A 55,888-nucleotide genomic window follows, 5' to 3' on the forward strand; every position below is an offset into this window, starting at 1 on the left:
CGGGTGCCGAGGCGCATCGCGGCGATATCGAGGATCTCGACAGCCTGCGCAGCGGCGCTGCCCAATCGGATGGCGTCATCCACACGGCCTTCAACCACGACTTTTCGAGATTCGCCGCCAGTTGCGCAGCGGACCAGCGCGCCATCGAAACGCTCGGCGCGGCGCTCGAGGGTTCCGAGCGGTCGCTGCTTGTCACCTCCGGCCTCGCCGGTTTTGCGCAAGGAAGGCCGGCAACCGAAGACGACAAACCCGCGCCTCCATCGGCCGCCATGCCGCGCGCTTCGGAAGCAACGGCCGTGGCGCTCGCAGCGCGCGGGGTGCGCGCATCGACGGTGCGGCTGGCGCCGACCGTCCATGGCGAGGGCGATCACGGTTTCGTGCCGATGCTGATTGCCATTGCGCGTGAAAAGGGCCTCTCGGCCTATGTCGGCGACGGCGCAAATTGCTGGGCGGCGGTGCACCGGTTCGACGCCGCCAGCCTGTACAGGCTGGCGGTGGAGAAGGGGGCGGGCGGCGTCAGCTATCATGCGGTTGCCGAACAGGGCGTGGCGAGCAAAGAGATCGCCGAGATCATCGGCCGCCGGCTCGGCCTGCCGGTCGTTTCCATAGGCCCCGAGGACGCGGCTGCGCATTTCGGCTTTCTCGGGCATTTCATCGGCAGGGACTTGTCGGCGTCAAGTGAGCAGACCCGCACTGCGCTGGGATGGCAGCCGACCGGGCCGGGGCTCATCGCCGATCTCGATCGTGCCCGCTATTTCGAGGCCTGATCAGGCCGGCCAGTCGCGTTGCATTGCACGACCGACAGCCTGGCGATCAGCGGCAGTGCCAGCAACACGGCCAGACGCAGCCCGCCGAGCGGGCAGCACCGTCGTGCTGCTGGAACCGCCGCCACATCTGTATGGCGGCAAGCAGAACGAACACGGCGTAGGCCGCCCGCAGCCCGGACGACCTGCTCGCCCGTCGCCGGAAAGCCGGCGAAGGCATGGCCTCGTCATGGCAGACCTACCTTGTTACGGGGATGCGCGCGCGATTCCCGCGCCTAGTTAGAGATCGCCCTTCCTCNAGACGTGTGCTCTTCCGATCTTGCGCGCGCGATTCCCGCGCCTAGTTAGAGATCGCCCTTCCTCACCCTGCCGTAAACGATATTCCGGTTCGAGCCATAGTAGACTTTCGCGTCGAAAGGACTCCCGCCGAGCGCGGCATTGATGATGTCCCACATATCGTCGGCCGAACGTAGGATGAGCGGCCAATCCATGAAAGTCTCCATGTAACCATCCGTCGTTATCTCGTCGCTGAAATTGGCAAACAGGAATTCGCCACCGGGCTTGACGAGTTCCATGGCTCTTTGAAGCAGGCGGACGCCGATGGCACGGGGCAGGTAATCGTAAAGCCCCGATGCGTAGACGAGATCGAATGTGCCAAGGGCGTAGGCGCGGCGCAGGATGCCGCGTACGGAACCCTGGACTGCCTCGACTGCCGTGCCGGCAAAGTCGTGGTTCACCGTGGCTACGCTGACGGGGTCCTGATCCAGGCCGATCCAACGTTGCAGTTTATGCCTGGCCAACGCGTCGGAGCGTTCGGCTTCCCTGAGGTGGCCGCATGCAATCGCCAGCACCTCAGCCTTTTCCACACTGCTGGCTGTCTCGTCCACGGTCCTGGCCAGAATATCCCGCCGCTCGCGCCCCGCCACCGAACTGGCAGCTTCACTGGTGTACGCATAGATTTCCCGACCAAGTAAGGTCGACGAGGCCACGATCTCGTCGGCGATCGGATGCTTGTAGTAAATATCCAGCAGGCCTGCATCGCCCGAATACCCGCGCGGTTTTTCGACCGACCACCGCGTGAACGGGTCCTGGAGCAAATATTCCGCAACCCGATGCTGCTGAGCCAAAGGAACGAGTTTCTGCCAAACCGCGGGAGCAACCTGCCGGCGGAGCTTGTGGAGTCGCCCCGCCAAACGATGGACAATGGGGGCGGCCGGTTTGTGTCGCGCAAAGGCTTGATGAGCAAGGTCCAGTATCAGGGCGAGCTGGGCCGTGCTGTCCCTCAACTCGTCGGAGTCAGCTGCCTCTTCGGAGGTCGCAACATGTTTCTTCATCAGCCTGGTGGTGACCAGGCTGTATTGGTCGAGCTGCAGTTTTGGCTTGATAGGCATGCCGTTTACTCTCCGGTTACCGCCCCGGTCCCCGGCCAGCAGCATAGGTGCGCCGCCAACCAATGCTAACAATTTTAATAAAATTTTAATAAAATTTTAGTCGATGGAGCGGCCATCAATTCTGCAAAACTGGCTAAATCCGAACCACCCGTTTACCCTCGGTTAGCGACATCTGACTTTTCCTGCGGACAGGGGCGTCTTCATTCCCCGACCGCAGGCGACGTCGGCTGTTGCATTCGCTACTGCAGATCGCGGAGGAGCGTTGCGATGCAACTGAGCGAGGACGTTGCCCAGAAGGTGGCGGCAGCGATTGGACGTCCGCGGTGGCATTCCGCCGATCCGGAACTGCTGGCACTGTTCCTGCAGAAGGATGCCGATGAGAATCGCAGTCTTGTGCGATGGGGTATTGCGGCTGCTGTATTCAGCTATGTGGCCTATGGCCTTTTCGATTGGTTTCTTTTTCCGGATATCGCCGGCCGGCTTGTTTTGACGCGCGTTACGCTAGGGATCACTTCCCTGGCGCTTGTCGAATTTGTCGCCCGACGGGGCTTTGCCCTTGCCACCTTGCACCTTGTAGCAGCGCTGGCGATTGTATCCGGTGCCCTTGGGTGGCTCGTCTCCGCTGTTGGAACAGAGCATCAGGATGCCCTCTCCCATTTCATGGTTTTTGGCACCGTGTTCATCCTGGGTGCGAATCTGTTCTTCAACTTCCGTTTTTGGCTTTCAGCCCTTGCCTCCGCGACGGTCGCCGCAAGCTTTGTGTACGCCGCGATGTTCTCCCTTCAGGCCGACATCGCCGGTCGGGTCGTGTTGTCGGCCTATTTCGTGAACTGCCTCGTCTTGTCGCTTTATCTTTCGTGGCGGCTGAGCCTGGAGCGTTACCAGACCTTCCTGCACGCGCTTCGGGCACAATTCCAGGAGCAGGCTGCTATCAAGAAGGGGCAAAAGCTAACCGAAATCGCCGACACCGATCCGCTCACGGGAATGAAGAACCGCAGGGCGATCATTCGAGAATTCTCGGAGCTGCGCGAAGACTGGGCCGCGGACGACGACGAGATAGGGCTCATTCTGATCGACGTCGACTACTTCAAAAGGTTCAATGACGGACTTGGTCATCAGGCCGGCGACGATTGCCTGATCAAACTCGCCCATGTCCTCTCCGAGATGGCGGCTGCCAACAACGCCATCGCGGCCCGCTATGGCGGAGAAGAATTCGTCATTCTCTGCAAGGTCACCGGGCGGGCTCACCTTCATGAGATAACGAAGAAATTCTGTCGCGCTGTAGAGGATTTGGATATCTACCACCCTGATCGGGGCGACAAGCTCAACATCGTAACGATCAGTGCCGGGGCGTCGTTGACGCGCGCCGATCAGAGCATAGAGCTTAGAATCCTGCTGCAGGAAGCTGACCGCGCGCTCTACGCGTCCAAGTTTGCCGGTCGGGCTACGTTCACGATTTACGACCCGCACGCCACCAGCCAGGATCGCTCCGGCGAAAATCTTTCAGAACTGCTGAAGGTGGCAGTTTCCAACCAGCTCGTTTCTGTCGCTTACCAGCCAATTCGCGAGCTGGCGTCGGGCCGCGTGCTGGGGCACGAGAGTCTGATGCGGGTATGCGACTTCGACGGCACCATGATCAGTCCGTCCGTATTCATACCCGTTGCCGAGCAGACCGGAGCGATCGTGGAACTGGGTACGTGGCTGATCGATCGAGCCTGCGGTGACATGGCGGAATACGGATTGGGCTCGGTCGTGACGGTGAACGTCTCCGTTCTTCAGCTCAAGGCTCCTAACTTTTCACTCCGGATCACCGAGATTCTTGGCAGGCACGGCCTTGCGCCCCAGAAACTGGCCATCGAAATCACCGAAGGCAGTGACATCTTTCTGGAGGCGCAAGCGGTAAGAAACGTGGAGCGGTTGCGAAAACTCGGCGTTCAGATCTGGCTGGACGACTTCGGAACGGGATTTGCCGGCTTGACATGGCTCCGCCGCTTCAAATTCGACGTGGTCAAGATTGATCGCAGCTTCCTCCACGATTGCCAGACGTCTCGTGGCTTGAGCCTGTTGCGGGACATGGTCGGGCTGCTTCGCAATCTCGGCCATGTCGTGCTCGCCGAGGGCGTCGAAACGGAGGAGCAGTACATATTGCTGCAGCGCCTGGGGGTAAATTTGATGCAGGGCTTCCTCACCGGGCATCCCGTGCCGATCGAAGAGGTAAACCAGATCAGGCAAGGCCTCGTTGCCTAGCGGCAGCCTCTACGCTGAAGCTTCGGAGGGCATCCTGCTTCGTTCCGGTCCCCCTACGCTACTTCGTAGCTTCGGGCGACACTCCTACGCCCAGATTCGGTTCCGGGTGGCGGAGAGGGAGGGATTCGAACCCCCGATGGGCTTGCACCCATGCCGCATTTCGAGTGCGGTGCATTCGACCACTCTGCCACCTCTCCGCGGTCATGGTCGGCCGTTGCCGGCGCGGCGCACTAGATAACGGCTGGGCGGGCAGGTTACAAGGCCAAATCCGCGGGGAAATTCAGCTTCCTGTGCGGGCTTTGCCGGGAGGGCTGCGCCGCGGCCACGTCGGCAGATAGGCCAACCGGTCTCGACCAGAGGGATCGGGCGCGGCAAGGAGGCCGCATGGCCAAGGAATCCGGCCGTTTGCCTTGACTCGTACCGAACCTTCGGTTAGGGGAAGCGCGCAATCGGCGTGGAGGGTTCTTCCACGCCGCTTGTTTTTCGAACCCGCAGACTGACAAAAAGACGGCCGAACCGCGTGACGCGGCTCATCGAGGCCGACCGAACAGCGAAAGGCAAAAAATGTTCGCAGTCATTAAAACGGGCGGTAAGCAGTATCGCGTTGCCGCCAACGATCTCCTGAAGATCGAAAAGCTAGAAGCCAATGTCGGCGATATCGTCGAAATCGGCAGCGTCCTCGCCCATGGCGAAGGCGAAAATGTCACCTTCGGCGCCCCGTTCGTCGATGGCGCTCTGGTCACGGCGGAAGTCGTAGAGCAGGGCAAGAACCGCACCGTCATCGCTTTCAAGAAGCGCCGCCGGCAGAATTCGCGCCGCAAGATCGGCCACCGCCAGCTTCTGACCACCGTGCGGATCGCCGAGATCCTGCTGGGTGGCGCCAAGCCTTCCAAGAAGGCCTCAGCCAAGGTGGAAGCCAATGAAGTCAAGGCTGACGTAGCGCCCGAGGCGAAGGCCGAGGCCGCGCCGAAGGAAGCCAAGGCGAAGAAGGAAGCCAAAGCCGAGGCTGCTCCGAAGGATGAAGCCAAGACGGAGACCGCCGTCGCCGCGCCGCTGTTCAAGGCGCCGAAGGGCGAGCCGGACGATTTGGCCGTGATCAAGGGCATCGGCCCGGTTGCCGCCGGCCAGCTGCACGAGCAGGGCATCACCACCTTCGCCCAGCTTGCCAAGCTGTCGGACAAGGACGTGGCCAAGATCGACGCGCACATGCCCTTCAGCACCGACCAGATCAACGACTGGCGCGAGCAGGCCAAGGAACTGGCGAAGAAGTAAAACGAACCGGCGACAAGGTCGCCGGATCGGACTTGAAACGGAACGCGAACGCGTTCATAAGACCATTCAAGCGCCCCAGGGCGCATCGGAGTTAGTTAGATGGCACACAAGAAAGCTGGCGGCTCGTCGCGCAACGGTCGCGACTCGCATTCCAAGCGTCTGGGCGTGAAGAAGTTCGGCGGCGAAGCCGTCATCCCGGGCAACATCATCATCCGTCAACGCGGCACCACCTGGCATCCCGGCGTCAATGTCGGCATGGGCACGGACCACACCCTTTTTGCGCTCGAGACCGGCGCAGTCACCTTCAACAAAAAAGCCAACGGCCGAACCTACGTATCGGTCAACCCGATTACCAAAGCCGCGGAGTAGCCGGTTCCGCACTATAAAACCGGCGCCCATCTCGGGAACCGGTGTCTGGCCAAACCAGTGAATGGAGCCAGGAAAAGGATCAGGGGAGATGGGTTTTCCATCTCCCCTTTTTTCTTGCCTGGAGGACGTCGAATGGTTGCCGAAGCGGAAGACACCGAAGACGAAAGTTACGCGATAGATTGCCCGGTGCTGGCCACGGAGCGGCTGGTGATGCGCGCCCCGTGTGAAGCCGACATCGCGCAACTGGTCGAGCTTGCCGACAACCGTCACGTCGCCGAGATGCTGGCCCGCATGCCGCACCCCTATGGCGAGGCCGAGGCACGCGCCTTCCTGGCCATGACCAGGTCGCGCCGGGCCGGCATCGCCTACGCCCTGACGCTCGCCGGCACCGACATTTTCGTCGGCTGCGCCGGCCTCAACATGACCGATCGCGGGCTGGAACTCGGCTACTGGATCGGCGAGCCCTATTGGAAGCGCGGCTATGCGACGGAGGCCGCGCACGCGTTGGTCGACCTCGCCTTCCAACGGACGTCGATCCAGGTGCTGCAGGCTTCGACGCGGGTGATCAATCCGGCCTCGCGCCGGGTCATCCACAAATGCGGCTTCCAGTATGCCGGCCAGGGCATGCTGAACTCGATCGTCGCCGGCCAGGTGCCGGTCGAGCGGTACCGGCTGGACAGAAAGACCTGGATCAGTCTTCGAAACTGGGTGCATTTCTAGGTGTTTTGATATTCAGGTGAGGCCGGCCTGCAAACGCGGGTTTTATGCGCTTCCGGTGCACGTACTTAAGTACACTCCGCTCCGGTTCTCGAAAGACAGTGTTTTCGGCTGGGCCTGACCTGAATCTCAACACCTAGGCGCGTGCCTCCAAACGACAGGTTTGGAAACGTTGGTTGTGGATCGGGCTCAACTCAGCCCATCTCGACCCAAATCGGGAGATGGTCCGAACCGACCGCTTGCGGGTCGACCCACAGGCGCTTCAGCGATCCGGCGAGCGAGGCCGAGGTAAAGATGTAGTCGATGCGCTTGTGGCGGCTTGTGTCTTCGGGTCGCGTGGGATCGACCCAGGTGACGACGTCTGGTGTGTTCAGGCGCTGGGCGACGTCGACGGCGAGATCGGCGGTCAAGGGCATGCCGAATTCATGGTCCGGGCGGCCGACGAGTTCGACATATTCGGGCGAGCCGGGCAGCATGTTGAAGTCGCCCATGACGATGAAGGCTTCGGGATAGGGCAGGTCCGGCAGGCCGATCTCGGGAATGCCGGAGAGACCGCCGCCCTCGAAGGCATAGTTCAACAGGCGCTGGCGCAGGAAACGGATCTGGCTGGCGCGCTCAACCGGACTGCGATGGTCGAGATGCGTGGAATAGAAGCGGATGAAGCCGAGCGGGGTCTCGACCAGCGCCTCGAGTGCGCCGCGCTGGAAGTTCATCGCCTCAAGGCTGCGGCTGCGCGGCAAAAGCAGATTGCGCGACAGATGGATCGGTGTCTTCGACAGCACCATGTTGCCGAGCTGGAAAGTGGTGGTGATGGCGCGGCCGGCCTCCAGGCGCGAGCCGACATTGACCTCGAAATTGCTGCCGTAGGCGGCAAAAGATTCGGGCAGCGCCTCACCGATCTCGGCGACCATGTCGCGGTTGCCGTTCCTCGGATTGTTGCGGGTCACTTCCTGCAGCGCGATCACGTCGGCGCCGCGAACCGCCTCGGTGATGCGGCCGAGATCGTAGCGGCCATCCAGACCGATACCGTACTGGATGTTGTAGCTCACAACCTTCATTCCCGCGCCCCTCAAGCTCCGTCCGCGAACACTGCTACCGCGTCCCCGACAAAAGGGCATCCGGCGCTTTAGTCGCAAAACGGCCTCGCCCTTGGCCGCGCCTTGGTTTAGAGCAAGGCGCAAGATCTAGAGCAAAGCCGCAAGGCCAACAGAAACTGCGTAGTCCAATGAAATTTCTCGATCAAGCCAAGGTTTATATCCGCTCCGGCGACGGTGGCGCCGGCTCTGTGTCGTTCCGGCGCGAAAAATTCATCGAGTTCGGCGGCCCGGATGGCGGCGACGGCGGCCGCGGCGGCGATGTCTGGCTGGAAGCGGTCAACGGTCTCAACACGCTGATCGACTATCGCTATCAGCAGCATTTCAAGGCCAAGACTGGTGTCCACGGCATGGGCCGCAACATGACCGGCGCCAAGGGCGCCGATGTGACGCTCAAGGTGCCGGCCGGAACCCAGGTGTTTGCCGAGGACAATGAGACGCTGATCTGCGACCTGACCGTGGTCGGCCAGCGCTTCCTGCTGGCCAAGGGCGGCAATGGCGGTTTCGGCAACCAGCATTTCAAGACCTCGACCAACCAGGCGCCTCGCCGCGCCAATCCCGGCCAGCCCGGCGAAGAGATGAATGTCTGGCTGCGGCTGAAGCTGATTGCCGACGCCGGCCTGGTCGGGCTGCCCAATGCAGGCAAGTCGACTTTTTTGGCAACCGTCACCGCGGCCAAGCCGAAGATCGCAGACTACCCCTTCACCACGCTGCATCCCGGCCTCGGCGTTGCCCGCATCGATGCGCGCGAATTCGTCATCGCCGACATTCCGGGCCTCATCGAGGGCGCGCATGAGGGTGTCGGCATCGGCGACCGCTTCCTCGGCCATGTCGAGCGCACGCGTGTACTTCTGCACCTGGTCTCGGCGCAGGAGGAAAATCCTGGAAAGGCCTACAAGACCGTGCGCGCCGAGCTCGACGCCTATGGCAATGGGCTGATCGAGAAGGTCGAGATCGTCGCGCTCAGCCAGGTGGATATCCTTGACGCCGATGAGCGCAAGAAGAAGGTTGCGTCCCTCAAACGCGCTGCCGGCCGCGCGCCGATGCTGCTGTCGGCGGCCACCGGCGAGGGCGTCGAAGCGGTGCTGCGCGCGCTGATGGCAGTTGTCGGCGAAGCGCGCGACAGGGCTGCCGCTCCCGTCGAGACCCGCTGGGACCGATAACGATGACGGCGCGGTCGCTGACAAAATACCGGCGCATCACGGTCAAGATCGGTTCGGCCTTGCTGGTCGACCGCACCAGCGGCCTGAAGCGCGACTGGCTGGCTTCGCTTGCCGAGGATATTGCGGTGCTGGCCAATGGCGGCGCCGAGATCCTGGTCGTGTCGTCCGGCGCCATTGCGCTCGGCCGCACCATTCTCGGTCTCGGAAAACGGGCGCTGAAGCTCGAGGAGAGCCAGGCGGCGGCCGCCGTCGGGCAAATTGCGCTCGCCGGCGCATGGTCGGATGCGCTGGGCAAGGGTGCGCTGAAATCGGGCCAGATCCTGCTGACGCTCGGCGACACCGAGGAGCGCCGACGCTATCTGAATGCCCGCGCGACGATCTCGACGCTGCTCAAGATGAAGGCGGTGCCGGTCATCAATGAGAACGACACGGTAGCGACCTCCGAAATCCGCTATGGCGACAATGACCGGCTGGCGGCCCGGGTGGCGACGATGATGGGCGCCGACCTGCTTGTGCTGCTCTCCGACATTGACGGGCTCTATACGGCGCCGCCGGCGCGCGATCCCGATGCAAAATTCATTCCGGTGGTCGACCGCATCACGCCCGATATCGAGGCTATGGCCGGGGCGGCCGCATCCGAACTGTCGCGCGGCGGCATGCGCACCAAGCTCGATGCCGGCAAGATCGCCACCGCCGCCGGCACCGCCATGATCATCACCTCGGGCACCAGGCTGTCGCCACTGATGGCGATCGAGCGTGGCGAGCGCGCCACCTTCTTCAGGCCGAGCGCCAATCCGGTGAAAGGCTACAAGACCTGGATCGCCGGCCAGCTCGAACCGGCCGGGCGGCTCACCGTCGACGCCGGCGCCATCGGTGCGCTGCTGTCCGGCAAATCGCTGCTGCCGGCGGGCGTCAGGCTGGTCAGCGGCAATTTCTCGCGCGGCGACACGGTGGCGATCCTGTCGCCCGAAGGGCGCGAGATCGCGCGCGGGCTGGTTGCCTATGATGCCGCCGATGCCGTAAGGATCGCAGGCCTGAAGACCGCCGAGATCGAAACCGTGCTCGGCTACGAGGCGCGATCGGCGATGATTCACCGCGACGATCTGGTAGTGAGCGGCGCGGCCGAGTGAGGCGCGGCCCTGCGATTGACGGCGCGCTACTTGTCAGGTTCACGCGGCCATTTGGGCGGGTTGCGGTACCTCTCCTGAACGTCCCGTTGAATTTTCAGAAGCTTGCTGCAACCTCCCAACTGTCCTTCAATGATAGCCTTGGCACGTTTATCCATTTCGGCTTGGGGGAGGTCCGTCCCGTCTGCGATGAGGTCGTGCATGACTGAGTCGGCCATCATTGCGTCTGTCGCTTTTTCCTCCTCCATCTTTTTCTTGAATTCTGCTTCAAGCCTCACACGCGGCCCACATCCATGTCCCTCCTCAACTACGACGTAGATTTGGGAAAACGGCGTCGGTAGCGCGCCGCAATAGCGCTCAGCGAGTACGAGGGACATCATCGAACCTACCATGGTCATGGCCAGGCCATCGGGGCTCTCGCCGAGTTCGATCTTGTCATCGCAGTAATCGGCTGCGCGAAGGCCGGTGGGCGCCAGCATCGTGGCCAAAGCAAACAAGACTGCGGCGCTCTTCATTCTGCTCTCCCGAATTTGCGGCCATTGCCGCGAAGGCCGGCCGCGTGTAAATCCACCAGGCTTCACCGGAGCGGTCAGATGTTGAACAAACACCAAGGCGAAGATGTAGCCAGTTTGATGGCACGGATAGGCCGCAATGCGCGCGCCGCCGCCCGACCGCTGGCTATCGCCACGACCAACGCCAAGAATGCCGCACTCGTCGCCATGGCCGACGCGATCATTTCGCGTGAGCAGGACATTCTCGACGCCAACGCCATCGATGTCTCGAATGGCCACGAATCGGGATTGTCCGGCTCGTTCATGGACCGGCTGAAGCTCGATCCGGCGCGCACCCGTGCCATGGCGGATGGCATCCGTGAAATCGCCGAGCTCAGGGACCCGGTCGGCGATGTGATTGCCGCCTGGGATCGCCCCAACGGCCTGCAGATCGAGCGCGTGCGCACGCCGCTCGGCGTTGTCGGCGTCATTTATGAAAGCCGGCCGAATGTGACGGCGGATGCCGGCGCACTCTGCCTCAAGGCCGGCAATCCGGTGATCCTGCGCGGCGGCTCGGACTCGCTCAATTCATCCGCCGCCATCCATGCCTGCCTGGTCGAGGGCCTGAAGGCCGCTGGTTTGCCTGAGGATGCCATCCAGCTGGTGCCGACCACCGATCGCGCCGCCGTCGGTGAGATGCTGAAAGGGCTTTCCGGCAATCTCGACGTCATCATTCCGCGGGGCGGCAAGAGCCTGGTCGGGCGCGTCCAGAGCGAGGCGCGGGTGCCGGTCTTTGCCCATCTTGAAGGCATCTGCCATCTCTACATCGACCGCTCGGCCGATCTCGACATGGCGGTCAGGATCGCCGTCAACGCCAAGATGCGGCGCACCGGTGTCTGTGGCGCTGCAGAGACTTTGCTGGTCGACCGCGCGGTGGCCTCCACACATCTGGTGCCGATCCTCGACGCGCTACGCGCCGCCGGCTGCGAGATCCATGCCGATCAGGAAGTGATGAAGCTGTTCTTCGACGCCAAGCCGGCGACCGATGCCGACTGGATGACCGAATATCTCGAGGCCATCATCGCGGTAAAGCTGGTAGACGGAATTGCCGGTGCCATCGACCATATCGAGACGTTCTCCTCACACCACACCGAGGCGATCATCGCCGAGGATACCAAAGCGGTCGAGCGGTTCTTCAACGAGATCGACTCGGCGATCCTTTTGCACAATGCCTCGACGCAGTTCGCCGATGGCGGCGAATTCGGCATGGGCGCCGAGATCGGCATCGCCACCGGCAAGATGCACGCGCGCGGACCGGTCGGCGTCGAGCAACTGACCTCGTTCAAATACCGCGTGCGCGGGTCGGGACAGGTGAGGCCTTGAATCATTCGCGTCAGGGCTTGAGGCATTGAGCCCAGACACCCCCCTCTGTCCTGCCGGACATCTCCCCCGCAAGGGGGGAGATCAGCTTTTTCTTCCGCTTTCGCCAATCACTAACGTTGCAGGAAAAGTGCCTTTGCCGAAGCTGCTGATCTCCCCCCTTGCGGGGGAGATGCCCGGTAGGGCAGAGGGGGGTGCCTAGCACCATGCTGTCGTCCCTTCAGCCCGCCATCCCCTCGCACTACCTCCGTATGCCGCATGCCGAGAAAGGCCTCGCCGTCGGCCTGTTCGGCGGATCGTTCAACCCGCCGCATGCCGGTCATGCGCTGGTGGCGGAAATCGCGCTCAGGCGGCTGGCGCTCGACCAGCTATGGTGGATAGTGACGCCTGGCAATCCGCTGAAGAGCACCAGGGAATTGGCGCCGCTGAGCGACCGGCTGCTCCAGTCGGAGCAGGTCGCCAAGAACCCGAAGATCAAGGTCACCGCCTTCGAGGCGGCGCATCATATTCGCTTCACCGCCGACACGCTGGCGCTGGTCAAGGCACGCAATCCCGGCGTCGACTTCGTCTGGATCATGGGCGCCGACTCACTTCGCGATTTCCACCGTTGGCAGCGCTGGCGCCAGATCGTCATGACCTTCCCCATCGCGGTCATCGACCGCCCGGGCGCGACGCTGTCCTTCCTGTCCTCGGTCGTGGCCAAGACGTTCGACTATGCCCGCGTCGACGAGGGTGATGCGCCCCGGCTCGCGCGCATGAAGGCGCCGGCCTGGACCTTCATCCACGGCCCACGCTCGTCGCTGTCATCGAGTGCTATTCGCCAGCAAGCCAAGGGGTAACTCCGTAAGACCAGATCGCCGATGTCGCTTTTACGGCGGCCTTTCGCGATTGGCTGGGCGATGCTGCGCTGGATATGGCCACTTCAGTGAACCAGACCGACATCGACCCCAATCATGGCGCCCCGCCGGCGCCCGTGATCGCCATTGCCAGCGTAATCGTGTCGATGGCGCTGATCGCGGTCGGCAACGGGTTGATGTTCGCCTATATCCCGGTCCGGCTTGGCGTCGAGCGCTTCGATCCGACCTGGGCCGGGCTGATCATCACCGGCCTGTCGGCCGGCGGGCTTGCCGGCTGTATCCTGACCGGGCCGCTGGTGCGCCGCGTCGGGCACGCCCGCGCCTTCATGGTGCTGTCGGCGCTGATAGCGCTGTCGAATGCTGCCATTGGCGCCGGCACCTACCCGCTGCTGTGGATCGCGGCACGCGCGCTTTACGGTTTTGCAATATGCGGCCTGTTCATCGTCGCCCAGAGCTGGCTCAACGATGCCGTCGCAAACGCCATTCGCGGCCGGGTGATGGCGGTGTTTTACGTCGCCTATGTCGCCGGACTTGGCGTCGGCTATGCCCTGCTGGCGGCGGTCGACATCGCGACGGCGCAGGCGCCGCTGATCGGCATTGCCTTCACCGCAGTGTCGATCCTGCCGGTCGGCATGACGCGGTTGGCTCAACCGCCGCCACCTCGCGCAGCCTCCGTGGCGCTTGGCCGCGCCTGGCGGATCTCGCCGGTCGGCGTGGCCGGCATGCTGGCCGTCGGCGGTCTGTCGATGGCGATCGCCGGGTTCGCACCGATCCATGCCACGGCCAAAGGCTATAGCCAGGCCGATGTGGCGCTGCTTTTGTCGGCGATGCCCGTCGGCACGCTGATCCTGCAGATACCGCTCGGCTGGATTTCCGACCGTACCGATCGCCGTTACGTGCTGGCCGGCGCTGCGGCACTGGCCATCGTCGCCGGTATTCTGGCCATCGGCTTCGACGGCGGCGCGCTGATGGTGCTCGTGGTGATCTACATCGTCTGGGACGGCGCCTCGGAATCGATCTATTCGCTGGCCAGCGCGCATGCCGCCGACCGCGCCGGCAAGGACGACATGGTGGCGCTGTCGAGTTCGTTGCTGTTTGCCTGGTCGCTGTCGGGGTTCATCGTGCCGGGTATCGTGACGGCCCTGTCGGCTGTCTATGGCACGCAGGCCTTCATTTATGTGGCCATCGTCATCGCCACTGTCTTCTGCCTGTTCGTGCTGTGGCGAGTGGCCACCACGCGCGCCGTCCCCGCTACGGAGACCAGCAGTTTCGCGCCGATGTCGGCGCAGGCGCCGCTGCCGGTGGAGCTCGCCTACGCCCCGGACGATAAGCGCTGAACGGTTTCACAGCTCCTACTGCCTGGTAGCGGCAGTTTCCTGTCGAGCCTCCGGCGGAGGTGCGGGAACCGAAATGGCTTCGGCGTCGAACGCCTGCTTGACGCGTTTGGTGAGATCGATCTGGGTGGCGAAGAAATCCGCCGCCGTGGTCCAGTAGCGCAAGGTGATGGCGACGCTGGCATCGCCCACCGTGGCGACGAAGGCGATCGGCGCCGGCTCTCGCTTGACGCGGCGCTCGCCGCCGGCAACGCCCAGCATGGTTTTCTGCGCCAGGTCGATGTCGTTCCAGGAGCCGATGCTCAGCGTGATGTCTCCGCGGCGCACACCGTTGCGAGTAAAATTGCGCACCGGCTGGTTCCACAGCGTCGAATTGGGCGCCAGCACATAGACGCCGTCTGTCGTGCGGAGCTTGGTGGCGAACAGGCCGATTTCCTCGACGGTGCCGGAAATGGCGCCGACCTCGACATATTCGCCGATGCGGAATGGCCTGAGCGCCAGAAGCATGATGCCTGCGGCGATGTTCTGCAGCGTGCCTTGCAGCGCCAGGCCGATTGCCAGCCCGATGGCNATGGCGGCGATGATCGAGGCCGTCTGAACGCCGAACTGGCCGAGCACCATGATGACCACCAGGATCAGGATGGCGTAGCGCACGATCTTCGAGAAGAAATGGCGCAGCGTCGCGTCGAAACCATGGATATGGCCGAGGCCGGCTGAGATCGATCGTTCTGCGAGCCCGGCGACGAGATAGCCGACGACCAGCAGGATGATGGCGCCGATGGCGGAGAAGGAATAGGAAACGATCAGTGTGCTGAGTTGCGCAAGGCCAGCCTGCACGGTGAGCAGCGTGTTCTGGGGGTCGATTGGCATCAGGAAAATCCGTTTGGGGGGTGTGTCGATAACCCCTGCCGCGGCCATGGGTTCCGATTTTTCTCAAGGCTCCGGAACCGGAAGTCGTGCACTGCGTTCGCGGTGGCAGGGCCTCCCGTCTTGAAACTGCAAGGGAACTCTGCCTATCTATAGGGTGTCACCTGATTTCGTGGGTGATTTGGTTGTTCTTGCTGCGAAAGGAAATACACTGAGAACAGCATTGCGGAAGAAGGCTGACATCATGCCTTCGCCGGCCAGGATCAGCGTAGATGACGCCGTGTCCCGTGCCATCAAGACAGTCCTTGCCAGTCTGGAAGACTCCAAGGCCGAAAATATTGTCTCAATCGACATTCAGCGGAAATCGAGCCTCGGCGACTATATGGTCATCGCGTCGGGCCGGTCGCACCGTCATGTCTCGGCTGTCGCCGACCACCTCCTCAAGGCGCTCAAGGATGCCGGTCTCGGCACGGCGCGCGTCGAGGGGCTGTCCGGCGCCGACTGGGTCCTGATCGATTCAGGCGACATCATCGTCCATGTCTTCCGCCCAGAAGTCCGCGAATTCTACAATCTTGAAAAGATGTGGCAGGCGCCGGACCTCGAGGAAGAGACCTTGCACTGAGCTCCGTCTCATGTCGTAACCATCCTGGGTGCGACATGGATTGAAAGCTCGCCGAGGCAGGGATGAAGATAGCAGTTCATGCCGTGGGCCGGATGAAGGCCGGCCCCGAGAGAGAGCTCGCCGACCGCTATTTCGAGCGTTTCGCCAAGAGCGGCCCGGCGATCGGGTTCGAATTCTCTGGTGTCGCCGAGATCGCCGAGGGACGAGCCCAGAACGCCAATGAGCGCCGCCGCGAGGAAGGCCAGAAGCTGCAGGCACAGCTGCAGCCGGGCACGGCACTGTTCCTGCTCGACGAACGCGGCAAAAACCTGTCCTCAGACGATTTCGCCAGCCGTATCGGCCAGCTGCGCGATGGCGGACGCAAGGCGCTGGTCATCGCCATTGGCGGCGCCGACGGGCACGACCAGTCGATTCGCGATCAGGCTGAGCTGATGGTCTCGTTCGGCGCGGCGACCTGGCCGCACCAACTGGTGCGTGTCATGCTGGGCGAGCAGCTCTATCGGGCGGCAACGATTCTTTCGGGACATCCCTACCACCGTTCGTAAATCAGTGGGTCGAGGGTCAATCGTCCGGATTTCCGCCCCAATGCGCGGCTGTTTTGTGCTAGGCTTCGGTTCGATCATGGTTGATGGTTCGTTAACGAAGCCACGCATAGAGTCGGGCTTCAATGGCTGACAACGGGAAATCACGAACGGGCTTCCGGCACGCGCGCTGCGGCATCGCTGCAGCGGTGGTTTTGCTTTCGCTCGGGCTTGCGCGGGCCGAAAATACGCTGGACGTGGCGCCCGACCCCGATCTGAGCCGTGCCGAATATGAGAAGGTGTCGGCCGAGATCACGCTGTCGTCCGAACGGCTGGCCAAGCTCGCCGCCGACATTGCTTCGGTCAAGAAGGACCATGCCTCGATCACCGCGGCGCTTATCCAGTCGGCGATGACCGAGCAGAAGCTCGGCCAGGACATCGAGGATATCGGCGCCAGGCTCGAAGGACTGAAGGGCGAGGAACAGAAGATCCGTGTCTCGCTGGCGGCGCGGCGCGACGTGCTGGCCGAGGTGCTGGGCGCGCTGCAGCGCATGGGGCTCAATCCGCCGCCGGCGATCCTGGTCAAGCCGGAAGACGCACTGTCGTCGGTGCGCAGCGCCATCCTGCTCGGCGCAGTGGTGCCCGAACTGCGCCAGCAGACCGACAAATTGCTGGCCGACCTCAGGGAACAGACCCGGGTGACGGCCTCGATCGAGGCCGAGCGGACGCGGCTGACAGCGGCGGTCGGCGAGCAGACGGCGGAAAAGAAACGCCTCTCCATGCTGCTCGAAGCCAAGCAGAAGCTCGAGGCGGACACCTGGACGGCGATGGCCGCCGAAAAGCAGCGGTCCCAGGCGCTTGCGGCCAAGGCCGGCAGCCTGAAAGAGCTGATCGCTTCGCTTGAGGCCGACAAGAGCCGCAAGGCGGCGGATGCCGTCAAGGCAGGCGAACAGAAAGCGGCCGACAGGGATAAGCCGGACGCCGATAACGCCGATGCAGGCACAACCGCGTCGACGGAGCTGGCTTCGCTGCCCGTGCCGGAAGGCAACCGCCTCACCGCCGCCGCGCCGTTTTCGGCACTTCAGGGACAGGTCTCGCTGCCGGTCACCGGCAAGATCAGGCTGCGTTTCGGGGCCGATGACGGTAACGGCGCGGTGATGCTTGGCGACATGGTTGCGACACAATCGGGAGCCATCGTCACGGCACCGGCGGACGGAAATGTGCTTTATGCGGGGCCTTTTCGCTCCTATGGTCAACTCTTGATCCTCAATGCGGGAGACGGCTATCATGTCGTCCTGGCGGGGATGAGCAGAATCAGCGTCGCGTCTGGCCAGTCGGTGCTCGCAGGAGAGCCGGTCGGCGCGATGGGAGAGGCCCGGGTGGCAAGCACCTCGGCCTCGAAGAATGGAAATGCCACGCCGGAACTCTATGTCGAGTTCCGCAAGGATGGAAAACCCGTCGATCCGACCCCATGGTGGGCGGACCGCTTCTCTGGAAGGACGTGAAATGATGCGGAAACTGTCGCTTCTTATTGCCGGTGCGCTGATGGGCGCGTCAGCGATGAGCCTGGTCTATGGCGCGCCCGGCTCGACGGCGAACGCTGCAGGCTCCGAGACCTACAAGCAACTGGCGATCTTCGGCGACATCTTCGAGCGCGTGCGGGCGCAGTATGTGACGCCGCCGGACGACAAGTCGCTGGTCGAAAACGCCATCAACGGCATGCTCACCTCGCTCGACCCGCACTCCTCCTACATGAATGCCGAGCAGGCGCAGGACATGCGCGTGCAGACCAAGGGTGAGTTCGGCGGCCTCGGCATCGAGGTCACCATGGAGAACGACCTGGTCAAGGTGATCACGCCGATCGACGACACCCCGGCTGCCAAGGCAGGCGTGCTGGCCGGCGACTATATCGCCAAGATCGACGGCCAAGAGGTTCGCGGCCTGACGCTCAACGATGCAGTCGAAAAGATGCGCGGCCTGGTCAACACGCCGATCAAGCTGACCATCCTGCGCCAGGGCGCCGACAAGCCGATCGAGCTGACGGTGGTGCGCGATATCATCAAGGTCAAGGCGGTCAAGTTCCGGGTCGAGAACGACATCGGCTACATGAAGATCACCTCCTTCACCGAAAAGACCTATGACGACCTCGAGAATGCCATCGACACCATCAAGAAGCAGGTGCCGAACGACAAGCTCAAGGGCTATGTGCTCGATCTGCGCCTCAACCCGGGCGGCCTGCTCGACCAGGCGGTGAGCGTGTCCGACGCCTTCCTCGACCGTGGCGAGATCGTCTCGACCCGCGGCCGCGACCCGAAGGACGTCACACGCTTCGACGCCAAGGCAGGCGACGACATCGGCGCCAAGCCGCTGATCGTGCTCGTCAATGGCGGTTCGGCCAGCGCCTCCGAGATCGTCGCCGGCGCGCTGCAGGACCTGCGCCGCGCCACAGTGGTCGGCACGCAGTCCTTCGGCAAGGGCTCGGTGCAGACCATCATCCCGCTTGGCGAGAACGGCGCGCTGCGCCTGACGACGGCGCTCTATTACACGCCGTCCGGCAAGTCGATCCAGGGCAAGGGCATCACGCCCGACATCAAGGTCGACCAGCCGCTGCCGCCCGAACTGCAGGGCAGGGACCTGACCCGCGGTGAATCTGACCTCAAGGGCCACATCAAGGGCGCCGACGAGAGCGATACCGGTTCGGGCTCGGCTGCCTATGTGCCGCCGGATCCAAAGGACGATCTGCAGCTGATCTATGCCGAACAGCTGCTGCGCGGCCAGAAGACCGACCCGGCATTCCCGCCGAATCCGGAGAAGGCAGTGCTTAACCAATAAAATCGACTGGTAGCTCTGGCTGCCCAATCGAAGCGATGCAATGCTGCCGGGACCGTGAGGTTCCGGCAGTTTGATTCGGGGGCAGCTGGGCGCTGCGCCTCAAAAGGCGCAGGGGACGCGCCGTCAGTTTTGGATCTGCGCATGGCGAAAAGACTTCGCTGATCACGCGCCCGGGGATGCGGCTTGGCTGACGTCGGCAAGGACATCGAACGCCCGCTCGGACAGACCGTCCGACCGCGTGCTGCGTCGCGCGGGATCAGCGCTGGCGCCGTCGCGGCGACGCTGGTCGTGCTGGCCGCGGTCGGCATCTCCGGCGCGATCGCGCTGCGCGAGAAGCCGTTCCGCAAACCGGAAGCAATCGCGGTCTCGACGCCAAAGGTGACGGCGGCGGCCGAGCCCGCGGCCGCAGCACCCACTGCTCAAGCGACGGCGGCAGCGCCGAAGGCGGAAACGCCCAAGGCCAGCGGTCCGCAGATCATCCATGTGCAGTCCCAGGAGGGTGACGGCCCGCCCAATGCAGCCATTGTCATCCACGACCCGTCGACGATCGGCCAGAACCTGAAGATCGCGCATATCCCCGACAGGGCGCTGATCGAGGCCAGCGACACCGGCCCGTTGCCGGTTCGCGCCGCTGACGGCCGGCGGCCGTTCGATGTCTATGCGCGGCCGTGGTCGGGTTCGCGCGGCGCTCGCGTGGCAATCGTCATCGGCGGGCTTGCCGTGTCGCAGACCGGCACGCAGGCGGCAATCGCCAAGCTGCCGGCTGAAGTGACTTTGGCCTTTGCGCCGCAAGGCAACAGCATCGGCCGGTGGATGCAGGCGGCACGGCAGAGCGGGCATGAGGTGGTCATGCAGGTGCCGCTCGAACCGTTCGACTATCCCAATGTCAATCCCGGCCGCAACACGCTGACAGTGGCGGCAAGCCAGGACGACAATCTGAAGAATCTGCGCTGGGCGCTGTCGCGGACCACCAACTATACCGGCGTCATGAACTATATGGGGGCGCGCTTTTCGGCCGACGCGACAGCGATGGGGCCGTTCATGGCCGAGCTTGGCAAGCGCGGCCTTGCCTATATCGATGACGGCTCGTCCGCACGGAGCCTGGCGTCCGATCTCGCCTTGAAGGACGGTGTGCCGTTCGTCGCCGGCGATACGGCAATCGACGCCGTGCAGGACCGCGGCGCCATCCTGAAAAAGCTCGACGCGCTGGAAGCGACCGCGCGTGCGAAAGGCTCCGCCGTCGGCATCGGCTCGGCTTTCGACCTCACCGTCGACACCGTGGCGTTCTGGGCGGTCGAAGCGAAAAAGCGCGGCATCGAGATCGTGCCGATCTCGGCGGTGGCCATCGACCCGGAAAAGGGCTGACCGGCGCTTGTGGCGATTTTCAACGATGCCGAGAAAAGAGCTCTCTCTGGGCCTGATTGATTGAACCATCATCCCAGTCGACCTCGCGCTTTGATTGCGGGATGTGTCTCCGCCGATATTCGTTGTTGTAGAACAGGGTGCCGTGGATTCCGAGCACATCGCGTTTCAGGATGGGACGACCCCAAAGCGGCGCCAGCACGCGACCTGCCTCGTCTTCACCAAGCCGCTCAAATAAATCTTCGGCCAGTTCCATGTCTCTTCCATCCGGGAAGATGGCGGCGTACTCCTCCTCTGTTGCCTCGAACACGCTGAAGGTTGCGTTCAAGGCGCCGTCGATGATTTGAATATTTTTCATGGAATTACTCTGCCATTCGACCGCAACGGCGGCAACGGGGCCGGGTGGCAGTGACTGGAACGAACCCACGTTTTCCGCTTCCGGGGCAAGCCTACTTTGAGTACGCTCCGCTCCGGTTCTCGAAATCATTCGCCACTGCCTCGCCGGAGCGAATCTCAGAACGGCTTTAAACTCCGATGGCTAAAAAGATCGATCCCGAGACGCTGCCATACCGCCCCTGTGTCGGGCTGATGATCCTCAATGGCGACGGGCTGGTCTGGGTTGGGCACCGCATCGCCGAACCGGACAGCGAATTTGCCGGGACCACGCAGCTCTGGCAGATGCCGCAAGGCGGCATCGACGAGGGCGAGGAGCCGCTGCAGGCGGCCGGGCGCGAGCTCTATGAAGAGACCGGCATGCGCTCGGTCACGCTGCTGGCCGAGGCGCCGCATTGGATCAACTACGACCTGCCGCCCGGTCTGGTCGGCATCGCCCTCAAGGGCCGCTATCGCGGCCAGACGCAGAAATGGTTCGCCTACCGCTTTCACGGCGAGACCAGAGAGATCCAGATCAATCCGCCGCCGGGCGGCCACACCGCCGAATTCGATGAATGGGCATGGCGGCCGATGCAGGACCTGCCCGATCTGATAGTGCCGTTCAAACGCAAGGTCTATGAGGATGTGGTGGCGGCGTTCCGTCATCTTGCCTAGCTGGATGTGACGGTTCGCACGGCACCTGATTCGTGCTTTATTGATCGGGACACCCGCAGCCACGAGACCCATATGAACGACGCCGGGCAATGGCCTCTTAGCGCAGCGTATGGGCTGCCCCTCACCCGCCTGCCGGCTTTCGTCACTCGAAAAGCCAAGCAGTTGGCTTTTCGTCCGCTTTACGCCGACCGCTCCTCAACTCCCCGTATAGGGATAGGGAGAGATATCCGGCAGGACAATGAGGGGCAGCGCCGACTTCAGCGGGTCTGCGATGCATAAAGCCAAAGATACGATCAGCGAAGCGGCGGCCGGCGCCATTCTCACCATCGATCTCGGCGCGGTCAGGGAGAATTACCGGCGGCTGAAGGCAAAGCTCGGCGGCGTGCGCTGCGCCGGCGTCGTCAAGGCCGACGGTTACGGGCTCGGCGCGCGGCAAGTGGCGGCGGCACTGGTTGCCGAAGGCTGCGACAGCTTCTTTGTCGCGCATCTCACCGAGGGTGTCGCGCTGCGCGACGCACTCGGACCGAAGCTGGAAATCCATGTGCTGAACGGCCTGCCGCCGGGCTCGGAACCTGAAGCGGTGGCCGCCGACCTTGTTCCCGTCATCAACAGCACCGGGCAACTGAAGGCGTGGAGCGAGGCAGGCCAAAAGGCCGGCCGCAAGCTCAAGGCCGCCATCCAGGTCGACAGCGGCATGTCGCGGCTGGGCATGGCGCCGGCAGAGGTCGAGGCGCTTACGGCCGATGCTTTCGCCGGCGTCGATGTCGTCCTCGTCATGAGCCATCTGGCCCGCGCCGACGAGCCGGGCAATCCGGCCAATGACGCGCAGCTCAAAGAGTTCGAACGGCTGCGCAAAATGCTGCCCAAGGCGCCGGCGTCGCTCGACAATTCCTCCGGCATCTTTCTTGGGCCGCGCTATCAGTACGACCTCGCGCGTCCGGGCGCTGCGCTCTACGGCATCAATCCGACGCCTGATGAGGCGAACCCGATGCTGCCGGTGGTGCGGCTCGAGGCAAAGATCATCCAGACACGCGGCATCGATAAGGGCGCGGGCGTCGGCTACGGACATGCGTTTCTGGCCAGCGGTCCCTTGCGCGCGGCCACGATCTCGCTCGGCTATGCCGATGGCTGGCACCGGCGCGCGGCTTCGGCTGCCTGGCTCGACGGCGTGCGACTGCCCTTTGTCGGGCGGGTGTCGATGGATTCGATCATACTCGACATCTCGGCCCTGCCGGCCGGCCGGCTGCGCGAGGGCGACCTTGTCGAACTCCTGGGCCCCTCGCAGAGCGTCGATGACGCCGCCGGTCATGCCGGCACGATCGGTTATGAAATCCTGACCAGTCTCGGTCCCCGCTTCCACCGCCGCTATATCAACGAATAGAGCCGCGACACGCCGCCCCTTGGCGGACGCCGCAGAATCCGGCAGACAGGAGGCGGCGGCCCTCTGACGGAAGTCGTCGTGGAGAGTGATGCGATGAAGATCTTCGTGTTGGGCGGCGGCGTTATCGGGGTCACCACTGCCTATTATCTCGCTGAGGCCGGCCACGAGGTGACGGTGTTCGACCGCCAGAAAGGGCCGGCGCTGGAAACCAGCTTCGCCAATGCCGGCGAGATCTCGCCGGGCTATGCTTCGCCCTGGGCCGGCCCCGGCATTCCGCTGAAGGCAATCAAGTGGCTGTTGATGAAGCACGGCCCGCTGGTGGTGCGGCCGGCCTTCGATCCGTATATGTGGACATGGCTCATCAAGATGCTGCGCAATTGCACCGCGGATCGCTACGCCATCAACAAGGCGCGCATGGTGCCGCTCGCCGAATACAGCCGCGACACGCTGAAGGCGCTGCGCGAGGCGACCGGCATCGCTTATGATGAGCGGACCAAGGGCACGCTGCAGCTGTTTCGCACGCAAAAGCAGCTCGACGGCACCGGCGGCGATGTAGAGGTGCTGAAGAAATATGGCGTTCCCTACGAGTTGCTCGATCCCGAAGGCTGCATTGGCGCCGAACCTGCGCTGGCCGGCGTGCGGGAAAAGTTTGTCGGCGGGCTGAGATTGCCCGGCGACGAAACTGGCGACTGCAAGATGTTCACCGATCGGCTGGCCGAGCTCTGCGTGGCGCGCGGCGTCACGTTCGAGTACGGTACGCAGATCCGGCGCTTCTCCAAGAACCGCAATCGCATCGTCAGCGTCGGCACCGACCAGCGCTCGCGCGCGGCCGACGCTTATGTGCTGGCGCTGGGCAGCTATTCGGCGCGCTTCATGCGCCTGCTCAGGCGCCCGATCCCGGTCTATCCGGTCAAGGGCTATTCGATCACCGTTCCGATCAAGGACGCGGCCGCCGCCCCGGTGTCGACGGTAATGGACGAAACCTACAAGGTGGCGATCACCAGGCTCGGCGACCGCATCCGCGTCGGCGGCACGGCGGAGATTTCCGGCTTCGATCTCAGGCTGCATGAATCGCGCCGGCGCACCCTCGAACATTCGGTCGGCGATCTGTTCCCGGATGGCGGCGACCTCAAGGCGGCGTCCTTCTGGTGCGGGCTGCGGCCGATGACGCCGGACGGGCCGCCGCTGGTCGGCCGCACCGAGTTCTCCAACCTCTATCTCAACACCGGGCACGGCACGCTTGGCTGGACCATGGCCTGCGGCTCGGCCAAGGTGCTGTCCGACATCATCTCCAGCAAGGTGCCTGATATCGATGTGCGGGAGCTGGGGCCGGAGCGGTATTTGAGGTAGGGGTGCTTTTTAAAGCTGGCGGCCAGCACCCCTCTGTCCTACCGGACAGAGGGGTGTAAAGGATCGCTACAGAACGGCATTCCTTCAGCCTCGCCAGCCCCTCAAAACGCCTCCTTCACCCAACCCTTCGAGAACAGCCATCGGTAGGCCCNCATTCCTTCAGCCTCGCCAGCCCCTCAAAACGCCTCCTTCACCCAACCCTTCGAGAACAGCCATCGGTAGGCCCACGGTATCGTCACCTTGGTCGATACCGGGTTCGAATGGGCGACATAGTCGTCATAGACCGGCTGCATCCTGGCGTAGAAGGCAGGGTCGAGCACCGTCATGCCGTTCTCCAGATCGTGGAAGAAACTGCGGTTGTTGAGATTGACCGACGAGATCGTCACCAGCCTTTCGTCGATCATCATTATCTTGGAGTGCAGCACGACATCGGGCGCCTTGAATTCGCGGATGTTGATGCGGTCGCCATATTTCTCGACGAACAGCTTGTTGAGCGCGGTCAGCAGCTTGCCGCCAATATCGCCCTTGAGGTCGATGCGGCCGACAATGTCGATCCTGACGCCGCGCGCCAGCGCCCGCTCGATGGCCAGGCTGAGCTTCGGCGTCAGATTAAGGTAGGGATTGACGATCTCGATATGGTGCCGGGCAGTGTCGATCAGCTCGACGAAATAGGTCTCGAGCGCATGGTTGTCCTCGTAGGGCACGGAAATGAAATGGCGCACCGTGCCCGGCGGGCGCCGGCTGTCGGAGCGCACCGGAATGGAGAAGGGTCTTGCGATGTTGGTGTCGGCGTCGCGCAGCCACAATGTCGAGAGATGCGCGGCCAGCGTCTCGACCGTGGCCGGGTCGGCAAACTCGATGTCGAAATCGCTCCAGTTCGAATAGTAGTTGAGCGAGAGGCCGTCGGTCTTGCCGTATTGCTCGAGGTTCGGATAGCGCGACAGGTCGATCGGCTTGTGGAACAGGAAGCCGTCATGAATGTTGCGGCCGCCGATGATGACGCGCGAGCGGGCGGGATCCTCGGCAAGTGTCGCCAGCATCTTGACGTGATGGGTCTTGTGCAGCTGTGACAGCTGCTCGTCGACCGGCGCGCCGTGGTCGGCCCGCCAGCGATATTCCTGCAACTCGACATTGGGATAATCGGCCGCCAGCCGGTGCAGCAGCGCGTCGTCCTTGTCGCGCTCCAGCACGTCTGTGACCATGATGCGCACTTTGGTGCCGAGGCCTGCGTGATGGCGGATCAGCCGCTCGATGACGCGGCCGGAAAAATCGGCCTTGAACTCCAGCGACGACAGATAGACCAGCTTGAGTTTCGGCGCGCGCGAGAAATCGAGCGGCAGTTCGGGGTCGGCCTTGTCGAAGGCGCTGTCGGGTAAAGGCGCGCCGAGCAGCGCTTCGACCTTGGCGTTAAAGCCGTCGCGCGACTTGCGTAACAGGCGCGGTGACCCGAGCGGCAGCGAACAGCTCTGCGACAGCCAGCGGCCGGCGTAAAAGACGCTGGCAAGCTTATCCAGGCGGGATGGATCGGGCACTGGACAACGCTCGTAGCGGCTGTCGAGCGCGGCTATCGCCGGATAGGCAACCTCTTCGCGCAGGATGGTGAGCGGGGCGCCTGCCGGCGCCAGACTGGAGCTGAGCTTGAGGCTGCAACGGTTCAAACCATCGCTGGGGAACAGGCTGGCGGTTTGCCCGGCCGACAGGCGGAGGCGGAAGGCGGCACCGCTCGCCACGCTGCGCGAGCCACCGCCGGCGCGAATCGCCAGCGCCCCGTCGCAGGCGCCAGATATCTCAACCGGCTGCTTTCCCGCCTGGCGCATCACGATCTCGATCGAGCGCGCCTGCAGGCCGGAAAAGCTGAACGTCTTTGGCGCGGAGGGCCGCGCGGCGGCGTTGACATAGAGCGTCTGCCGCGACACGCGCCAACGGCCGTTGAAATGGCCTTCGCCGGTGCCCCTACCTGCCGGCATCTGTTCGGCGCTAACCGGCTTCGCCAGCCGTTCCAGCGTCCGGTAGGTGGCCTGGAAATCGCGGTTGGCGATGGCGTGGCGGTCATGGCCGAACGGACCGGTGCCGTTCGCCCTGTCGATGGCGCCGATCTGGTTGTGGGCGAGCAGCGCCAGAAACTGCCTTTCATAGTCGCTGGCACCGGCATCGCCGAAAAACGCTGCTGCTGCAGTCTGCGGTCCGGGCGTGCCGGCCGATACCGACGGCCGGCCGCAATCCTTCGCATCGGGGAAGAAATCGCAGCTGTGCCGGATCGGGGCGGCGCAACCGGCAAGGGCCGCCAGCCCCAGCCCGGCCAAGGCCAGGCAGATGGCGCGGTTCATCCGGTCGCACCGTTCATCGTCTTCAGTTCAGCCGGATCGCGCGGCGGCAGGAAGCCATGCGGAAACACCTTGCAGACGGGAAGCGCGAAAGTGGCGATCAAAAGCTCGGCCTCGCCGCGCATCTTTTTCGGCGCTGTCTTGTCATCACGGATCGCCTTTGCCGAGGCGACGAGCGCGCCGTCGCAGTCGCAATGATTATGGCGCGCGATGTAGCAGGCGTCATGGATTTGGCAGGCGCTGTCGAGGCGATTGACAGGGCGAGCCGAGAGGTCGCCGGTGCGGGTGCCGGGACCGCAGTAATTGCCGAAGACGAAAGGCGACGGGCGGGCCATTGCGATACGGACCGGCTTGGGCAGTTCGGCTTCCGGAACTACGGTCCATCGATTGGCGCAGGCGGAAAGCGCGACAAGCGGCAAGATGGCGAGCACCGCTCGCATTTTGATCCGCACCAGCTTTGCAAAAAAGTGTCCCACCCGGCGCAGCCAATCCTTAATGATAGGCGACATCGCGCTTGTTGCCACACTGCCCGATTTTGTGGCGAGGGCAAGGCGGCGCGGCCATCAGACAAACAGCCCGCGCTCTCTCTCGACTGCCTTGGTGATGAAGTTGGCGACGATCTGCACGCGGCGCAGTGGCCGGACCGATTCATGATAGACCAGCCAGTAGGCGCGGCGGATCGGCGTCACGATGTTGACGGGGATCAGCTCCGGCATCGAGCGGGCGACAAAGGTGTGCAAGATGCCGATGCCGGCGCCCGACCGCACCGCTTCGGCCTGGCCCAGCGCTGAGGAGATGGCGAAGCTGGTGCGCCAGTCCGGGCTGAACTCCGCCGCATAGTCGAGCGACGGGCTGACGATCAGGTCTGGGACATAGCCGATCAGCGTATGCTGGCCGAGTTCGGCAGCGGTCTCGGGTAAGCCGTGCGCCTGCGCATAGTCCCGCGAGGCAAACAGGCCGAGGGTGTAGTCGACCAGCTTTCCCGCCACCAGCCTGCCTTCGCTCGGCCGCTCGACGGTGATGGCGATGTCGGCCTCGCGCCGCGACAGCGAGAAGGAACGCGGCACCGGCACCAGCTGGATGGTGAGTTCGCGGTGCAGCGCGGTCAGCGCGCCAAGACGCGTGGCGAGGAATGCGACGCCAAACCCGTCGGGGGCGCCGATGCGCACAGTGCCTGAGATATCGTCGCCTTCGCCCGACACGGCGGAGCGCGCGGCGATCATGTCGGCTTCCATGCGCTCGGCAATGTCGAGAAAGCGCTGGCCGGCCGGCGTCAGCTCGCTGCCGGTGGTAAGCCGGCGAAACAGTTTTGTCCGTAACGCATCCTCAAGCGCTGCGATGCGGCGCGAGACGGTGGCGTGATTGAGTTCCAGCCGCTTGGCGGCGCCAAGGATCTGCCCGGCGCGGGCCACGGCGAGGAAGATGCGGACATCATCCCAGTTCATGGGGGTGGTCCGGGCTAGCGGCGAAGGCGGCGTTCCCGCCCACCCCCCTCTGGCCTGCCGGCCATCTCCCCCGCAAGGAGGGAGATTGGCAGCTCCGCCGCCTGCGTCTCTTTTGCTGCGTTGAAGATTTGCGAAGGCGGCAGCCACATCTGATCTCCCCCCTTGCGGGGGAGATGTCCGGCAGGACAGAGGGGGGTGTGACGGAGCGCAACCTTCGGGCCTTTCAGCAATCTGTAATTTGCGGCAATTAATGCACACTCGTCCTTCGTTGTCTATTTACCGCACAACGGTTGCGTTTCCCCTCGCGTTGCCTTCCCGCCTGCAAAGGCGTTGAATGCTTCATCACAAACTCAGGGAGAGAAACCATGATCGAATACGGTCATTTCATTGGCGGCAAGCATGTCGCCGGGACCAGCGGGCGCAAGCAGGACGTCATGCAGCCGATGGACGGCTCGGTGCGCGGCACGGTGGCGCTGGCGTCGCCGGCGGAACTGCGTGCGGCTGTGCTGAACGCCAAGGAAGCACAGATCAAATGGGCTGCGACCAACCCGCAGCGGCGTGTGCGCGTGCTGATGAAGTTTCTTGAACTGGTTGCTCGCGACTATGACGAACTGGCCGATCTCCTGGCGCGCGAGCACGGCAAGACCATCGCCGACGCCAAGGGCGACATCCAGCGCGGCCTCGAAGTCGTCGAAGTCTGCATCGGTGCGCCGCACATGATGAAGGGCGAGTTCACCGACGGCGCCGGCCCCGGCATCGATGTCTATTCGATGCGCCAGCCGCTTGGCGTCGTTGCCGGCATCACCCCGTTCAATTTCCCGGCCATGATCCCGCTGTGGAAGATTGCCCCGGCGCTGGCCTGCGGCAACGCCTTTATCCTGAAGCCTTCCGAGCGTGACCCTGGCGTGCCGATGCGCATCGCCGAACTGTTCCTCGAGGCTGGCCTGCCGGCTGGCGTCCTCAACGTCGTCAATGGCGACAAGGACGTCGTCGACGCCATCCTCGACGATCCTGATATCAAGGCTATCGGCTTTGTCGGCTCGACGCCGATCGCGCATTACATCTATTCGCGCGGCACGGCGGCGGGAAAACGCGTGCAGTGCTTTGGCGGCGCCAAGAACCACATGGTCATCATGCCCGATGCCGACATGGACCAGACGGTCGATGCGCTGATCGGCGCCGGCTACGGCTCGGCCGGCGAGCGCTGCATGGCGATCTCGGTTGCCGTTCCCGTCGGCAACGACACCGCCAACCGGCTGATGGAAAAGCTGATCCCGCGTGTCGAAAGCCTCAAGGTCGGCCCGTCGACGGATTCGTCCGCCGATTTCGGCCCGCTGGTGACGGCGCAGGCATTGGAACGCGTCAAGGGTTATGTCGACACCGGCGTCAAGGAAGGCGCCAAGCTGGTCGTCGATGGCCGCGGCTTCTCCATGCAGGGCTACGAGGATGGCTACTATATGGGCGGCTGCCTGTTCGACAATGTGACGGCTGACATGCGCATCTACAAGGAAGAGATCTTTGGTCCGGTGCTGTCGGTGGTGCGTGCGCCGACCTATGAGAGCGCCATCAAGCTCGCCAACGATCATGAGATGGGCAATGGCGTGGCCATCTTCACCCGTGACGGTGATGCTGCTCGTGATTTTGCTTCGCGCGTCCAGGTCGGCATGGTCGGCATCAACGTGCCGATCCCGGTTCCGATCGCTTACTACACGTTCGGCGGCTGGAAGGCGTCGTCCTTCGGCGACCTCAACCAGCACGGCCCGGACGCGTTCCGCTTCTACACCAAGACCAAGACGGTGACCTCGCGCTGGCCCTCAGGCATCAAGGACGGTGCCGAGTTCGTCATCCCGACGATGAACTGACCGGACGATTTCGAAGATCGGCAAGAAGGCCTGGGTTCAACGTCCCGGGCCTTTCTTTGTACGAAACCGACATTGGCCATCACGTTTAAGCGATGGAACCAAGAGCCTGTCATCTGCCTTAAATTGCATTCCTGCCGTGGTGCAGGCCATCAAAATAGCGCCGGTAGCAGCCGGGGTTCTCGTCTGGCGCAAGGAGGTGTCAGATGACACGACGTCTTGTGGCGGCGATGTTCTTTGCGGTGTTCGCGATGTCCGGCATCGCCCAGGCTAAAGCCGATCAATGCGCGGCGCGGACCGACTTGGTCAAGGCGCTCGGCGAGAAGTTCCACGAAAACCAAGCCGCTCGTGGCCTGGTGAACCCGAATGTGGTGCTTGAGATATTCGTCTCCGACCAGGGCACCTGGACCATCCTGGCCACCGACACACACGGCCAAAGCTGCATCATCACGGCTGGCGAAGGCTGGGACGGGGCGACCATGGCCGCAGTCTTGCCGGGCACCTGATAAAGACCGGTCGGAAGTCTGGAGCAGAGACGGAGTTCAGCGTGTGGCGGCCACTTCGGCATGGCCGCGCAGCAGTGCCATAAGGCGTTTGGCGTCCTTGGCGGCAGCCTCTTCGTCACCAGCCAGGATCGAGCGGATTAGCGCGACGTGGTGCTCGGCCGATTCGGCCAGTCCTGTGTCGGCCTTGTAGCGGAACCAGAAGCGGCGGCTGTGGGTCTGCAGGGGCGCGGCCAGACGGGCCGCAAACGGGTTGTCGGCGGCCATCGCCAAGGCCTCGTCGAGCGCCTTGTCGGCCTGGATGAAGGCTAGCACATTGCCCGAGATGACGGCCTTCTGCATGGCAAGGGCTGCCTCATGAAACAGGTCGGCGGCCTCACGGGTGACGAAGCGGGCGGCCGAGCGCGCCAGCACCACCTCGACGCCGCGCCTGGCATCCAGCACACGCAGCCAGTCGCCGGGATGAAGCGGGGCAATGGCGATGCCGGCGCGTGGCCTGACATCCAGCAGTCCTTCCCAGGCGAGGCGCTGGATTGCTTCGCGCACCGGCGTGCGTCCTAGCGCCAGCTTTTCGATCAGCGCGCCTTCGGTGACAAAGCTCGCGGGCGCCAGTTCCAACGTCACGATCATATGCTCGAGCACATGATAGGCCTTGGCGGCGGCCGGCTCGGGGGATGCTGTCTCAGTCGATATCACAGGTGGGCTCCTGATATCTTCCATATATCATAACGGATTCCGCATTGACAGCCGGTTTTGCAACAGATATATGGCTGATATATCAGATGGAGAGACGATCATGTGGACCGGAGTTTTCCCCGCCGTCACGACCAAATTCACCGAAGACGACCGCCTCGATCATGCCGAGATGGAGCGCTGCTTTGCTTTGCAGACGGAGGCCGGTTGCGACGGTATCATCGTCTGCGGTTCGCTCGGCGAAGGGCCGATGCTGTCGCATGACGAGAAAATCGAGGTGCTGAAGACGGCCCAGAAAGTTGCCGGCAGCAAGCCGGTTCTGCTGACGGTCAACGAGGCAGGCACCCGCGAGGCGGCGAGCATCGCAAAGCGCGCGAGCCGGGAAGGCGCCAACGGGCTGATGGTGGTGCCGAGCCCGATCTATCACACCAACCCGGAAGAGACGGTCGCCGCATTGCGCGCCGTCGCTCAGGCCGGCGACCTGCCGGTGATGATCTACTCCAACCGCCTCGCCTACCGCGTCGATGTCACTGTCGACCAGATGGAGGATCTGGCTGCGGACAAGCGCTTCGTCGCTATCAAGGAATCGTCCGACGATATCCGTCGCTCGACCGAGATCATCAACCGCTTCGGCGACCGCTACGATCTGTTCACCGGCGTCGACAATCTCGCCTTCGAGGCGCTGTCGGTCGGCGCCATCGGCTGGGTGGCGGGTCTGGTCGTCGCCTTCCCGCGCGAGACCGTCGCCATCTACCAGCTGATGAAGCAGGGCCGCCGCGAAGAGGCGCTTTCGATCTACCGCTGGTTCCGGCCGCTGCTCGATCTCGATGTCTCGACCTATCTGGTCCAAAACATCAAGCTTGCCGAAGTGCTCGCGATCGACACAAATGACCGCGTGCGCATGCCGCGCCAGCCGCTGTCGGGCGAGCGCCGCAAGTCGGTCGAGAAGATCATCAATGACGCGCTGGCGGTGCGGCCGAAGCTGCCGGCGTTCTGAAGGCTTTCTTCACCCCGTGCACGTGCACGGGGAGAAGATGGCGGCAGCCAGAATGAGGGGCAGCGCCGACGTGCAAGGAAATTCCAGGGACACAGAGGAGGGCCGCCGCCCCTCATCCGCCCTTCGGGCCCCGCAGCCCTTCGCTGGCGCTCCGGGCGTTCGTCGTTCGGAAAGCCAAGCAGTCGGCTTTTCCACCGCTTCGCGGACCACTCCTCACCCCCGTGAACGGGGAGAAGGGGTAGATATCGCCATTGTCGGTGGCGGCATTGTCGGCATCTGCGCGGCGGCCATGCTGGCCGAGGCCGGGCGCAGCGTCACGGTCTTCGACCGCACCGGCATCTGCGAGGAGACGAGCTCCGGCAATGCCGCCGCCTTCGCCTTCTCCGACGTGCTGCCGCTGGCGCATAAGGGCATGATGCGGCACTTGCCGAAATGGCTTGCCGATCCGCTCGGGCCACTCAGCATCCCGCCGGCCTACTTGCCGAAGCTGTTGCCTTGGCTGTTGCGCTTCTGGCGCGCTGGCGCACCAGAAAAATATGAGGCGAGCCTTGCTGCTCAGGCAGGCATGATGAAGCTCGCCGAGGCTGAATGGATGGGCCTGCTCGACCGTTCCGGCACGCGGCTGATGCTGCGCGAGGACGGCTCGCTGGAGCTTTATGAAAGCGAGGCCGAATTTCAGGCCGGGCTGCCGGGCTGGGCGGCGCGCGAGCGCTTCGGCATCGGCTTTCGCCATGTCGAAGGCGACGAACTGGCGCGGCTGCAGCCGGGACTGTCGCCGCGCTTCATCAAGGGCACCTTCGTGCCGGGCTGGAAGACCGTCGCCGATCCGAAACTGATCGGCAAGGGGGTGTGGGCCTATGCCGAAAGGCTGGGCGCGCGTTTCGAAAAGGCGCGCATAGAGCGCGTCGCCGCCAATCCTGATGGCGCGACGCTGACGCTGACGGACGGCACGACCAGGCAGGCAAGACATCTTGTCGTGGCCGCCGGGGCATGGTCGCATCTGCTGACGAAGGCGCTTGGCGACACCATCCCGCTCGAAACCGAGCGCGGCTACAACACGACACTGCCGAAGACCGCTTTCGACGTGCAGCGGATGCTGATCTTTTCCGGCCATGGCTTCGTCATCACGCCACTCGAGACGGGCCTGCGCGTCGGCGGCGCCGTCGAGTTGGGCGGTCTCGACCGGCCGCCGAATTTTGCGCGCTCGAAGGCCATGCTGGAAAAAGCCAGACAGTTCCTTCCGGGGCTGGACGCGTCAGGTGGCCGCGAATGGATGGGCTATCGCCCGTCGCTGCCGGATTCGCTCCCGGCGATCGGCACGGCGCGAACCGCGCCCAACGTTGTCTACGCCTTCGGCCATGGCCATCTCGGCCTGACCCAGGCGGCGGCCACCGGCCGCTTGATCCGCGATCTTGTTCTCGGGCAGACTTCGCGGATCGATCTTGCCCCCTTCAGCCCGCAACGGTTTTGAGTTCGAGGAAATCATGGCCAGAAAATCCTTCTTTTGCATCGACGGCCATACCTGCGGCAATCCGGTGCGGCTGGTGGCCGGCGGCGGTCCCTTGCTCGAGGGGTCGACGATGATGGAGCGGCGGGCGCATTTCCTGGCGGAGTATGACTGGATCCGCACCGGGCTGATGTTCGAGCCGCGCGGCCACGATGTCATGTCGGGCTCGATCCTCTATCCGCCGACGCGCGAGGATTGCGACATAGCCATCCTGTTCATCGAGACGTCGGGCTGCCTGCCGATGTGCGGCCACGGCACGATCGGCACGGTGACGATGGCCATCGAACATGGGCTGATCAAGCCGATGACACCCGGCGTGCTCCGGCTCGACACACCGGCCGGGCTGGTTATCGCCGAATACAAACAAGTCGGCGACTATGTCGAGGAGGTGCGCATCACGAATGTGCCGTCCTTCCTTTATGCCGAGGGACTGACGGTCGACTGCCCGCAGCTTGGCGAGATCACTGTCGATGTCGCCTATGGCGGCAATTTCTACGCAATCGTCGAGCCGCAGGCGAATTTTCGCGACATGGCTGATTATTCCGCCAGCGATTTCATCGCCTGGAGCCCCGTGGTGCGGCAGCGGCTCAACGAGAAGTACTCGTTCGTGCATCCGGAAAACCCCGGCATCAACCGGCTGTCCCACATGCTGTGGACGGGCGAGCCGACAATGGCGGGCGCGGATGCGCGCAACGCCGTCTTCTATGGCGACAAGGCGATCGACCGCTCACCTTGCGGCACCGGCACCTCGGCGCGCATGGCGCAGCTCCATGCCAAGGGCAAGCTCAAGGCCGGCGACAGTTTTGTCCACGAATCGATCATCGGCTCGCTGTTCAAGGGCAAGGTCGAGAAGGACGTCACTGTTCCCGGCAAGCCGGCCATCATTCCCTCGATCGGCGGCTGGGCGCGGATGACCGGCCTGAACACCATCTTCATCGACGACCGCGATCCGTTCGCGCACGGTTTTGTGGTTAAGTGATACGGTAGGCTGCCGATCATCCACCGAGACCAGGACTTGGACCCAGGGCGGGACCTCTTGGCGAAACCAGTCAGCGAAAGGTTAGCGCGTTGGGCGAGGCATCCACCGCCATAGTCGGGAAGTAACCCATGTTGCAGCTGGTCAGTACGGAATGTGGCTAAAAAACGAAGCCCGCCAACAACGCAAGGATTCGTCTCATCGCCGAATTTTGACCGGGATTTCTTCGAAATGAGGTCGCTGGCCCGGCTGAATCGTCAAAGACATTGCGTTATGCCAATGATAGGGTCCGCGATAGTCCAGGGGTCGGGAGCAAAAAAACGGGCAATCGGAAGGCGTGCCGGCAAAACACGCTCGACGTTTGAAAAATCACGTTGCAATCCGGGCTCGAAACTTTACGACTAGGGGAAATACGAAAAGGAATGCGTCTGCATGGGCGACATTCCAGGGGAGCCATGTACACATGCAGTACTTTGTCCAGCAGCTTATCAATGGGCTGACGCTGGGATCGATCTATGGGCTGATCGCAATCGGCTACACGATGGTCTACGGCATCATCGGCATGATCAACTTCGCCCACGGCGACATTTTCATGGTCGGGGCATTCGCCGCCCTCGTTGTCTTCCTCATCCTCGGCTCCTTGTTCTATTCGGTCCCGGTCGTCCTGGCGCTGCTGATCATGATGATCGTGGCGATGCTGCTCACCAGCCTCTACAACTGGACGATCGAGAAGGTGGCCTACCGGCCGCTGCGCGGTTCGTTCCGGCTGGCGCCGCTGATCACCGCCATCGGCATGTCGATCGCGCTGTCGAACTTCATCCAGGTGACGCAAGGTCCGCGCAACAAGCCGATCCCGCCGATGGTCAGCCAAGTCTACAACATCAACGGCATCAGCGTGTCGCTGAAGCAGATCATCATCGTCGTCGTCACCGCCGTGCTGCTGGCGCTGTTCTGGTACCTGGTCAACAGGACTTCCCTCGGCCGGGCGCAAAGGGCGTGCGAGCAGGACCGCAAGATGGCGGCGCTGCTCGGCGTCGATGTCGACCGTACGATCTCGATCACCTTCATCATGGGTGCAGCGCTTGCGGCCGTCGCGGGCACGTTATTCCTGATGTATTACGGCGTCATCGCCTTTTCCGACGGCTTTGTGCCGGGGGTCAAGGCCTTCACCGCGGCCGTTCTCGGCGGCATCGGGTCTCTGCCGGGCGCGGTGCTTGGCGGGCTTTTGATCGGCTTCATCGAGAGCATGTGGTCGGCGTATTTCTCGATCGACTACAAGGACGTCGCGGCGTTCTCGATCCTGGCGATCGTGCTGATCTTCCTGCCTTCCGGCATTTTGGGCCGGCCAGAAGTCGAAAAGGTCTGAGACAATGGCGGTTTCCGTATCCTCGGAGCGCGACACCGTCGCCTCCCCCGTGCAGCGTGCATTGCGCGAAGCGTTCTATGCCGGCGCCATCTCGCTGGGGTTGTTCATTCTCTTCATCGGCCTGAAGACCGACCAGAACATCAGCAACCAGCTGATCCTGGTGCAGCGCTGGTTGCTGCTCATCACCGTGGTCGTGCTGACCATGCTTGGCCGCTTCTTCTACATTGCATATGGCCAGCCGTTCATGGCCAATCAGAAGATCACCAATGTCGCCACCGGCCTGTTGCCGGCGAGCGTCGCGTCGCGCTTCTTCCTGCTTCCGGCCTTCATCGTCGCCGTCGTGCTGGCGGTTGTCCTGGTTGCGTCTGGCAGCGCCCTGCCGGCGTTGGTGGGACCCGATCTGGCCGGCTACCTTCAGTTCCTGCGCGCATTGGCTGTCATTTACGCGCTCGCTTGCGTGATCTTCTATTTCCGCTCCTTCATCCACGCCAATTTCACCAAGCTCGGCATTGCGGCGCTGGTGCTATACCCGATCCTCGTCGTCGTGGTGCTGTCGATCTACGCGTGGTCGATAACCGGCGGCCTGCAGGGCTCGTTGAAGTGGGTCGATAATTTCGGCATCCAGATCCTGATCTATGTGATGCTGGCCTGGGGGCTGAACATCGTCGTCGGCCTCGCCGGCCTGCTCGATCTCGGCTACGTCGCCTTTTACGCGGTCGGCGCCTATGCCTATGCGTTGCTCGGTTCGCAATACGGCCTGTCGTTCTGGATCCTGCTGCCCGCCGCCGGCGCCATGGCCGCCTTCTGGGGCGTTATGCTCGGCTTTCCGGTGCTCAGGCTTCGTGGCGATTACCTGGCGATCGTGACGCTGGCCTTCGGCGAGATCATCCGCCTGGTGCTGATCAACTGGCGTGAAGTCACCAACGGCTCGGCCGGCATCTCCGGCATCCCAAAGGTCACCTTCTTCGGCCTGATGACGTTTAATTCGACCGACCCGAACTATATCGGCAAGGTGCTGCACATCGCCCAGTCAAGCGCCTACTACAAGATCTTCCTCTACTATCTCATTCTCGGGCTGGCGCTGCTGACCGCCTTCGTCACCATCAGGCTCCGGCGCATGCCTGTCGGCCGCGCCTGGGAGGCGCTGCGCGAGGACGAGATTGCCTGCCGCTCGCTTGGCATCAACACCACCACCACCAAGCTCACCGCCTTTGCCACCGGCGCCATGTTCGGCGGTTTTGCCGGCGCCTTCTTCGCCGCACGGCAAGGCTTCGTCAGCCCTGAATCCTTCGTCTTCCTCGAATCGGCGATCATCCTGGCCATCGTGGTGCTCGGCGGCATGGGCTCGCTGGTCGGCATCGCGGTCGCCGCGCTGGTGATGATCGGCGGCACCGAGGCACTGCGCGAACTCGATTTCCTGAAAAGTGTCTTCGGAAAAGATTTCACGCCGGAGCTTTACCGCATGCTTTTGTTCGGCATGGCGATGGTCATCGTCATGCTGTGGAAGCCGCGCGGCTTTGTCGGCAGCCGTGAACCGACGGCCTTCCTCAGTGAACGAAAAGCGGTCTCCTCCTCCTTCACCAAGGAAGGGCACGGCTGATGAGCGCGACCTCCATTCAGAAGACCAATCCGGGTATGAAAGACGCCATCCTCCAGGTCGAGCATCTTTCGATGAAGTTCGGCGGCCTGATCGCCATCGGCGATCTGTCGTTCCAGGCCAAGCGCGGCGAGATCACCGCTCTGATCGGACCCAATGGCGCCGGCAAGACCACCGTCTTCAATTGCATCACCGGCTTCTACAAGCCGTCGGAAGGCATGATTACGCTCAACCGGGCCGACGGCTCGAGCTTCCTGCTCGAACGGCTGCCCAATCATGAGATCCCGGCGCGCGCCAAGGTGGCGCGCACCTTCCAGAACATCCGCCTGTTCTCGGGCATGACGCTGCTGGAGAATCTGCTGGTTGCCCAGCACAACAAGCTGATGAAGGCATCCGGCTATACGATCCTGGGCCTGTTCGGGATCGGCGGCTACCGCAGAGCCTCGGCTGAATCGGTGGAGCTTGCCAAGCACTGGCTGGAGAAGGCCGATCTTGTCGATCGCGCCGACGATCCGGCCGGCGACCTGCCCTATGGCGCGCAGCGGCGCCTCGAGATTGCGCGCGCCATGTGCACAGGGCCCGAACTTCTGTGCCTCGACGAGCCTGCGGCCGGTCTCAATCCGAAGGAGTCGGCTGCGCTGAATTCGCTGCTGATGGACATCAAGAGCAGTACCTCGATCCTGCTGATCGAACATGACATGTCGGTGGTCATGCAGATTTCCGACCATGTCGTGGTGCTTGAATATGGCCGCAAGATTTCCGACGGCAGCCCGCAATCGGTGCGTACCGACCCGCGCGTCATCGCCGCCTATCTCGGCGTCGACGACGAGGAGGTCGAGACGGTGCTGACCGAGGTTGGCGATGAAGACGTCATCGAGCAGCTGGACATCGGGCCGGATTCGGCTCACGGACCAGGCACATCGTCTTCCTATCTCGCCGGCCCGGTAAGCGACACGATCGGCCACAGCCAGGGCGAGCGGGTCACAGTGTCGAAGGGAGCTTCAAAAGCCACCCAATACGATACAAGAGCCAACTCCGCGCCAAGAGCACCGTCCGAGCGTCTGACAGCCAAGTCCAAGCCGGCGGCCACCAAATCCCCGACAGGCAAGCCGCGCGGAGGGCGTAAGTGATGGCCGAGACAACGCTGCTCGACATCAAGGGCGTCGAGACCTACTACGGCAACATCAAGGCGCTGAACGGCGTCGATGTCCACGTCAACCAGGGCGAGATCGTCGCGCTGATCGGTGCGAACGGTGCCGGCAAGTCGACGCTGATGATGACCATCTTCGGTGCGCCGCGCGCTCGTGCCGGCTCAATCACTTTCGCCGGCACCGACATCACCCAGATGCCGACGCACGAGATCGCCCGCATGCGCATTGCGCAGTCGCCGGAAGGCAGGCGCATTTTCCCGCGCATGACGGTGATGGAAAACCTGCAGATGGGCGCCGGTCTCGACAATCTCAAGCACTATGACGAAGATGCCGAGAAGGTGTTCGCGCTGTTCCCGCGCCTCAAGGAGCGCATTGCCCAGCGCGGCGGCACGCTGTCGGGCGGCGAGCAGCAGATGCTGTCGATCGGACGTGCGCTGATGGCGCGGCCTAAGCTGCTGTTGCTCGACGAGCCGTCGCTGGGTCTGGCGCCGCTGATCGTCAAGCAGATCTTCGATGCCATCCGCGAGCTGAACCGCACGCAAGGGCTGACCGTGTTCCTGGTCGAGCAGAACGCCTTCGGCGCGCTCAAACTCGCCACGCGCGGCTATGTCATGGTCAACGGCAACGTGACCATGAGCGGCACAGGCAAGGAATTGCTCGCCAATCCGGAAGTGCGGGCGGCCTATCTCGAAGGCGGCCATCACTGATTTTGGAGCGGAATGTATGCATACGGTATTCCGCTCCAACTTGTTTGTTTGTCGCATGACCTTTGTCCGAAAAGTCTGCAACCTTTCGGGATCATGCTAGGGAGTCTTCATCATGCAAGGCATTCTTCACGAGGAACCTTCCATCTGGCAGTTCTTCTTCGTCACCTGTCTGCTCGGCGGCTGGGCGGCATGGATGACCGGCAAGGCCAGCGCCCAGACATGGCGCAGCCTGCCGGCGCTGTTCGCCTATCTGCTGGGTCTCGGCATAGGCATCAGGTTCATCCATCATGCCTTGTTCGGCGGCACGATGTTTTCGCTGCAATACTATGTCGTGGACACAATCGTGCTCATGATATTGGGATTTGTCGGCTATCAATACACGCGTACGAACCAGATGGTGACGCAGTATAATTGGCTTTACGAACGGGCTTCGATCTTAAGCTGGAAACCGAAAGGTTGACGTTCATCATTAACGCCGTTCCGGGGATGAATCGGCGTGACAAGGGCCTGAAAATCGGCAAAGTACGCTTTCTGCGATAAGGGTGGGCATCGCATGAAAGTTTCATCCACGCCCACCTCGTAAATGGGAGCGTTTAAATGAAGAAATCACTTTTGTCCGCCGTTGCCCTGACCGCGCTTGTCGCGTTCGGTGGCAATGCATGGGCTGACGTTATCGTCGGCGTCGCAGGTCCGATCACCGGTCCGAATGCGGCCTTCGGTGCGCAGCTGCAGAAGGGTGCGGAAGCGGCCGTTGCCGACATCAACGCCGCAGGCGGCATGAACGGCGAGCAGATCAAGCTCGAAGTCGGCGACGACGTCTCCGATCCGAAGCAGGGCATTTCGGTCGGCAACAAGTTCGTCGGCGACGGCGTGAAGTTCGTGATCGGCCACTTCAACTCGGGCGTCTCGATCCCGGTTTCGCAGGAAGTCTACGTCGACAACAACATCGTCGAAGTGACGCCTGCGGCGACCAACCCGAAATTCACCGAGCGCGGCCTGTGGAACGTGTTCCGCACCTGCGGACGCGATGACCAGCAGGGCGGCATCGCCGGCGGCTATATCGCGACCAACTTCAAGGACGCCAAGGTTGCCGTCATCCACGACAAGACCCCCTATGGTCAGGGCCTTGCCGACGAGACCAAGAAGGCGATGAACGCAGCCGGCCTGACCGAAGTCATGTACGAAGGCGTCAATGTCGGCGACAAGGACTTCTCGGCGCTGATCGCCAAGATGAAGGACGCTGGCGTCACCTTGATCTATTGGGGCGGCCTGCATACCGAAGCCGGCCTGATCATCCGCCAGTCGGCGGACCAGGGCCTCAAGGCTACCCTGATGTCGGGCGACGGCATCGTCACCGACGAGCTGGCTGCGATCGCCGGCGATGCGGTTATCGGCACGCTCAACACCTTCGGTCCCGATCCGCGCCTGATCCCCGAGAACAAGGCACTGGTCGAGAAGTTCCGCGCCCAGGGCTTCGAGCCGGAAGCCTACACTCTCTACTCCTACGCCGCCATGCAGGTGATCGCCGAGGCCGCTGCCGTGGCCAAGTCGAACGACCCGGTGGAGGTTGCCAAGGCGCTGCACGAGAAGGGCCCGTTCAAGACCGTTCTGGGCGATCTCGCCTATGACGCGAAGGGCGATCCGAAGCTCCCGGGCTACATCATGTACGAATGGAAGAAGGGTCCGGACGGCAAGATCTCCTGGTTCCCGAAGTCGTAATTCGGAACGCAGCTCTATGGAATGCCCGGCGCTCGCGCCGGGCATTTTTGTTGGTGACAGGGCGGCAGCGAGGGTGGCTGGATAAGCCGTTAGCCGGGGTCGAATTTGTGCGGGCACGACAATTAGCGTCACCTCGCGGCGCCAATCGCACGCAGCTTTTCGAGCCGTGGTGCTAGAATCGCATTTAAATCGGTTTAATCTCTCCTCGATTTTGGTTGCACTGCAGCATTTTCGCGTTAATCATGCCTCCGCCCCATCCCTCCCTGTCCGGAGCCTCCTTCTTTGGCCATCACGAAGATCCTCGTCGCCAACAGGTCCGAAATTGCCATCCGCGTCTTTCGCGCGGCCAACGAGCTCGGCCTCAAAACCGTGGCGATCTGGGCCGAGGAGGACAAATATTCGCTTCATCGGTTCAAGGCCGATGAAAGCTACCAGGTCGGGCGCGGGCCGCATCTGGTCAGGGACATGGGGCCGATCGAAAGCTATCTGTCGATCGAGGAAGTGATCCGGGTCGCCAGACTGTCCGGCGCCGACGCCATCCATCCGGGCTATGGCCTTCTGTCGGAAAGCCCTGAATTCGCAGATGCCTGCGCTGAGGCCGGCATCACCTTCATAGGGCCGAAGCCCGACACGATGCGCCGGCTCGGCAACAAGGTCGCCGCACGCAATCTGGCCATCGAGGTCGGCGTGCCGGTGGTGCCGGCAACCGAACCGCTGCCGGACGACATGGAAGCAGTCAAGCAGCTCGCCAAGACAGTCGGCTATCCGGTGATGCTCAAGGCATCATGGGGCGGGGGCGGGCGCGGCATGCGCGCCATTCGCGCCGAAGCCGACCTCGCCCGCGAGGTGATGGAGGGCAAGCGCGAGGCCAAGGCCGCCTTCGGCAAGGACGAGGTCTATCTCGAAAAGCTGATCGAGCGCGCTCGCCATGTCGAGGTCCAGGTGCTCGGCGACACGCATGGCAACTCGGTGCATCTGTTCGAGCGCGACTGCTCGATCCAGCGCCGCAACCAGAAGGTCGTCGAACGGGCGCCGGCGCCCTATCTCAGCGAGGCATTGCGCCAGGAGCTTTGCGGCTATGCGCTCAAGATCGCGCGCGAGACCAGCTATATCGGCGCCGGTACGGTGGAATTCCTGCAGGACGCCGACACCGGCAAATTCTACTTCATCGAGGTCAATCCGCGCATCCAGGTCGAGCACACCGTCACCGAGCAGGTGACCGGCATCGACATCGTCAAGGCGCAGATCCACATACTGGACGGCTTTGCCATCGGCACGAAAGAGTCGGGCGTACCGGCGCAGGCCGACATCAGGCTGAACGGTCACGCGCTGCAGTGCCGCATTACGACCGAGGATCCGGAGCATAGTTTCATTCCGGACTACGGCCGCATCACCGCTTATCGCGAAGCCGCCGGTTTCGGCATCCGCCTCGACGGCGGCACCGCCTATTCGGGCGCGGTCATCACCCGCTTCTACGATCCGCTGCTGGAGAAGGTGACTGCCTGGGCGCCGACACCGGCCGAGGCGATCGCCCGCATGAACCGGGCCTTGCGCGAGTTCCGCATCCGCGGCGTGGCGACCAACCTCACCTTCCTCGAGGCAATCATCAACCACCCGCGCTTCGCCGACAATTCCTACACGACCAGGTTCATCGACACGACGCCGGAGCTGTTCGCGCAGGTGAAGCGGCAGGACCGCGCCACCAAGCTGCTCAACTATCTGGCCGACGTCAGCGTCAACGGCCATCCCGAAACCCGCGGCCGACCGATGCCCAAGACCGATGCGGCAGCGCCTGTCGTGCCCTATCTCAACGGCAATGTGCCTGATGGCAGCAAGCAGAAGCTAGACGCGTTGGGGCCGGAGAAATTCGCTGCCTGGATGCGTGAGCAAAAAGAGGTGCTTGTCACCGACACGACGATGCGCGACGGTCACCAGTCGCTGCTCGCCACCCGCATGCGCACGCATGACATTGCCGGCATTGCCGGTACCTATGCGCGCGCGCTGCCGCGGCTGCTGTCGCTGGAATGCTGGGGCGGCGCCACTTTCGACGTCGCCATGCGCTTCCTCACCGAGGATCCGTGGGAGCGGTTGAGCAAAGTGCGCGAAGCGGCCCCCAATCTTTTGCTGCAGATGCTTCTGCGCGGCGCCAATGGCGTCGGCTACACCAACTATCCCGACAATGTCGTGCAACATTTCGTCAGCCAGGCAGCGGCCGGTGGGGTCGACCTGTTCCGCGTCTTCGACTGCCTGAACTGGGTCGAGAATATGCGCGTCGCCATGGACGCGGTGGGCGCGGAGGGCAAGCTGGTCGAAGCGGCGATCTGCTACACCGGCGACATCCTCGATCCGGCGCGCGCCAAATACGACCTTAAATACTATGTCGGGTTGGCGAAGGAATTGCAGGCAGCCGGCGCCCATATCATCGCCGTCAAGGACATGGCCGGGCTTTTGAAGCCTGCCGCCGCCAGCGTGCTGTTCAAGGCGCTGCGCGAAGCCACCGACCTGCCGATCCATTTCCACACCCACGACACGTCAGGCCTGTCGGCGGCGACGGTGCTGGCCGGCGTGGAAAGCGGCGTCGACGCCATCGACGCGGCGATGGATTCCTTCTCCGGCAACACCTCGCAGCCTTGCCTGGGCTCGATCGTCGAGGCGCTGAAGGGAACCGAGCGCGATCCCGGCCTCGATCCGCAATGGATCCGCAAAATCTCCTTCTACTGGGAAGCGGTGCGCAACCAGTATGCCGCCTTCGAAAGCGACCTCAAGGGGCCAGCCTCGGAAGTCTATCTGCACGAAATGCCGGGCGGCCAGTTCACCAACCTCAAGGAACAGGCGCGTTCGCTGGGGCTGGAAACGCGTTGGCACGAGGTGGCACAAGCCTATCACGACGTCAATTTGATGTTCGGTGACATCGTCAAGGTGACGCCGTCGTCCAAGGTGGTCGGCGACATGGCGCTGATGATGGTGAGCCAGGATCTGACCGTTGCCGACGTCGAAAACCCGGCCAAGGACATCGCCTTCCCGGACTCGGTCGTCTCGATGCTGCGCGGCGATCTCGGCCAGTCGCCCGGCGGCTGGCCTGCGAAGCTGCAGAAGAAGGCATTGAAGGAAACCAAGCCGATCACCGTACGGCCGGGCTCGCTGCTCAAGCCAGCCGACCTCAAGGCCAGCCGCAGGGAGATCGAGCAGAAGCTGGAGCGCAAGCTCTCGGAGTACGAATTCGCCTCCTGGCTGATGTATCCGAAGGTGTTCACCGACTTCGCCGCCGCGCAGGAAACCTACGGGCCGGTCAGTGTGCTGCCGACGCCGACCTATTTCTACGGCATGAAGTCCGAGGATGAGATCTTCCTGGACATCGAAAAAGGCAAGACGCTTGTAGTGCGCTGCCTTGCGATCGGCGACGTCGATGAGAAGGGCATGGTCACCGTGTTCTTCGAGCTCAACGGCCAGCCGCGCCGTGTCCGGGTGCCGGACAGGGCGCATGGCGCCTCGGCGGCCAAGGCTCGGCGCAAGGCCGAGCCCGGCAACGAGGCGCATGTCGGCGCGCCGATGCCGGGCGTGGTCTCCGCCCTTTCGGTTGCCGCCGGCCAAGCTGTCAAGGCCGGCGACGTGCTGTTGTCGATCGAAGCCATGAAGATGGAGACGGCCCTGCATGCCGAGCGCGACGGCACAGTGGCCGAAGTGCTGGTCAAGGCCGGCGATCAGATCGATGCGAAGGATCTGTTGATCGCGTTTGGCTGACGCGCGGATCCATCACACTGGGGACGGCTGGCAGCAGCCGTTCACGAAGCGCCGATAATGGCTTGACCCGCCGCGCCTGCTCGGGCATCGAACCCGCTCCCAATTTACCGCGCCAGAATCGCGGTGCTTAAAAAGTAGCGGAGAAAAAACATGGCCGACGACATCACAGATACCAGCCAGACTGTTGCCGCCGGCCAGTTGCGCGCCTTCATCGAGCGCATCGAGCGGCTCGAGGAAGAAAAGAAGACCATCGCCGACGACATCAAGGAAGTGTTCGCCGAGGCCAAGGGCACCGGCTTCGACACCAAGGCGATGCGGTCGATCATCCGGCTGCGCAAGAAGGACCAGGCCGAGCGCCAGGAAGAGGAAACCATCCTCGATCTCTACAAGGCCGCGCTCGGCATGGTGTAAGGCTGTCTGGAAATTCTACTCCGGCTGATATCGCCAGAGCGAATTTCGAAACAGTCTCGGGCCAAGGAATGATGCTGGAACGGGCATCGAACCATGAGCGAATTCGACTTCGGCGCCCGCCGCGCCTCTGAATTCCGCCAACGCAGCTTCTGGGCGCTGTTCGCCGAACGGCATCCGGAGGAACGCGCTTCCATGGCGCGGCGCGGACCCTGGTTCTGGCAGCGCGGGCTGCCTGACTTCGCTCTGGTCCTGTCGATGTATGTCGCGCCGGCGCAAAGCCAAGTTGGCGTCTTTTTCGGCCGTAACGGGAAGTTCGGCGCGACCGGGGTCTGGTCGCGGCTGAAGCCGTTCCAACCGGCAATCGAAGACAGGCTGAAGCTCAGGCCGGAGCAGAGCTGCGAGGGCCTCGGCATCAATTCGATGTGGCGGGTGAACTGCTATGCCGAGGACAACTGGCCGGCCATGGCCGACTGGCTGGTGACGGAATGCTCGCGCTTCGAGCGCGCCGTCACCGACGTGCTGGGAGAGGGATAGCTATCAGGTGTTGGTGCAAAGCATCGGATCCTTCTTCGGCTCGCGCTGGCAAGGCGCGGTGCCGGTCGAGCGGTTGTTCTGGCGCGATCTAGTCCTTGTCGGCACGGCGATCAACATCGCCTCGTCGGTGGCCGCGCTCATTCTGCTCGGCTTGAAGCTGCCGCTCGCCGTCGTCCTGGCGGTGCATTTCGCGCCCGTGCCCTACAACATCTTTCTGACCTTTGCCGTCTGGCGAACCACGGAAAAATCCAGTGGCGCCAAGGCTTCGTTGATGACGCTCGGGGCTACGCTTTGGCTGATCCTGGTGGTGGTTGTCTGAGAAGATTGACACGAAAAAGGGCGGCCGAAGCCGCCCTTTGAAGATGGTGGTCAAGCTGCGGTTTAAGCCGTCGGCTCGAATTTCAGCGCCACGCCGTTGATGCAATAGCGCAGGCCGGTCGGCGGCGGGCCGTCCTCGAAGACATGGCCGAGATGGCTGCCGCAGCGGGCGCAGTGGCATTCGGTGCGGACCATGCCGTAGCTGCGGTCGACGGTGTTTTCGACCGAACCGGGCACCGGATCATTGAAGCTCGGCCAGCCGGTGCCGCTCTCGAACTTGAGCTTGGATTCGAACAGCGGCTGGTCGCAGCCGACGCAGGAAAAGGTGCCGGCGCGCTTTTCGTAGAGCAGCGCGCAGCTTCCGGGCCGTTCGGTGCCATGGCCGCGCATGACCGCATATTGCTCGGGCGTCAGGCGGGCGCGCCATTCGGCGTCGGTGCGGGTGACAGGGTAGGTGTGGGTGTCCATTTGATCTCCTCAGCCTTGGCGGCTTGTTGTTGGTTGCAAGCAATATTCGCTTAGAGATAGGCGTTTGTTACGTGTTTTGCTCGCATTTTCAGCCGAGTTCCTACCCAATCGCCTGAAGATAGCGGGCGATCGACGCATGAAATGCCGTTCTTGCGCCGCCGATGATGTTCTGCTGCCACCACGCGCCGTAGATGTCGTCGAATTCGAAAGGCTCAAGTGCCGCCGCGATGCGTCGCACGGCCGGCGCATTGAGCGGAATGTAGTTCGGATAGCTGTACATGAAGCTGACATGGCGACGCGTCGGCGTCACCTGCAATATGTCGCCGGACAGCAGGGCGTTACCGCCATCGCGTTTCCAATGCAGCACCTGGCCGCCGGCAAAATGGCCACCGCAACGCACGAGTGTCAGCGACGGGTTTATGGCCAGCGTCTCGCCCGCCCAGTTGACGATGGCGTTGTGCGGCCGCATGATCCACTGGCGGTCGTCGGCATGGAGATAGATCGGCACGCCGCCAAACGCCTCGCTCCACTCGACCATCACCGAATAATAGTGGCAGTGCGAAATGGCGATCGCGGCCAGGCCGCCGCGACGGTTGATTTCGGCTACCGCCTCGTCGCTCACCATCGAGATGCAATCCCACAGCACATTGCCGTGCGGCGTCTGCGCCAGCAGCGCCCGCTGGCCGATAGCAAAGCGCGGCTCGATGCCGAAAGCGAGAACGCCGGCATCGTCCTTCATCACAAGCCTATGCCCGGCAGAGAGTTCTTCCCCAGTGATCCAGGCTTGGCCTTCCCAGCGCACATATTGCCGCTCGTCCTCGCAGATCGGGCAATTTTCTGGAGGGGTCTGCGTTGCCGCGAACTGGACGCCGCATTGCGGGCAAAGAAAGCAGGTCATCGGTTTTCCTCTCATATCAATGCTTGCGTGAGAGCTGCTTCGTCGCGGCTTCCAACCCGGCCAGCGTCAGTGGGAACATGCGGCCGCCGAAGAGATCGCGGATCATCGCGATCGAATGGGTGAAGCCCCAGTTTTTCTGGTTTTCGGGGTTCAGCCAGACCGCATTCGGCCATTGCTGGATGAGGCGGCCAAGCCAGACACTGCCGGCTTCCGGATTCCAATGCTCGACCGAACCGCCGGGATGCGCGATCTCGTAAGGGCTCATCGAGGCATCGCCGACGACGATCACCTTGTAGTCGGGGCCGTATTTGTGAAGCAGATCGAAGGTCGGGATGGTCTCGGCATGCCTGCGCCGGTTGTCCTTCCAGACGCCCTCGTAAACGCAGTTGTGGAAGTAAAAATATTCGAGCTGGCGGAATTCGGCGCGGGCGGCCGAAAACAGCTCCTCGACGCTTTGATGTGGTCGTCCATCGAGCCGCCGACATCGAAGAACATCAAGAGCTTCACGGCGTTGCGCCGTTCGGGGCGCGTCTGCACATCGAGATAGCCGTGCTCGGCGGTGGCATGGATGGTGCCGGGCAGGTCGAACACTTCCTCCGCACCCTCGCGCACCCAGCGGCGCAGGCGCTTCAGCGCCACCTTGATGTTGCGGGTGCCGAGCTCGACGGCGTCGTCGAAATTTTTGAACTCGCGCTCGTCCCAGACTTTCACCGCACGGCGATTTCGGCTTTCATGCTGGCCGATGCGCACGCCTTCGGGATTGTAGCCATAGGCGCCGAAAGGCGAGGTGCCGCCGGTACCGATCCATTTCGAGCCGCCCTGGTGGCGGCCTTTCTGCTCCTCCAGCCGCTGCTTCAGTGTCTCCATCAGCTTGTCGAAACCGCCGAGCGCCTCGATCAGTTTCTTCTCTTCCTCGGTCAGGTGCTTTTCGGCGAGCCGGCGCAGCCATTCCTCAGGGATGTTGGCGACACCGACGGCATCGGGGCCGGTGAGCGCCTCGATCCCCTTGAAGACATGCGTAAACACCTGGTCGAAGCGGTCGATATGGCGTTCGTCCTTCACAAGCGCGGCGCGGGCGAGGTAGTAAAAACCCTGGACGTCATAGTCGACCAGCCCGGCCTCCAGCCCTTCCAGCAGCGACAGATATTCCCTGAGCGAAACGGGAACCCGCGCGGCCTTTAGTTCGAGAAAGAAGGGGAGGAACATGGTTGGCCGTTATCTATGCCGAACGGTCACGGCGGAGTCGCCACGGGCACTGTCGATTTCGCCGGATTGCAGAAGATTTGCCACGGTACGTGGGTTGGGCATGGGCAAGTGCTTTGCGATGCGGGCTTCCGCCCATTCGCGCGTAGCCGACGCGGCATCGGCTATCGCTTCAGCCGGGTTTGCGCCGGCCCCGTGGCAGCCGGCGAGATCGGGCATCCGCACTCCCCAAACGCCGTCACTGCCATCCAGGATTCCGACATAGCGGATCATTCGGCTCCTTCCGCGTTATTTCGATCGCGCTCGCATCATAGCAGATCATACTCGATAAACCCTGTCCGCCGCGCGACATGGTCGTAGAGCTTGCGCGCTGTGGTGTTGGTTTCGTGGGTCATCCAATAGACGTTCTTGACGCCGATCTTGCCGGCTGCCTGCTTGACCGCTTCAATGAGGGCCGCACCGATGCCCTTGCCGCGCACATCAGGGTCGGCGAACAGGTCCTGCAGGTAGCAGTTGTTTTTCTCCGACCAGCCGGAGCGGTGATAGAGATAATGGGTCAGGCCGACCGCCTTGCCGTCGAGCGTGGCGATAAACCCCTTCGGTTCGAATTCACCTTCCGTGAACAGTCGTTTCCAGGTGATGTCGTAGACCTCGTCCGGCAGCTTGGTCTCGTAGAAGGTGAGGTAGGCAGTCCACAGCCGCCGCCAGTCGGCATGGTCGGCCAGCGCCAGCGGGCGGACGGTGATCTCGGTCATTTCGGTTCCTCCAAAGCCTTATCGGATTCCGGCGGAATCAGATCGGAAACACCATCGCCTAATCCACCGGCGAATTGTACTCGCGAAATGCGGTCACCAGCATCTGCAGCGCGTCACGCGCGCGCGGCGCCAGATTGTGCGAATGCAGCACCACTTCGGAAGGGTCAAGCGATGGAAGACCAAGTTTGCGGCCAACCTCGATCAGGCCGGGCGGAGCGACGCAGTGAGCCAGCGCCGAAACGGCAAAGCCCGCCGATATCGCAATGTTGACGGCCGCGCCGCCGCCGCCGACGAAGGCCTCCTCCCAGGCGATGCCTGCTTTGTCCAGCGCCTCGACCGCCCGCACACGATCCGGACAGTTGCACACGGTGCTTAAGAGCGCGAGGCGCAACGGCGTTCCGCGCTGCCACTCGAAGGAAGGTGCTGCGAACCAGCCATAGTGGTTGCGCGACAAGGTCCGGCCAGGACGGCTGTCGCCTTCGCGGTGCACGATGACTGCATCGAGCTCGCCGTGATCGAAAGCTTCCTTGAGCACCGTGCTGGTATCGATCCTCAAACTGAGCGTCAGCGATGGATCGTGCGCATGGAGCTGGGCAATCAGAATGGACAGCGCCGGACCGGCGGCATGATCGACAAAGCCGAGCGCAAGCCGGCACGGTGCTGACGCAAACTCCGCCATGGCGCGCTCGTGCGCGGCAAGGAAGTCACGCGCGGCGGGTAGGAAGACGGCGCCTCGTGCCGACAGGCTGACGCGGCGCGGCGTTCTTTCGATCAATCGCGCGCCGAGCTTCTCCTCAAGGCGGCGCAGCTTGACGCTGATCGTCGCCTGCGTGCTGCTCAGCGCCGATGCCGCCTGGGTGAAGCTCTGCAGATCGGCCACCATCACAAAGGTTCGTACGGCGTCCACATCAAGACTGGTCATCGCAGCACTCCATTGGGCCAATCATTCCGTTTTGTCATTTCTGATATAGCCGAGCATAGCCTTTTTTCATGGTCGAGTCTCCTCTATCTCAAACTGGTCGCGGTTTGAAGAGCGCCTCATGCTCGGATGGAAAGAGATCGATATGCCAATTCAACGAAACACCATAGCGCTCACCGGCGTGTGCCTGGCGTCGCTGCTGTTCGGGCTCGAAATCTCCAGCGTGCCGGTGATCCTGCCGAAACTGGAAAGCGTGCTCGCCGCCAATTTCAGGGATTTGCAGTGGATCATGAATGCCTACACCATCGCCTGCACGACAGTGCTTATGGCGACGGGGACATTGGCCGACCGTTTCGGCCGCAAGAGCGTGATGGTGATCACCACCGTCGCCTTCGGCCTCGCCTCGCTGCTGTGCGGCCTAGCGCCGAGTGCGGCGCTGCTGATCGCCGCCCGCTTCCTGCAAGGTCTCGCCGGCGGCGCGATGCTGACCTGCAGCGTCGCCGTGCTGTCGCATCAGTTCCAGGACGGCCGCGAACGCGGCAAGGCTTTCGTCGCCTGGAGCGTCGTCTCAGGCATCGGGCTCGGTTTCGGGCCCGCCATCGGTGGCTTGATCGTGGCGCTGTCGAACTGGCAATGGGTGTTCCTCATCCACGTGCCGCTGGCGATCCTGGCGCTCGCCTTTATCGGCGCCGGTGTCACGCAATCGCGCGATCACAACGCCCAGAAGCTTGACTGGGCCGGCATGCTGACGCTGTCGGCTTCTGTGTTCGGCTTCTCCTATCTGATCACGCAGGGTGCGGATCTCGGGACCAGCGCCCGCATCGGCGTGATATCAGCCTCCGTGGCTGCGTTCATCGCTTTCCTTGTCGCCGAGAGGGTCAATCCCTATCCGATGTTCGATTTCTCCGCGTTCCGCATCCGCCAATTTTCCGGCGCGATCATGGGCGCCATCGGCATGAATTTCAGTTACTGGCCGTTCATCATCTATCTGCCGATCTATTATTCGGGCGTTCTCCGCTACGACAGCACGACGACCGGCCTGCTGTTGCTCGTCTACACGCTGCCCTTCATGGTGATGCCGCCGATCGCCGAGCGCCTGCGCGCGCGCTATCAGGCGCGAATTGCCATCCCGCTCGGTCTGCTGACGCTAGGGATCGGTTTCATCGCCATGTGGATCGGCTCCGGGCTCGAGGGCGCCACCTGGCTGACCATGCTGCCCGGCACGCTGATTGCCGGCATCGGCATCGGTCTCACCAATTCGCCGACCACCAATACCACGACCGGCGCGGTATCGCCGGATCGTGCCGGCATGGCGTCCGGCATCGACATCAGCGCACGCCTGATCACGCTTGCCATCAACATCGCGGTGCTCGGCCTGCTGCTGACGCAAGGTATCGTTTCCCACCTGCGGGCCACACTCGGCGCGGCTTTGGAGCCGGATGAGTTGCGGGCACTAGCGGAAAGGGTTGCCACCGGCAATCTGGAGGGCCTTGCGCAGGGGACGCCGAAGCTCGCAGCCCTCGACCCATCCGGCGCCATCGTGCATGCCGCCCTGGTCAACGGTTTCGGCTGGGTCATGCTCTATTGCGGGATCGGCGTTCTCGCCCTGTCGGTCATCGGCTTCGTCATCTTCGGGCCGAAGCGCGTCGCGCCGCAGGAGAGAGGGTTTGCTCCCGCGGAGTAAGCGGCCAAAGCCGCCCGTAGCTGTCAGCCAACCCTCGATCCTCACCCCTGCCGTCTGGCCATGAAGGCCAGGCGTTCAAACAGATGCACGTCCTGTTCGTTCTTGAGCAGTGCGCCGTGCAGCTTCGGCAGCGCATTCTTGGGGTCGGCGCGCAGATCCTCGGGTGCGATGTCGTCGGCGACCAGCAGGCGGATCCAGTCGAGCGCCTCGGAGGTCGACGGCTTCTTCTTCAACCCCTGCACATCGCGGATCTCGTAGAACTGGGTCAGGGCAGCACGCACCAAATTCTGCTTTATGCCGGGATAGTGCACGTCGACGATTTTGTGCAGCGTGTCGACATCGGGAAAGCGGATGTAGTGGAAGAAGCACCGGCGCAGGAAGGCGTCGGGCAGTTCCTTCTCATTGTTGGAAGTGATGATGACGATGGGGCGCACAGCGGCGCGGATCGTTTCGCCGGTTTCGTAGACGAAGAACTCCATCCGATCGAGTTCCTGCAGCAGGTCGTTGGGGAATTCGATATCGGCCTTGTCGATCTCGTCGATCAACAGCACGACCTTCTTACCGGCCGCGAAGGCGTGCCAGAGCTTGCCGCGCTTGATGTAGTTTTTGATGTCGTTGAACCTGGCATCGCCGAGCTGGCTGTCGCGCAGCCGCGAGACAGCATCATATTCATACAGTCCCTGCTGCGCACGGGTGGTCGACTTGACGTGCCATTCGATCAGGTCGAGGCCGAGCGCCGATGCCACCTGGCGGGCAAGCTCGGTCTTGCCGGTGCCCGGCTCGCCCTTGATCAGCAATGGCCGTTCCAGCGCGATCGCGGCGTTCACCGCCACCATCAGATCCTTGTCGGCGACATAGGCCGCCGTGCCTTCGAAACGCATACTTGCTCCTCGGTTGGTGAGCGCGACCGTAAGGACGCTGCTTGACCTGTGCAAGGGCGAGCCGGCTGCGACGAAAGCGTGTGAGATCGAAATGGAAACATCGGCTCATGTCACTAGCGCTTGACCGACCAGCCGCCTATATTGGGCTTGGCGGTCTGCGCTTCCCGGCAGGAGAACATTTTCCCCGGGGCCTTAACGATCCTTAGGGAGCTGTCCCTGGGAAGACCCGTGGGTTTTCTCATACGGCGCCCACCTACTTTGTAGGTTCCCGGGATCGCTCTCTCCACCGGTTGTGTGGATCGTCACTTACCTGTATCCGCCCAGTTTGGCGGATGATGTGGTAGAAAACGTCGCTCATGAAACGTCACCCAGATCCGACCTTTTCTATCGTCCGCGCATGACATCTCCCAAAGACCTGAAAAAGCAGTTGCGCCTCGAGGCACTCGGCCGTCGCGATGCGCTCGATCCGCTGCGGCGGGTGGAGATCGCGCTTGAAATGGCCGAGACGGCGCGCGACCACCTCGCCATCGAGCCGGGTCAGATCGTTTCAGCTTTCTGGCCGATGCGATCGGAAGTCGACGTCAGGCCGCTGATGTTTGCCTTGCGTGAGAAGGGAGCCAGGCTTTGCCTGCCGGCCATCCTCGACAAGACCACCATAGTCTTTCGCGAACTGGTGCACGGCGCGCCGATGGTCGAGATGGGTTTTGGCACGGTCGGTCCGCATGCGGAGGCCGAGGTTCTCGATCCCGCGGTGATGCTGGTGCCGCTCGCGGCGTTCGACAGCCGCGGTCATCGCATCGGGTATGGCGCCGGCTATTACGACCGCGCCATCGCCAGGCTGATCGACAAGGGCCAGCCGCCACGACTGATCGGCATCGCTTTCGATTGCCAGGAGGTGGGTCTCGTGCCGGATGAGGCGCACGACGTCATCATCCCGGAAATACTGACCGAGAGCGGTTTGCGCCGCTTCGACATCGCTTAAAAGACCGCGATCCCGCTTAACGCGTTTCCAAGACGTGCCGGATAGTATTCCGGCAACACAGTCCGAGCCGATGGCGGCCATCATGTTTGTCTTCGCACGCTTCCTGCTGATGCCGTTCGTCCTCATAGCGGTGACGCTGTTCGCGATGGCATTGCACATTTCCGGAACGGCCCTGCACCACCAGTTCGCCTGGCATCAGACGGTTGCCACAGTGACGGATGTCAGTTCCTACAGCGAAGCCCAGGGTAATGGCCTCACCACGAAAGGCATCAACGTCGCTGTCACCTATGTCGCGAACGATGCACCGATGACGTGGTCCGGCAAGGGAAAGGACATCGGCCTCTACACGGCGTCCAAAGGCGACGCGGTGAAGTTGTATTACAACCCTGCCAATCCATCGATCCTCGATACCGCGGCGATGAAGGGCTGGCGCGGCGGGCTGTTGCTCCTGGCCGCTACTGGTGGGTTCACTGTTTTTTACGTGTGGTTCTTCTGGCTGCGCGGACGCACCGCACCGCCGGCGTCACCGATGATGCCTTCGGCAGTTCGCGTCGCGGGCGCGAGCGCAAAGCCGTCTCAACGGCAGCGTGGTACTTTCGGCCGGCGTTAGCGCCAATCGCCCGGGTAGCGCTTGCCTAGCGTCCGTGCCTCTGGATAGAAGTGGGCATGAGACTTCTCTTCCTCGGCGACATGGTGGGCAAATCGGGACGTACGGCGGTGTGGGAACAGCTGCCCGGCCTGATCTCGGATTTCAAACTCGATTTCGTCATCGTCAATGGCGAGAACGCCGCCGGCGGCTTCGGCATCACCGAAGACATTTTTCGCGACACCATCGCCGCCGGTGCCGATGTCGTCACCACCGGCAACCATGTCTGGGACCAGCGCGACGCACTGATCTTCGCGCCGCGCGAGGAGCGCTTCTTGCGCCCGTCCAACTTCCCCAGGGGCACGCCGGGGCGCGGCTCCGGCGTCTACATCGCCAAAAACGGTGCGCGCGTGCTGGTCGCCAACATCATGGGCCGGGTGTTCATGCATCCCGAGCTCGACGATCCGTTCCAGGCCGGCGAGCGCGAGCTGGCCGCCTGTCCGCTGGGCGAGCAGGCCGATGCCGTGGTCATCGACTTCCATGCCGAAGCGACCTCGGAGAAAATGTGCTTCGCGCATTTCGTCGACGGCCGCGCCAGCCTCGTCATCGGCACCCATACGCACCAGCCGACGGCCGACCACCAGATCCTCAATGGCGGCACCGGCTACATGTCCGATGCCGGCATGTGCGGAGACTATGATTCCTCGCTCGGCATGGACAAGGAAGAGCCGCTCAACCGCTTCCTGTCGAAAGTTCCGAAAGGCCGCTTCGAGGCGGCCACCGGACCGGCGACATTGTGCGGCGTCGGCGTCGACATTTCCGACCGGACGGGCCTGGCCGAAAAGATCGCGCCGTTTCGTCGCGGGCCGCGGCTTGAAGAAACCGCGCCATCGTTCTGGTCGTGACATTGATATGGTGGAATATAGTACCTAATTGGCGACGAAACTGCTCTAGATCGTAGAGGGGACGACCTCCATGCAGCTCGTTGAGTTCCTGGCGCCGCATTTTCAATTTGTTTCCGATCCAACCGCGTGGGTCGCTTTGCTGACGCTGATCGTGCTTGAGGTCGTGCTCGGCATCGATAATCTGATCTTCATCTCGATCCTGACCAACAAATTGCCGGAAGCGCAGCGCGCCCGCGCCCGGCGTCTCGGCATCTCGGCGGCGCTGATCATGCGGCTGGTGCTGCTCGCAACCATCTCCATCATCGTGCAGCTGACGACGCCGGTGTTCACAGCGTTCGGCCATGGCTTTTCCTGGCGCGACCTGATCCTGATTGCCGGCGGCCTGTTCCTGGTCTGGAAGGCGACCAAGGAAATCCACCACACCGTCGATCCCGACGACCACAAGGATACGATGATGGGCGAGACGCTGCAGATCGCGCTTGCCGGCGCCATCTTCCAGATCCTGCTGCTCGATCTCGTCTTTTCGATCGATTCGATCATCACCGCCGTCGGCATGACCGACGAGATTGCC

The 55,888-nt window shown here is 62.9% G+C and carries 52 protein-coding genes, 1 tRNA gene, 1 other RNA gene and 2 pseudogenes (2 of these 56 only partly in view); 39 read left to right on the forward strand and 17 right to left on the reverse strand.

Features of this window, described 5'->3' with window-relative positions:
- Positions 1 to 767, forward strand: partial view of an SDR family oxidoreductase gene (locus tag X771_RS146305; protein ID WP_023688897.1) — the 3' portion only. Its footprint begins 127 nt before the window's first position; the window shows 767 of its 894 coding nt (coding positions 128-894); its start codon lies off the left edge, out of view; its stop codon occupies positions 765 to 767.
- A gap of 341 nt (positions 768 to 1,108) precedes the next feature.
- On the opposite strand, the gene X771_RS146300 is transcribed toward X771_RS146305, so the two are convergent.
- Entirely contained in the window at positions 1,109 to 2,155 is a 1,047-nt protein-coding gene (locus X771_RS146300) for a class I SAM-dependent methyltransferase (RefSeq protein ID WP_023688898.1), read from the reverse strand.
- A gap of 267 nt (positions 2,156 to 2,422) precedes the next feature.
- Between X771_RS146300 and X771_RS146295 the strand changes: the two genes are divergently transcribed.
- Positions 2,423 to 4,402: an EAL domain-containing protein gene (locus tag X771_RS146295; protein ID WP_023688899.1), complete on the forward strand. Its 1,980-nt coding sequence runs from the start codon at positions 2,423 to 2,425 to the stop codon at positions 4,400 to 4,402.
- 107 nt (positions 4,403 to 4,509) lie between these two features.
- Here X771_RS146295 and X771_RS146290 read toward each other — a convergent pair.
- Positions 4,510 to 4,599 (reverse strand) — tRNA-Ser (locus X771_RS146290).
- Positions 4,600 to 4,966: 367 nt separating this feature from the next.
- On the opposite strand from X771_RS146290, the gene X771_RS146285 reads away from it, so the two are divergent.
- From X771_RS146285 to X771_RS146275, 3 genes are all read left to right on the forward strand, one after another.
- Complete coding sequence (locus tag X771_RS146285) at positions 4,967 to 5,674, forward strand: 50S ribosomal protein L21 (RefSeq protein ID WP_023688900.1); 708 nt, start codon at positions 4,967 to 4,969, stop codon at positions 5,672 to 5,674.
- Between the two features lie 99 nt (positions 5,675 to 5,773).
- The gene (gene rpmA / locus X771_RS146280; protein ID WP_015315190.1) at positions 5,774 to 6,043 is read left to right on the forward strand and encodes a 50S ribosomal protein L27; all 270 of its coding nucleotides are present in this window, start codon (positions 5,774 to 5,776) and stop codon (positions 6,041 to 6,043) included.
- Between the two features lie 132 nt (positions 6,044 to 6,175).
- Positions 6,176 to 6,763 (forward strand): GNAT family N-acetyltransferase, encoded by a 588-nt coding sequence (locus tag X771_RS146275; protein WP_023688901.1) that lies wholly within the window; start codon positions 6,176 to 6,178, stop codon positions 6,761 to 6,763.
- A gap of 191 nt (positions 6,764 to 6,954) precedes the next feature.
- Here the strand turns inward: X771_RS146275 and X771_RS146270 are convergent, their stop codons facing one another.
- Complete coding sequence (locus tag X771_RS146270) at positions 6,955 to 7,818, reverse strand: endonuclease/exonuclease/phosphatase family protein (protein WP_023688902.1); 864 nt, start codon at positions 7,816 to 7,818, stop codon at positions 6,955 to 6,957.
- Between the two features lie 167 nt (positions 7,819 to 7,985).
- Here X771_RS146270 and obgE point away from each other — a divergent pair, with 167 nt between their 5' ends.
- Positions 7,986 to 9,017 carry a GTPase ObgE gene (obgE, locus tag X771_RS146265; RefSeq protein WP_023668691.1) on the forward strand — a complete coding sequence of 344 codons (1,032 nt, stop codon included), beginning with the start codon at positions 7,986 to 7,988 and terminating at the stop codon, positions 9,015 to 9,017.
- 2 nt (positions 9,018 to 9,019) lie between these two features.
- Positions 9,020 to 10,147, forward strand: a complete 1,128-nt coding sequence (proB, locus tag X771_RS146260) for a glutamate 5-kinase (protein ID WP_023668692.1) — start codon at positions 9,020 to 9,022, stop codon at positions 10,145 to 10,147.
- 26 nt (positions 10,148 to 10,173) lie between these two features.
- On the opposite strand, the gene X771_RS146255 is transcribed toward proB, so the two are convergent.
- A complete protein-coding gene (locus X771_RS146255) occupies positions 10,174 to 10,659 on the reverse strand; it encodes a hypothetical protein (protein ID WP_023668693.1) in 486 nt (161 codons plus the stop codon).
- Positions 10,660 to 10,737: 78 nt separating this feature from the next.
- On the opposite strand from X771_RS146255, the gene X771_RS146250 reads away from it, so the two are divergent.
- The 3 genes from X771_RS146250 (at position 10,738) to X771_RS146240 (ending at position 14,209) form a co-directional block, all read left to right on the forward strand.
- Positions 10,738 to 12,018, forward strand: coding sequence for a glutamate-5-semialdehyde dehydrogenase (locus X771_RS146250; protein WP_023688903.1), 1,281 nt, complete (start codon positions 10,738 to 10,740; stop codon positions 12,016 to 12,018).
- Between the two features lie 203 nt (positions 12,019 to 12,221).
- Entirely contained in the window at positions 12,222 to 12,854 is a 633-nt protein-coding gene (locus X771_RS146245) for a nicotinate-nucleotide adenylyltransferase (RefSeq protein ID WP_023688904.1), read from the forward strand.
- A gap of 74 nt (positions 12,855 to 12,928) precedes the next feature.
- Positions 12,929 to 14,209 carry an MFS transporter gene (locus X771_RS146240; protein ID WP_023688905.1) on the forward strand — a complete coding sequence of 427 codons (1,281 nt, stop codon included), beginning with the start codon at positions 12,929 to 12,931 and terminating at the stop codon, positions 14,207 to 14,209.
- 15 nt (positions 14,210 to 14,224) lie between these two features.
- Here X771_RS146240 and X771_RS146235 read toward each other — a convergent pair whose 3' ends face one another.
- Positions 14,225 to 15,076 carry a mechanosensitive ion channel family protein gene (locus X771_RS146235; protein ID WP_023688906.1) on the reverse strand — a complete coding sequence of 284 codons (852 nt, stop codon included), beginning with the start codon at positions 15,074 to 15,076 and terminating at the stop codon, positions 14,225 to 14,227.
- Positions 15,077 to 15,317: 241 nt separating this feature from the next.
- Between X771_RS146235 and rsfS the strand changes: the two genes are divergently transcribed.
- The 5 genes from rsfS to X771_RS146210 all read left to right on the forward strand — a co-directional run bounded on the left by rsfS (position 15,318) and on the right by X771_RS146210 (position 20,413).
- Positions 15,318 to 15,695: a ribosome silencing factor gene (gene rsfS / locus X771_RS146230; protein WP_023668698.1), complete on the forward strand. Its 378-nt coding sequence runs from the start codon at positions 15,318 to 15,320 to the stop codon at positions 15,693 to 15,695.
- A gap of 62 nt (positions 15,696 to 15,757) precedes the next feature.
- The gene (rlmH, locus tag X771_RS146225; RefSeq protein WP_023668699.1) at positions 15,758 to 16,240 is read left to right on the forward strand and encodes a 23S rRNA (pseudouridine(1915)-N(3))-methyltransferase RlmH; all 483 of its coding nucleotides are present in this window, start codon (positions 15,758 to 15,760) and stop codon (positions 16,238 to 16,240) included.
- 122 nt (positions 16,241 to 16,362) lie between these two features.
- Complete coding sequence (locus X771_RS146220) at positions 16,363 to 17,721, forward strand: murein hydrolase activator EnvC (RefSeq protein WP_023688907.1); 1,359 nt, start codon at positions 16,363 to 16,365, stop codon at positions 17,719 to 17,721.
- A gap of 1 nt (position 17,722) precedes the next feature.
- On the forward strand, positions 17,723 to 19,048 hold the full coding sequence (locus tag X771_RS146215; RefSeq protein WP_023668701.1) for a S41 family peptidase: 1,326 nt from the start codon (positions 17,723 to 17,725) through the stop codon (positions 19,046 to 19,048).
- Positions 19,049 to 19,231: 183 nt separating this feature from the next.
- Positions 19,232 to 20,413, forward strand: a complete 1,182-nt coding sequence (locus tag X771_RS146210) for a divergent polysaccharide deacetylase family protein (RefSeq protein ID WP_023688908.1) — start codon at positions 19,232 to 19,234, stop codon at positions 20,411 to 20,413.
- Between the two features lie 19 nt (positions 20,414 to 20,432).
- Here the strand turns inward: X771_RS146210 and X771_RS146205 are convergent, their stop codons facing one another.
- Entirely contained in the window at positions 20,433 to 20,897 is a 465-nt protein-coding gene (locus X771_RS146205; protein ID WP_245261401.1) for a hypothetical protein, read from the reverse strand.
- Between the two features lie 47 nt (positions 20,898 to 20,944).
- Here X771_RS146205 and X771_RS146200 point away from each other — a divergent pair, with 47 nt between their 5' ends.
- The 3 genes from X771_RS146200 (at position 20,945) to X771_RS146190 (ending at position 24,188) form a co-directional block, all read left to right on the forward strand.
- Positions 20,945 to 21,457: an RNA pyrophosphohydrolase gene (locus X771_RS146200; protein WP_023688910.1), complete on the forward strand. Its 513-nt coding sequence runs from the start codon at positions 20,945 to 20,947 to the stop codon at positions 21,455 to 21,457.
- A gap of 271 nt (positions 21,458 to 21,728) precedes the next feature.
- Entirely contained in the window at positions 21,729 to 22,838 is a 1,110-nt protein-coding gene (alr, locus tag X771_RS146195; RefSeq protein WP_031202828.1) for an alanine racemase, read from the forward strand.
- Between the two features lie 93 nt (positions 22,839 to 22,931).
- Positions 22,932 to 24,188, forward strand: coding sequence for a D-amino acid dehydrogenase (locus X771_RS146190; RefSeq protein ID WP_023688912.1), 1,257 nt, complete (start codon positions 22,932 to 22,934; stop codon positions 24,186 to 24,188).
- A 176-nt stretch (positions 24,189 to 24,364) separates the two neighbouring features.
- Here the strand turns inward: X771_RS146190 and X771_RS146185 are convergent, their stop codons facing one another.
- The 3 genes from X771_RS146185 to X771_RS146175 form a co-directional block, all read right to left on the reverse strand.
- Complete coding sequence (locus X771_RS146185) at positions 24,365 to 26,515, reverse strand: phosphatidylserine/phosphatidylglycerophosphate/cardiolipin synthase family protein (RefSeq protein WP_023688913.1); 2,151 nt, start codon at positions 26,513 to 26,515, stop codon at positions 24,365 to 24,367.
- Positions 26,512 to 26,952: a hypothetical protein gene (locus X771_RS146180; RefSeq protein WP_023688914.1), complete on the reverse strand. Its 441-nt coding sequence runs from the start codon at positions 26,950 to 26,952 to the stop codon at positions 26,512 to 26,514. Before X771_RS146180 ends, X771_RS146185 begins: the two co-directional genes overlap by 4 nt.
- 123 nt (positions 26,953 to 27,075) lie before the next feature.
- Complete coding sequence (locus X771_RS146175) at positions 27,076 to 27,957, reverse strand: LysR family transcriptional regulator (RefSeq protein WP_023668708.1); 882 nt, start codon at positions 27,955 to 27,957, stop codon at positions 27,076 to 27,078.
- 365 nt (positions 27,958 to 28,322) lie between these two features.
- Between X771_RS146175 and X771_RS146170 the strand changes: the two genes are divergently transcribed.
- Together X771_RS146170 and X771_RS146165 are read left to right on the forward strand one after the other, a co-directional pair.
- A complete protein-coding gene (locus X771_RS146170; protein WP_023688916.1) occupies positions 28,323 to 29,819 on the forward strand; it encodes a CoA-acylating methylmalonate-semialdehyde dehydrogenase in 1,497 nt (498 codons plus the stop codon).
- 203 nt (positions 29,820 to 30,022) lie between these two features.
- Positions 30,023 to 30,322 (forward strand): hypothetical protein, encoded by a 300-nt coding sequence (locus tag X771_RS146165; RefSeq protein ID WP_023688917.1) that lies wholly within the window; start codon positions 30,023 to 30,025, stop codon positions 30,320 to 30,322.
- A 36-nt stretch (positions 30,323 to 30,358) separates the two neighbouring features.
- On the opposite strand, the gene X771_RS146160 is transcribed toward X771_RS146165, so the two are convergent.
- Positions 30,359 to 31,015, reverse strand: coding sequence for a GntR family transcriptional regulator (locus tag X771_RS146160; RefSeq protein ID WP_023688918.1), 657 nt, complete (start codon positions 31,013 to 31,015; stop codon positions 30,359 to 30,361).
- A gap of 100 nt (positions 31,016 to 31,115) precedes the next feature.
- Here X771_RS146160 and X771_RS146155 point away from each other — a divergent pair, with 100 nt between their 5' ends.
- The 13 genes and pseudogenes from X771_RS146155 to X771_RS146095 all read left to right on the forward strand — a co-directional run bounded on the left by X771_RS146155 (position 31,116) and on the right by X771_RS146095 (position 46,037).
- A complete protein-coding gene (locus X771_RS146155; protein ID WP_023688919.1) occupies positions 31,116 to 32,009 on the forward strand; it encodes a dihydrodipicolinate synthase family protein in 894 nt (297 codons plus the stop codon).
- A gap of 52 nt (positions 32,010 to 32,061) precedes the next feature.
- Positions 32,062 to 33,480, forward strand: coding sequence for an FAD-dependent oxidoreductase (locus tag X771_RS146150; protein WP_280941938.1), 1,419 nt, complete (start codon positions 32,062 to 32,064; stop codon positions 33,478 to 33,480).
- 13 nt (positions 33,481 to 33,493) lie between these two features.
- Complete coding sequence (locus tag X771_RS146145; protein ID WP_023688921.1) at positions 33,494 to 34,495, forward strand: 4-hydroxyproline epimerase; 1,002 nt, start codon at positions 33,494 to 33,496, stop codon at positions 34,493 to 34,495.
- Between the two features lie 460 nt (positions 34,496 to 34,955).
- Positions 34,956 to 35,858, forward strand: coding sequence for a branched-chain amino acid ABC transporter permease (locus X771_RS146140; RefSeq protein ID WP_023688922.1), 903 nt, complete (start codon positions 34,956 to 34,958; stop codon positions 35,856 to 35,858).
- A gap of 4 nt (positions 35,859 to 35,862) precedes the next feature.
- Positions 35,863 to 37,458: a high-affinity branched-chain amino acid ABC transporter permease LivM gene (gene livM, locus X771_RS146135; RefSeq protein ID WP_023688923.1), complete on the forward strand. Its 1,596-nt coding sequence runs from the start codon at positions 35,863 to 35,865 to the stop codon at positions 37,456 to 37,458.
- Positions 37,458 to 38,465: pseudogene (locus tag X771_RS146130) on the forward strand (ABC transporter ATP-binding protein); the annotation flags it as partial. The gene livM and the pseudogene X771_RS146130, both read left to right, overlap by 1 nt.
- A 119-nt stretch (positions 38,466 to 38,584) precedes the next feature.
- The gene (locus tag X771_RS146125; protein ID WP_023668718.1) at positions 38,585 to 39,313 is read left to right on the forward strand and encodes an ABC transporter ATP-binding protein; all 729 of its coding nucleotides are present in this window, start codon (positions 38,585 to 38,587) and stop codon (positions 39,311 to 39,313) included.
- Positions 39,314 to 39,425: 112 nt separating this feature from the next.
- Positions 39,426 to 39,773 carry a DUF6867 family protein gene (locus X771_RS146120; RefSeq protein WP_023668719.1) on the forward strand — a complete coding sequence of 116 codons (348 nt, stop codon included), beginning with the start codon at positions 39,426 to 39,428 and terminating at the stop codon, positions 39,771 to 39,773.
- 137 nt (positions 39,774 to 39,910) lie between these two features.
- On the forward strand, positions 39,911 to 41,032 hold the full coding sequence (locus X771_RS146115; RefSeq protein WP_023668720.1) for a branched-chain amino acid ABC transporter substrate-binding protein: 1,122 nt from the start codon (positions 39,911 to 39,913) through the stop codon (positions 41,030 to 41,032).
- 282 nt (positions 41,033 to 41,314) lie between these two features.
- Positions 41,315 to 44,773 carry a pyruvate carboxylase gene (gene pyc / locus X771_RS146110; RefSeq protein ID WP_023688924.1) on the forward strand — a complete coding sequence of 1,153 codons (3,459 nt, stop codon included), beginning with the start codon at positions 41,315 to 41,317 and terminating at the stop codon, positions 44,771 to 44,773.
- A gap of 150 nt (positions 44,774 to 44,923) precedes the next feature.
- Entirely contained in the window at positions 44,924 to 45,184 is a 261-nt protein-coding gene (locus X771_RS146105; protein WP_023668722.1) for a DUF2312 domain-containing protein, read from the forward strand.
- Positions 45,185 to 45,277: 93 nt separating this feature from the next.
- Positions 45,278 to 45,718 carry a hypothetical protein gene (locus X771_RS146100; RefSeq protein ID WP_023688925.1) on the forward strand — a complete coding sequence of 147 codons (441 nt, stop codon included), beginning with the start codon at positions 45,278 to 45,280 and terminating at the stop codon, positions 45,716 to 45,718.
- A gap of 7 nt (positions 45,719 to 45,725) precedes the next feature.
- Positions 45,726 to 46,037, forward strand: coding sequence for a hypothetical protein (locus tag X771_RS146095; protein ID WP_023688926.1), 312 nt, complete (start codon positions 45,726 to 45,728; stop codon positions 46,035 to 46,037).
- Between the two features lie 62 nt (positions 46,038 to 46,099).
- On the opposite strand, the gene msrB is transcribed toward X771_RS146095, so the two are convergent.
- The 6 genes and pseudogenes from msrB to X771_RS146070 all read right to left on the reverse strand — a co-directional run bounded on the left by msrB (position 46,100) and on the right by X771_RS146070 (position 50,282).
- A complete protein-coding gene (gene msrB / locus X771_RS146090) occupies positions 46,100 to 46,504 on the reverse strand; it encodes a peptide-methionine (R)-S-oxide reductase MsrB (RefSeq protein ID WP_023688927.1) in 405 nt (134 codons plus the stop codon).
- Positions 46,505 to 46,604: 100 nt separating this feature from the next.
- Positions 46,605 to 47,402: a hypothetical protein gene (locus X771_RS146085; RefSeq protein WP_023688928.1), complete on the reverse strand. Its 798-nt coding sequence runs from the start codon at positions 47,400 to 47,402 to the stop codon at positions 46,605 to 46,607.
- A gap of 16 nt (positions 47,403 to 47,418) precedes the next feature.
- Positions 47,419 to 48,608: pseudogene (locus tag X771_RS01000000165135) on the reverse strand (VWA domain-containing protein).
- A gap of 9 nt (positions 48,609 to 48,617) precedes the next feature.
- Positions 48,618 to 48,878: a type II toxin-antitoxin system HicB family antitoxin gene (locus X771_RS146080; RefSeq protein WP_023688929.1), complete on the reverse strand. Its 261-nt coding sequence runs from the start codon at positions 48,876 to 48,878 to the stop codon at positions 48,618 to 48,620.
- Positions 48,879 to 48,913: 35 nt separating this feature from the next.
- The gene (locus X771_RS146075; protein ID WP_023688930.1) at positions 48,914 to 49,360 is read right to left on the reverse strand and encodes a GNAT family N-acetyltransferase; all 447 of its coding nucleotides are present in this window, start codon (positions 49,358 to 49,360) and stop codon (positions 48,914 to 48,916) included.
- A gap of 58 nt (positions 49,361 to 49,418) precedes the next feature.
- Entirely contained in the window at positions 49,419 to 50,282 is an 864-nt protein-coding gene (locus X771_RS146070; protein WP_023688931.1) for a LysR family transcriptional regulator, read from the reverse strand.
- A 142-nt stretch (positions 50,283 to 50,424) separates the two neighbouring features.
- Here X771_RS146070 and X771_RS146065 point away from each other — a divergent pair, with 142 nt between their 5' ends.
- Entirely contained in the window at positions 50,425 to 51,963 is a 1,539-nt protein-coding gene (locus tag X771_RS146065; RefSeq protein ID WP_023688932.1) for an MFS transporter, read from the forward strand.
- 41 nt (positions 51,964 to 52,004) lie between these two features.
- Here X771_RS146065 and X771_RS146060 read toward each other — a convergent pair whose 3' ends face one another.
- Positions 52,005 to 52,844: a MoxR family ATPase gene (locus X771_RS146060; protein WP_023688933.1), complete on the reverse strand. Its 840-nt coding sequence runs from the start codon at positions 52,842 to 52,844 to the stop codon at positions 52,005 to 52,007.
- 149 nt (positions 52,845 to 52,993) lie between these two features.
- Here X771_RS146060 and ssrS point away from each other — a divergent pair.
- From ssrS to X771_RS146040, 5 genes are all read left to right on the forward strand, one after another.
- Positions 52,994 to 53,149: non-coding RNA, 6S RNA (gene ssrS / locus X771_RS1000000166930), on the forward strand.
- Positions 53,150 to 53,241: 92 nt separating this feature from the next.
- Complete coding sequence (locus tag X771_RS146055) at positions 53,242 to 53,826, forward strand: 5-formyltetrahydrofolate cyclo-ligase (RefSeq protein WP_023688934.1); 585 nt, start codon at positions 53,242 to 53,244, stop codon at positions 53,824 to 53,826.
- An 82-nt stretch (positions 53,827 to 53,908) separates the two neighbouring features.
- Complete coding sequence (locus X771_RS146050) at positions 53,909 to 54,436, forward strand: DUF3592 domain-containing protein (protein ID WP_198025839.1); 528 nt, start codon at positions 53,909 to 53,911, stop codon at positions 54,434 to 54,436.
- A gap of 56 nt (positions 54,437 to 54,492) precedes the next feature.
- A complete protein-coding gene (locus X771_RS146045) occupies positions 54,493 to 55,317 on the forward strand; it encodes a YmdB family metallophosphoesterase (protein WP_023688935.1) in 825 nt (274 codons plus the stop codon).
- A gap of 70 nt (positions 55,318 to 55,387) precedes the next feature.
- Positions 55,388 to 55,888: the 5' portion of a TerC family protein gene (locus X771_RS146040; RefSeq protein ID WP_023688936.1), read on the forward strand. 261 nt of this gene lie beyond the right edge of the window; only the first 501 of its 762 coding nucleotides appear in the window; its start codon is at positions 55,388 to 55,390; its stop codon lies beyond the right edge, outside the window.

Source organism: Mesorhizobium sp. LSJC269B00, assembly GCF_000502815.1.
Lineage (GTDB): Bacteria > Pseudomonadota > Alphaproteobacteria > Rhizobiales > Rhizobiaceae > Mesorhizobium.

What these genes read in the sequence shown, in the direction of transcription:
- X771_RS146070 (WP_023688931.1), bottom strand. Translation starts at nt 50,282, where the DNA reads ATGACCAGTCTTGATGTGGACGCCGTACGAACCTTTGTGATGGTGGCC.
- X771_RS146060 (WP_023688933.1), bottom strand. Translation starts at nt 52,844, where the DNA reads ATGCGTTTCGAAGGCACGGCGGCCTATGTCGCCGACAAGGATCTGATG.
- X771_RS146120 (WP_023668719.1), top strand. Translation starts at nt 39,426, where the DNA reads ATGCAAGGCATTCTTCACGAGGAACCTTCCATCTGGCAGTTCTTCTTC.
- X771_RS146300 (WP_023688898.1), bottom strand. Translation starts at nt 2,155, where the DNA reads ATGCCTATCAAGCCAAAACTGCAGCTCGACCAATACAGCCTGGTCACC.
- msrB (WP_023688927.1), bottom strand. Translation starts at nt 46,504, where the DNA reads ATGGACACCCACACCTACCCTGTCACCCGCACCGACGCCGAATGGCGC.
- X771_RS146255 (WP_023668693.1), bottom strand. Translation starts at nt 10,659, where the DNA reads ATGAAGAGCGCCGCAGTCTTGTTTGCTTTGGCCACGATGCTGGCGCCC.
- proB (WP_023668692.1), top strand. Translation starts at nt 9,020, where the DNA reads ATGACGGCGCGGTCGCTGACAAAATACCGGCGCATCACGGTCAAGATC.
- obgE (WP_023668691.1), top strand. Translation starts at nt 7,986, where the DNA reads ATGAAATTTCTCGATCAAGCCAAGGTTTATATCCGCTCCGGCGACGGT.
- X771_RS146105 (WP_023668722.1), top strand. Translation starts at nt 44,924, where the DNA reads ATGGCCGACGACATCACAGATACCAGCCAGACTGTTGCCGCCGGCCAG.
- X771_RS146175 (WP_023668708.1), bottom strand. Translation starts at nt 27,957, where the DNA reads ATGAACTGGGATGATGTCCGCATCTTCCTCGCCGTGGCCCGCGCCGGG.
- X771_RS146050 (WP_198025839.1), top strand. Translation starts at nt 53,909, where the DNA reads ATGTTTGTCTTCGCACGCTTCCTGCTGATGCCGTTCGTCCTCATAGCG.
- X771_RS146245 (WP_023688904.1), top strand. Translation starts at nt 12,222, where the DNA reads ATGCTGTCGTCCCTTCAGCCCGCCATCCCCTCGCACTACCTCCGTATG.
- X771_RS146220 (WP_023688907.1), top strand. Translation starts at nt 16,363, where the DNA reads ATGGCTGACAACGGGAAATCACGAACGGGCTTCCGGCACGCGCGCTGC.
- X771_RS146180 (WP_023688914.1), bottom strand. Translation starts at nt 26,952, where the DNA reads ATGCGAGCGGTGCTCGCCATCTTGCCGCTTGTCGCGCTTTCCGCCTGC.
- X771_RS146215 (WP_023668701.1), top strand. Translation starts at nt 17,723, where the DNA reads ATGATGCGGAAACTGTCGCTTCTTATTGCCGGTGCGCTGATGGGCGCG.
- X771_RS146115 (WP_023668720.1), top strand. Translation starts at nt 39,911, where the DNA reads ATGAAGAAATCACTTTTGTCCGCCGTTGCCCTGACCGCGCTTGTCGCG.
- X771_RS146125 (WP_023668718.1), top strand. Translation starts at nt 38,585, where the DNA reads ATGGCCGAGACAACGCTGCTCGACATCAAGGGCGTCGAGACCTACTAC.
- X771_RS146075 (WP_023688930.1), bottom strand. Translation starts at nt 49,360, where the DNA reads ATGACCGAGATCACCGTCCGCCCGCTGGCGCTGGCCGACCATGCCGAC.
- X771_RS146270 (WP_023688902.1), bottom strand. Translation starts at nt 7,818, where the DNA reads ATGAAGGTTGTGAGCTACAACATCCAGTACGGTATCGGTCTGGATGGC.
- X771_RS146190 (WP_023688912.1), top strand. Translation starts at nt 22,932, where the DNA reads ATGAAGATCTTCGTGTTGGGCGGCGGCGTTATCGGGGTCACCACTGCC.
- X771_RS146200 (WP_023688910.1), top strand. Translation starts at nt 20,945, where the DNA reads ATGGCTAAAAAGATCGATCCCGAGACGCTGCCATACCGCCCCTGTGTC.
- X771_RS146165 (WP_023688917.1), top strand. Translation starts at nt 30,023, where the DNA reads ATGACACGACGTCTTGTGGCGGCGATGTTCTTTGCGGTGTTCGCGATG.
- X771_RS146205 (WP_245261401.1), bottom strand. Translation starts at nt 20,897, where the DNA reads ATGATTTCGAGAACCGGAGCGGAGCGTACTCAAAGTAGGCTTGCCCCG.
- X771_RS146145 (WP_023688921.1), top strand. Translation starts at nt 33,494, where the DNA reads ATGGCCAGAAAATCCTTCTTTTGCATCGACGGCCATACCTGCGGCAAT.
- X771_RS146085 (WP_023688928.1), bottom strand. Translation starts at nt 47,402, where the DNA reads ATGACCTGCTTTCTTTGCCCGCAATGCGGCGTCCAGTTCGCGGCAACG.
- X771_RS146080 (WP_023688929.1), bottom strand. Translation starts at nt 48,878, where the DNA reads ATGATCCGCTATGTCGGAATCCTGGATGGCAGTGACGGCGTTTGGGGA.
- X771_RS146250 (WP_023688903.1), top strand. Translation starts at nt 10,738, where the DNA reads ATGTTGAACAAACACCAAGGCGAAGATGTAGCCAGTTTGATGGCACGG.
- X771_RS146065 (WP_023688932.1), top strand. Translation starts at nt 50,425, where the DNA reads ATGCCAATTCAACGAAACACCATAGCGCTCACCGGCGTGTGCCTGGCG.
- X771_RS146140 (WP_023688922.1), top strand. Translation starts at nt 34,956, where the DNA reads ATGCAGTACTTTGTCCAGCAGCTTATCAATGGGCTGACGCTGGGATCG.
- X771_RS146240 (WP_023688905.1), top strand. Translation starts at nt 12,929, where the DNA reads ATGGCCACTTCAGTGAACCAGACCGACATCGACCCCAATCATGGCGCC.
- rpmA (WP_015315190.1), top strand. Translation starts at nt 5,774, where the DNA reads ATGGCACACAAGAAAGCTGGCGGCTCGTCGCGCAACGGTCGCGACTCG.
- X771_RS146045 (WP_023688935.1), top strand. Translation starts at nt 54,493, where the DNA reads ATGAGACTTCTCTTCCTCGGCGACATGGTGGGCAAATCGGGACGTACG.
- alr (WP_031202828.1), top strand. Translation starts at nt 21,729, where the DNA reads ATGCATAAAGCCAAAGATACGATCAGCGAAGCGGCGGCCGGCGCCATT.
- X771_RS146100 (WP_023688925.1), top strand. Translation starts at nt 45,278, where the DNA reads ATGAGCGAATTCGACTTCGGCGCCCGCCGCGCCTCTGAATTCCGCCAA.
- X771_RS146170 (WP_023688916.1), top strand. Translation starts at nt 28,323, where the DNA reads ATGATCGAATACGGTCATTTCATTGGCGGCAAGCATGTCGCCGGGACC.
- X771_RS146185 (WP_023688913.1), bottom strand. Translation starts at nt 26,515, where the DNA reads ATGAACCGCGCCATCTGCCTGGCCTTGGCCGGGCTGGGGCTGGCGGCC.
- X771_RS146295 (WP_023688899.1), top strand. Translation starts at nt 2,423, where the DNA reads ATGCAACTGAGCGAGGACGTTGCCCAGAAGGTGGCGGCAGCGATTGGA.
- X771_RS146155 (WP_023688919.1), top strand. Translation starts at nt 31,116, where the DNA reads ATGTGGACCGGAGTTTTCCCCGCCGTCACGACCAAATTCACCGAAGAC.
- X771_RS146150 (WP_280941938.1), top strand. Translation starts at nt 32,062, where the DNA reads ATGAGGGGCAGCGCCGACGTGCAAGGAAATTCCAGGGACACAGAGGAG.
- X771_RS146285 (WP_023688900.1), top strand. Translation starts at nt 4,967, where the DNA reads ATGTTCGCAGTCATTAAAACGGGCGGTAAGCAGTATCGCGTTGCCGCC.
- X771_RS146055 (WP_023688934.1), top strand. Translation starts at nt 53,242, where the DNA reads ATGACATCTCCCAAAGACCTGAAAAAGCAGTTGCGCCTCGAGGCACTC.
- livM (WP_023688923.1), top strand. Translation starts at nt 35,863, where the DNA reads ATGGCGGTTTCCGTATCCTCGGAGCGCGACACCGTCGCCTCCCCCGTG.
- X771_RS146275 (WP_023688901.1), top strand. Translation starts at nt 6,176, where the DNA reads ATGGTTGCCGAAGCGGAAGACACCGAAGACGAAAGTTACGCGATAGAT.
- rlmH (WP_023668699.1), top strand. Translation starts at nt 15,758, where the DNA reads ATGAAGATAGCAGTTCATGCCGTGGGCCGGATGAAGGCCGGCCCCGAG.
- rsfS (WP_023668698.1), top strand. Translation starts at nt 15,318, where the DNA reads ATGCCTTCGCCGGCCAGGATCAGCGTAGATGACGCCGTGTCCCGTGCC.